The sequence below is a fragment of the Actinacidiphila sp. bgisy160 genome, from assembly GCF_965342435.1.
Taxonomy (GTDB): Bacteria; Actinomycetota; Actinomycetes; order Streptomycetales; family Streptomycetaceae; genus Actinacidiphila.
In genome coordinates this window covers 1-57,030 of sequence record NZ_CBDRCM010000031.1, presented here as the reverse complement: position 1 = coordinate 57,030, position 57,030 = coordinate 1, and the positions used below count along the sequence as shown (strand labels likewise).

45 protein-coding genes and 5 pseudogenes (1 of these 50 only partly in view) are annotated in these 57,030 nt (G+C 73.6%); 30 read left to right on the top strand and 20 right to left on the bottom strand.

Features of this window, described 5'->3' with window-relative positions; genetic code table 11:
• The 6 genes and pseudogenes from ACRWNP_RS23325 to ACRWNP_RS23300 form a co-directional block, all read left to right on the top strand.
• On the top strand, positions 1–1,625 hold the 3' portion of the coding sequence (locus ACRWNP_RS23325) for an ATP-binding SpoIIE family protein phosphatase (protein WP_431964381.1). Its footprint begins 871 nt before the window's first position; 1,625 of the gene's 2,496 nt are visible here — the last part of the coding sequence; its start codon lies beyond the left edge, outside the window; the stop codon is at positions 1,623–1,625.
• A 134-nt stretch (positions 1,626–1,759) separates the two neighbouring features.
• Positions 1,760–2,481, top strand: a pseudogene (locus ACRWNP_RS23320) (class I SAM-dependent methyltransferase).
• An 87-nt stretch (positions 2,482–2,568) separates the two neighbouring features.
• Complete coding sequence (locus ACRWNP_RS23315) at positions 2,569–3,405, top strand: M55 family metallopeptidase (protein ID WP_431964379.1); 837 nt, start codon at positions 2,569–2,571, stop codon at positions 3,403–3,405.
• Positions 3,398–4,738, top strand: coding sequence for a M20/M25/M40 family metallo-hydrolase (locus ACRWNP_RS23310; RefSeq protein ID WP_431964377.1), 1,341 nt, complete (start codon positions 3,398–3,400; stop codon positions 4,736–4,738). Before ACRWNP_RS23315 ends, ACRWNP_RS23310 begins: the two co-directional genes overlap by 8 nt.
• On the top strand, positions 4,735–6,732 hold the full coding sequence (locus tag ACRWNP_RS23305; RefSeq protein WP_431964375.1) for a prolyl oligopeptidase family serine peptidase: 1,998 nt from the start codon (positions 4,735–4,737) through the stop codon (positions 6,730–6,732). The genes ACRWNP_RS23310 and ACRWNP_RS23305 overlap by 4 nt, the downstream gene beginning before the upstream one ends.
• Positions 6,729–7,667, top strand: a complete 939-nt coding sequence (locus ACRWNP_RS23300) for a S66 peptidase family protein (protein ID WP_431964373.1) — start codon at positions 6,729–6,731, stop codon at positions 7,665–7,667. The genes ACRWNP_RS23305 and ACRWNP_RS23300 overlap by 4 nt, the downstream gene beginning before the upstream one ends.
• Before the next feature lie 103 nt (positions 7,668–7,770).
• Here ACRWNP_RS23300 and ACRWNP_RS23295 read toward each other — a convergent pair whose 3' ends face one another.
• On the bottom strand, positions 7,771–8,907 hold the full coding sequence (locus ACRWNP_RS23295; protein WP_431964371.1) for a serpin family protein: 1,137 nt from the start codon (positions 8,905–8,907) through the stop codon (positions 7,771–7,773).
• 740 nt (positions 8,908–9,647) lie between these two features.
• Here ACRWNP_RS23295 and ACRWNP_RS23290 point away from each other — a divergent pair.
• Entirely contained in the window at positions 9,648–10,151 is a 504-nt protein-coding gene (locus ACRWNP_RS23290) for a methyltransferase family protein (protein WP_431964369.1), read from the top strand.
• On the opposite strand, the gene ACRWNP_RS23285 is transcribed toward ACRWNP_RS23290, so the two are convergent.
• Both ACRWNP_RS23285 and fes read right to left on the bottom strand, forming a co-directional pair.
• Positions 10,124–10,642 (bottom strand): GNAT family N-acetyltransferase, encoded by a 519-nt coding sequence (locus ACRWNP_RS23285; protein ID WP_431964367.1) that lies wholly within the window; start codon positions 10,640–10,642, stop codon positions 10,124–10,126. The genes ACRWNP_RS23290 and ACRWNP_RS23285 overlap by 28 nt on opposite strands.
• A gap of 610 nt (positions 10,643–11,252) precedes the next feature.
• Complete coding sequence (gene fes / locus ACRWNP_RS23280; RefSeq protein WP_431964365.1) at positions 11,253–12,605, bottom strand: enterochelin esterase; 1,353 nt, start codon at positions 12,603–12,605, stop codon at positions 11,253–11,255.
• A gap of 172 nt (positions 12,606–12,777) precedes the next feature.
• Between fes and ACRWNP_RS23275 the strand changes: the two genes are divergently transcribed.
• The 3 genes from ACRWNP_RS23275 to ACRWNP_RS23265 all read left to right on the top strand — a co-directional run bounded on the left by ACRWNP_RS23275 (position 12,778) and on the right by ACRWNP_RS23265 (position 16,348).
• Entirely contained in the window at positions 12,778–14,703 is a 1,926-nt protein-coding gene (locus ACRWNP_RS23275) for a DUF5107 domain-containing protein (RefSeq protein WP_431964363.1), read from the top strand.
• 73 nt (positions 14,704–14,776) lie between these two features.
• A complete protein-coding gene (locus ACRWNP_RS23270) occupies positions 14,777–15,847 on the top strand; it encodes an RNA ligase (ATP) (RefSeq protein ID WP_431964361.1) in 1,071 nt (356 codons plus the stop codon).
• A gap of 87 nt (positions 15,848–15,934) precedes the next feature.
• On the top strand, positions 15,935–16,348 hold the full coding sequence (locus ACRWNP_RS23265) for an SseB family protein (RefSeq protein WP_431964359.1): 414 nt from the start codon (positions 15,935–15,937) through the stop codon (positions 16,346–16,348).
• Between the two features lie 71 nt (positions 16,349–16,419).
• On the opposite strand, the gene ACRWNP_RS23260 is transcribed toward ACRWNP_RS23265, so the two are convergent.
• Positions 16,420–17,886 (bottom strand): phosphatase PAP2 family protein, encoded by a 1,467-nt coding sequence (locus ACRWNP_RS23260; RefSeq protein WP_431964357.1) that lies wholly within the window; start codon positions 17,884–17,886, stop codon positions 16,420–16,422.
• Between the two features lie 115 nt (positions 17,887–18,001).
• Positions 18,002–18,382 (bottom strand): DUF2795 domain-containing protein, encoded by a 381-nt coding sequence (locus ACRWNP_RS23255; RefSeq protein WP_431964355.1) that lies wholly within the window; start codon positions 18,380–18,382, stop codon positions 18,002–18,004.
• A gap of 153 nt (positions 18,383–18,535) precedes the next feature.
• On the opposite strand from ACRWNP_RS23255, the gene ACRWNP_RS23250 reads away from it, so the two are divergent.
• A complete protein-coding gene (locus ACRWNP_RS23250; RefSeq protein ID WP_431964353.1) occupies positions 18,536–18,796 on the top strand; it encodes a DUF6158 family protein in 261 nt (86 codons plus the stop codon).
• A gap of 87 nt (positions 18,797–18,883) precedes the next feature.
• Here ACRWNP_RS23250 and ACRWNP_RS23245 read toward each other — a convergent pair whose 3' ends face one another.
• Positions 18,884–19,045, bottom strand: coding sequence for a hydrophobic protein (locus tag ACRWNP_RS23245; RefSeq protein ID WP_431964351.1), 162 nt, complete (start codon positions 19,043–19,045; stop codon positions 18,884–18,886).
• A 172-nt stretch (positions 19,046–19,217) separates the two neighbouring features.
• On the opposite strand from ACRWNP_RS23245, the gene ACRWNP_RS23240 reads away from it, so the two are divergent.
• Entirely contained in the window at positions 19,218–20,453 is a 1,236-nt protein-coding gene (locus ACRWNP_RS23240; protein WP_431964350.1) for an aminotransferase class I/II-fold pyridoxal phosphate-dependent enzyme, read from the top strand.
• A 263-nt stretch (positions 20,454–20,716) separates the two neighbouring features.
• Here the strand turns inward: ACRWNP_RS23240 and ACRWNP_RS23235 are convergent, their stop codons facing one another.
• Both ACRWNP_RS23235 and ACRWNP_RS23230 read right to left on the bottom strand, forming a co-directional pair.
• A complete protein-coding gene (locus tag ACRWNP_RS23235; protein ID WP_431964348.1) occupies positions 20,717–21,385 on the bottom strand; it encodes a DedA family protein in 669 nt (222 codons plus the stop codon).
• Positions 21,382–22,164: an MBL fold metallo-hydrolase gene (locus ACRWNP_RS23230; protein WP_431964346.1), complete on the bottom strand. Its 783-nt coding sequence runs from the start codon at positions 22,162–22,164 to the stop codon at positions 21,382–21,384. Before ACRWNP_RS23230 ends, ACRWNP_RS23235 begins: the two co-directional genes overlap by 4 nt.
• 145 nt (positions 22,165–22,309) lie before the next feature.
• Here ACRWNP_RS23230 and ACRWNP_RS23225 point away from each other — a divergent pair, with 145 nt between their 5' ends.
• Positions 22,310–24,505 carry a phage holin family protein gene (locus ACRWNP_RS23225; protein WP_431964426.1) on the top strand — a complete coding sequence of 732 codons (2,196 nt, stop codon included), beginning with the start codon at positions 22,310–22,312 and terminating at the stop codon, positions 24,503–24,505.
• Positions 24,506–24,641: 136 nt separating this feature from the next.
• On the opposite strand, the gene ACRWNP_RS23220 is transcribed toward ACRWNP_RS23225, so the two are convergent.
• Positions 24,642–25,745: a calcium:proton antiporter gene (locus ACRWNP_RS23220; RefSeq protein ID WP_431964344.1), complete on the bottom strand. Its 1,104-nt coding sequence runs from the start codon at positions 25,743–25,745 to the stop codon at positions 24,642–24,644.
• A 384-nt stretch (positions 25,746–26,129) separates the two neighbouring features.
• Between ACRWNP_RS23220 and ACRWNP_RS23215 the strand changes: the two genes are divergently transcribed.
• On the top strand, positions 26,130–27,140 hold the full coding sequence (locus tag ACRWNP_RS23215; protein ID WP_431964342.1) for a helix-turn-helix transcriptional regulator: 1,011 nt from the start codon (positions 26,130–26,132) through the stop codon (positions 27,138–27,140).
• Positions 27,141–27,201: 61 nt separating this feature from the next.
• Here the strand turns inward: ACRWNP_RS23215 and ACRWNP_RS23210 are convergent.
• A pseudogene (locus tag ACRWNP_RS23210) lies at positions 27,202–28,398 on the bottom strand (MFS transporter); the annotation flags it as partial.
• Here ACRWNP_RS23210 and ACRWNP_RS23205 point away from each other — a divergent pair.
• The 3 genes from ACRWNP_RS23205 (at position 28,371) to ACRWNP_RS23195 (ending at position 30,314) form a co-directional block, all read left to right on the top strand.
• Entirely contained in the window at positions 28,371–28,874 is a 504-nt protein-coding gene (locus ACRWNP_RS23205; RefSeq protein WP_431964340.1) for a DinB family protein, read from the top strand. The pseudogene ACRWNP_RS23210 and the gene ACRWNP_RS23205 sit on opposite strands and share 28 nt — an antisense overlap.
• Positions 28,875–28,948: 74 nt before the next feature.
• Positions 28,949–29,803, top strand: coding sequence for a hypothetical protein (locus ACRWNP_RS23200; RefSeq protein ID WP_431964338.1), 855 nt, complete (start codon positions 28,949–28,951; stop codon positions 29,801–29,803).
• A 112-nt stretch (positions 29,804–29,915) separates the two neighbouring features.
• Positions 29,916–30,314: an OsmC family protein gene (locus ACRWNP_RS23195; protein ID WP_431964336.1), complete on the top strand. Its 399-nt coding sequence runs from the start codon at positions 29,916–29,918 to the stop codon at positions 30,312–30,314.
• A gap of 12 nt (positions 30,315–30,326) precedes the next feature.
• Here the strand turns inward: ACRWNP_RS23195 and ACRWNP_RS23190 are convergent, their stop codons facing one another.
• The 3 genes from ACRWNP_RS23190 to rhaI all read right to left on the bottom strand — a co-directional run bounded on the left by ACRWNP_RS23190 (position 30,327) and on the right by rhaI (position 35,300).
• Positions 30,327–31,814 carry a rhamnulokinase gene (locus ACRWNP_RS23190; RefSeq protein ID WP_431964334.1) on the bottom strand — a complete coding sequence of 496 codons (1,488 nt, stop codon included), beginning with the start codon at positions 31,812–31,814 and terminating at the stop codon, positions 30,327–30,329.
• A 173-nt stretch (positions 31,815–31,987) separates the two neighbouring features.
• Positions 31,988–34,033 carry a bifunctional aldolase/short-chain dehydrogenase gene (locus ACRWNP_RS23185; RefSeq protein ID WP_431964332.1) on the bottom strand — a complete coding sequence of 682 codons (2,046 nt, stop codon included), beginning with the start codon at positions 34,031–34,033 and terminating at the stop codon, positions 31,988–31,990.
• 100 nt (positions 34,034–34,133) lie between these two features.
• Positions 34,134–35,300, bottom strand: a complete 1,167-nt coding sequence (gene rhaI / locus ACRWNP_RS23180; RefSeq protein WP_431964330.1) for an L-rhamnose isomerase — start codon at positions 35,298–35,300, stop codon at positions 34,134–34,136.
• A gap of 297 nt (positions 35,301–35,597) precedes the next feature.
• On the opposite strand from rhaI, the gene ACRWNP_RS23175 reads away from it, so the two are divergent.
• The 6 genes from ACRWNP_RS23175 (at position 35,598) to ACRWNP_RS23150 (ending at position 42,177) form a co-directional block, all read left to right on the top strand.
• Positions 35,598–37,118 (top strand): sugar ABC transporter ATP-binding protein, encoded by a 1,521-nt coding sequence (locus ACRWNP_RS23175; RefSeq protein ID WP_431964328.1) that lies wholly within the window; start codon positions 35,598–35,600, stop codon positions 37,116–37,118.
• Entirely contained in the window at positions 37,115–38,170 is a 1,056-nt protein-coding gene (locus ACRWNP_RS23170; RefSeq protein ID WP_431964326.1) for an ABC transporter permease, read from the top strand. The genes ACRWNP_RS23175 and ACRWNP_RS23170 overlap by 4 nt, the downstream gene beginning before the upstream one ends.
• Positions 38,163–39,194 (top strand): ABC transporter permease, encoded by a 1,032-nt coding sequence (locus ACRWNP_RS23165; protein ID WP_431964324.1) that lies wholly within the window; start codon positions 38,163–38,165, stop codon positions 39,192–39,194. Before ACRWNP_RS23170 ends, ACRWNP_RS23165 begins: the two co-directional genes overlap by 8 nt.
• Positions 39,195–39,342: 148 nt before the next feature.
• Positions 39,343–40,425, top strand: coding sequence for a rhamnose ABC transporter substrate-binding protein (rhaS, locus tag ACRWNP_RS23160; protein ID WP_431964322.1), 1,083 nt, complete (start codon positions 39,343–39,345; stop codon positions 40,423–40,425).
• A 10-nt stretch (positions 40,426–40,435) separates the two neighbouring features.
• Positions 40,436–41,464: a LacI family DNA-binding transcriptional regulator gene (locus ACRWNP_RS23155; protein WP_431964320.1), complete on the top strand. Its 1,029-nt coding sequence runs from the start codon at positions 40,436–40,438 to the stop codon at positions 41,462–41,464.
• A gap of 164 nt (positions 41,465–41,628) precedes the next feature.
• A complete protein-coding gene (locus ACRWNP_RS23150) occupies positions 41,629–42,177 on the top strand; it encodes a GNAT family N-acetyltransferase (protein WP_431964318.1) in 549 nt (182 codons plus the stop codon).
• Between the two features lie 160 nt (positions 42,178–42,337).
• On the opposite strand, the gene ACRWNP_RS23145 is transcribed toward ACRWNP_RS23150, so the two are convergent.
• Positions 42,338–43,540 (bottom strand): glycoside hydrolase family 3 N-terminal domain-containing protein, encoded by a 1,203-nt coding sequence (locus tag ACRWNP_RS23145; protein ID WP_431964316.1) that lies wholly within the window; start codon positions 43,538–43,540, stop codon positions 42,338–42,340.
• Between the two features lie 63 nt (positions 43,541–43,603).
• On the opposite strand from ACRWNP_RS23145, the gene ACRWNP_RS23140 reads away from it, so the two are divergent.
• A complete protein-coding gene (locus tag ACRWNP_RS23140) occupies positions 43,604–44,092 on the top strand; it encodes a TIGR00725 family protein (protein WP_431964314.1) in 489 nt (162 codons plus the stop codon).
• 24 nt (positions 44,093–44,116) lie between these two features.
• Here the strand turns inward: ACRWNP_RS23140 and ACRWNP_RS23135 are convergent.
• Positions 44,117–44,311, bottom strand: a pseudogene (locus tag ACRWNP_RS23135) (aldehyde dehydrogenase); the annotation flags it as partial.
• A 291-nt stretch (positions 44,312–44,602) separates the two neighbouring features.
• Between ACRWNP_RS23135 and ACRWNP_RS23130 the strand changes: the two are divergent.
• The 5 genes and pseudogenes from ACRWNP_RS23130 to ACRWNP_RS23110 form a co-directional block, all read left to right on the top strand.
• On the top strand, positions 44,603–48,466 hold the full coding sequence (locus ACRWNP_RS23130; RefSeq protein ID WP_431964312.1) for a S8 family serine peptidase: 3,864 nt from the start codon (positions 44,603–44,605) through the stop codon (positions 48,464–48,466).
• A 177-nt stretch (positions 48,467–48,643) separates the two neighbouring features.
• Positions 48,644–49,645 carry a helix-turn-helix domain-containing protein gene (locus ACRWNP_RS23125; RefSeq protein ID WP_431964310.1) on the top strand — a complete coding sequence of 334 codons (1,002 nt, stop codon included), beginning with the start codon at positions 48,644–48,646 and terminating at the stop codon, positions 49,643–49,645.
• 71 nt (positions 49,646–49,716) lie between these two features.
• The gene (locus ACRWNP_RS23120) at positions 49,717–50,553 is read left to right on the top strand and encodes a PP2C family protein-serine/threonine phosphatase (protein ID WP_431964308.1); all 837 of its coding nucleotides are present in this window, start codon (positions 49,717–49,719) and stop codon (positions 50,551–50,553) included.
• The gene (locus ACRWNP_RS23115; RefSeq protein ID WP_431964306.1) at positions 50,550–51,554 is read left to right on the top strand and encodes an MASE1 domain-containing protein; all 1,005 of its coding nucleotides are present in this window, start codon (positions 50,550–50,552) and stop codon (positions 51,552–51,554) included. The genes ACRWNP_RS23120 and ACRWNP_RS23115 overlap by 4 nt, the downstream gene beginning before the upstream one ends.
• A gap of 65 nt (positions 51,555–51,619) precedes the next feature.
• Positions 51,620–52,174 (top strand): annotated as a pseudogene (locus tag ACRWNP_RS23110) (sensor histidine kinase); the annotation flags it as partial.
• Here the strand turns inward: ACRWNP_RS23110 and ACRWNP_RS23105 are convergent.
• The 5 genes and pseudogenes from ACRWNP_RS23105 to ACRWNP_RS23085 all read right to left on the bottom strand — a co-directional run bounded on the left by ACRWNP_RS23105 (position 52,175) and on the right by ACRWNP_RS23085 (position 55,719).
• Positions 52,175–53,068: a hypothetical protein gene (locus ACRWNP_RS23105; protein ID WP_431964304.1), complete on the bottom strand. Its 894-nt coding sequence runs from the start codon at positions 53,066–53,068 to the stop codon at positions 52,175–52,177.
• Positions 53,069–53,321: 253 nt separating this feature from the next.
• A pseudogene (locus ACRWNP_RS23100) lies at positions 53,322–53,856 on the bottom strand (LuxR C-terminal-related transcriptional regulator); the annotation flags it as partial.
• Positions 53,857–53,880: 24 nt separating this feature from the next.
• Entirely contained in the window at positions 53,881–54,345 is a 465-nt protein-coding gene (locus tag ACRWNP_RS23095) for a Crp/Fnr family transcriptional regulator (protein ID WP_431964302.1), read from the bottom strand.
• Positions 54,346–54,599: 254 nt separating this feature from the next.
• A complete protein-coding gene (locus ACRWNP_RS23090; protein WP_431964300.1) occupies positions 54,600–54,953 on the bottom strand; it encodes a Zn-ribbon domain-containing OB-fold protein in 354 nt (117 codons plus the stop codon).
• Between the two features lie 61 nt (positions 54,954–55,014).
• Positions 55,015–55,719 (bottom strand): TetR family transcriptional regulator, encoded by a 705-nt coding sequence (locus ACRWNP_RS23085; RefSeq protein WP_431964298.1) that lies wholly within the window; start codon positions 55,717–55,719, stop codon positions 55,015–55,017.
• Positions 55,720–55,823: 104 nt separating this feature from the next.
• Here ACRWNP_RS23085 and ACRWNP_RS23080 point away from each other — a divergent pair, with 104 nt between their 5' ends.
• The gene (locus ACRWNP_RS23080) at positions 55,824–56,975 is read left to right on the top strand and encodes an acyl-CoA dehydrogenase family protein (RefSeq protein WP_431964296.1); all 1,152 of its coding nucleotides are present in this window, start codon (positions 55,824–55,826) and stop codon (positions 56,973–56,975) included.
• Positions 56,976–57,030 lie beyond the last annotated feature (55 nt).

Here is a 57,030-nt window from a genome sequence, read left to right as displayed (position 1 = left end):
CCGCCGTCGTACCGCGCTTCACCGACGTCGCGGGCACCTACCTCCGCGAACAGGTCCTGGCCGGCGAGGGCTTCCCCGACGGCCCGCCCGACGTCACCACCATGTGGTACCGGGTCGCCCTGGATCACACCGACGAACCCGGCCGCTGGGACGACGTCGTACCCGTGGGCGAGGCCATGCCGTTCCCCGAGCACACCCCGTTCTTCCAGTGCATGACGAGCGGTCAGCCCGTGCTGGTGCCCAGGATCACCGAACCCATGGGCGAGGCGATCGCCTCGCAGTTCGAGAAGCGCGACATCCGGCCGCTGATCACCGGGCGGTCGATGCTGGTTGTGCCGCTGAAGGCGCGCAACGTCGTCCTCGGCTTCATGATCCTGCTGCGGCACGCCGAGCGCCCGCCGTTCAACGACATGGACCGCGTGACGGGCGCCGAACTGGCCGCTCGTGCGGGGCTCGTCCTGGACAACGCCCGCATGTACACGTACCAGGAGAACGTCGCCGACACGCTGCAGGACAGCATGCTGCCGCAGATCACCCCGCGGATGCCGGGGTGCGACGTCGCGATCCGCTACCTGCCCGGCACCCGGCTGGGCCGGGTCGGCGGCGACTGGTTCGACACCATCAAGCTGCCCGGCTCCCGGCTCGCCCTCGTCGTGGGCGACGTCATGGGGCACGGGCTCAACGCCGCGGCCATGATGGGTCAGTTACGCACCGCCGTGCAGACCATGGCGGCGCTGGACATGCCGCCGGCGCAGCTGCTGCGCAACCTCGACGACCTGGCGCAGCGCCTCGGCGAGCACTACCTCGCCACCTGCCTGTACGCCGTGTACGACCCGATCCGGTCCGATCTGCACATCGCCAACGCGGGCCACGTCCCACCGGTGCTGGTGCGCGCCGAGGACGGCCGCAGCGAGCTGCTCGACGTGCCGACGGGCGCCCCGATCGGCGTCGGCGGGGTGCCCTTCGAGACGGTCCGGATCGCCGTCGGCCCCGGCGACCGGCTCGTGTTGTGCACGGACGGGCTGGTCGAGGCGCGCGACCAGGACATCGGGGCCGGTCTGGCCGCACTGTGCGAGAGTGCCGCGCACCCCGCGGCCTCGATGCACGACGCCTGCGACGCGATCATCCGCGCGCTCGACCCGCCGGGCGGCCGCAAGGACGACGTCGCCCTGCTGATGGCGCGGCTGAACGGCATCGCCCGTGAGGACGTCGTCAGCTGGCAGCTCGCCCTCGACCCCCGGGAGGTGGGCAGGGCCCGGATGCTGACCCGGGGCGTCCTGGAGCGCTGGGGGCTGGAGGAGGCCGCGGAGGCGGCCGAGCTGATGGTCGGCGAGGTGGTCACCAACGCCGTCCGGCACGCGCACTCCCGGCACGTCGAGCTGCGCCTGGTCCGCACGGACGCGCTGTTGTGCGAGGTCTCGGACGACGATCACGCCGTGCCCGTCCTGGTGGGCGCCGGGCCCGAGGACGAGTCGGGACGGGGACTGCGGATCGTGAGCCGGCTGGCCCGGGAGTGGGGCGCGAGCCGTACGGCGCAGGGCAAGACGGTCTGGTTCGAGCAGGCCCTGCCGTGGCGGCGGACCGGCGGACGCGATGGCGCGGTCCCGGCCCGTCCTCGAACATAGTGAACGCCAGGTCACGACTTGCCCCGGACACTTGCCCGCACCGACGACCGTCTGTAGCACGGATTTTGACGGGGCTTCGGTCGCGCGGCCGGGCACGGTCCGCGGCGACGGACACGTGGACCTGGGGAGATCGCATGGACGTCACCGGCACGAACCTGCAGGCGTGGGAGAGCTTCTGGCGCGCCGCCCCCGGCGAGCCGGGGCGGCGCTCTGGGACGCGGAGGCGGAGCTCACCGCGGCGGCCCACCTCCCGTTCTCCGAGGCCCACTTCCACCCGTCGTTGCCGGTCGTCGACCTCGGCTGCGGCAATGGCACCCAGACCCGGTTCCTGGCCAAGCGGTACGGCCGGGCCGTCGGGGTGGACCTCGCGGCGGCGGCGATCGGCCACGCGCGGCACCAGGACCCGGGCGGCGTCGCCGAGTACCGGCAGCTCGACGCGGCCGACCCCGTAGCGGTCCGGCGGCTGAGTGAGGAACTGGGCGAGGTGAACGTGTACATGCGCGGAGTGCTCCACCAGTGCCCGCCCGAGGATCGCGCACCCCTGGTCGAGGGCATTTCCGTGCTCACCGGCGGGCGCGGCCGGGTGTTCGCGGAGGAACTCGCGGCGTCCGCGAAGGCCGTGCTGATGGGGCTCGCGCAAGGGCCCGGGGAGCCGCCCGCCAAGCTCGCCGCGATCTTCACGCACGGGATCGCGCCGGCCGAGATGCCCGACGAGACCGTCCCGGAACTCTTCCGCGCGGCGGGCATGGAGGTGCTCGCACGCGGTGAGGTCGCACTCGTGACGACGGAGCGGCGGCCGGACGGCTCGTGGTTCGAGGTACCGACGAACTGGCTGGTGGCAGGGGGTGTCGGCTGATCGTCCCCGGTCTGTACCACTGAAGTTTTCCACAGGCGGGCCGGGGGGCCTGGTGTGGCGCGGTGACTTTGCGTAACGTTCCATGCCATGAAGATCCTGATCAGCGCGGACATGGAGGGCGCTACCGGGGTGACCTGGCCCGGTGACGTCCTGCCCGGCACGGAGGGCTGGCAGCGGTTCCGGCATCTGTTCACCTCCGACGTCAACGCCGCGATCGCCGGCTTCTTCGACGGCGGCGCCGACGAGGTCCTGGTCAACGAGGCCCACTGGTCGATGCGGAACCTGCTGCTGGAGCAGTTGGACGAGCGGGCCGAGATGGTCACCGGGCGGCACAAGGACCTGTCGATGGTCGAGGGCGTGCAGCACGGCGACGTGGACGGCATCGCCTTTGTCGGTTTCCACACGGGCGCCGGGACGGAGGGGGTGCTGGCCCACACCTACCTGCCCAACTCGATCACCGGCGTGTGGGTCGACGGCGGCCCGCCGGCGAGTGAGGGCCGGCTGAACGCGCTGGTGGCCGCCGAGTACGGGGTGCCCGTCGTACTGGTCACGGGGGACGACCGGACCGGCCTCGACGCCCGGGGCTACGCGCCGGCGGCGCGCACGGTCGCCGTCAAGGACTACGTCTCGCGTTACGCGGCCGTGTGCCGGCCGCCGGCCCGCACGGCGGCGGACATCCGCGCCGCCGCCAAGGACGCGACGCCGCTCGCGGTGCGCCACGAGCCGGTGCGGGGTGGGCCGTTCACGATCGAGGTCGAGTTCGACGCGGCGCACTTGGCGGGGGCCGCCGCGATCGTGCCGGGTGTGGAGCGTACGGGCGAGCGCCGCGTCGCCTACACCTCACCGACCATGTACGAGGGGATCCGCTGCTACAAGGCCGTGACCGCCCTCGTCTCGGCAGCTGTGGAGGAGCAGTATGGCTGACACCCGGGCACTGGAGGAGGCGGTCCGCTTCACCTCGGAGCTGATCCGGATCGACACCACCAACCGCGGCGGCGGTGACGGCAACGAGCGCCCCGCGGCGGAGTACGCCGCGCGGCTTCTCGACGAGGCCGGGATCCAGGCGCGCGTCCTGGAGTCCGCACCGGGCCGGGCCAACGTCGTGGCGCGTATCGAGGGCGCCCCACGCGCCGGGAGCGGACAGGGCGCGCTGCTGGTCCACGGTCACCTGGACGTCGTGCCCGCCCAGGCGGAGGACTGGAGCGTGCACCCCTTCTCCGGCGAGGTGCGGGACGGGGTGGTCTGGGGCCGCGGCGCCGTCGACATGAAGGGCACCGTGGCGATGGTGCTCGCCACCGTGCGCTCCTGGGCCCGCAGGGGACTGCGGCCCGAGCGGGACATCGTGCTCGCGCTGACGGCGGACGAGGAGGACAGCGCCACCTACGGGGCGACCTACCTCGTCGAGCAGCATGCCGAGCTGTTCCGCGACTGCACCGAGGGCATCAGCGAGTCCGGCGGCTTCACCTTCCATGCCGGGCCCGGGCTGCTCTTGTACCCGGTGGCCGCCGGGGAACGCGGCACCGCCTGGCTGAAGCTCACTGCCCACGGCAGGGCGGGGCACGGCTCCAAGGTCAACCGCACCAACGCCGTGGCCCGGCTCGCCGCGGCCGTCGCCCGCATCGGCGAGCACCGCTGGCCGGTGCGGATCGTCCCCACGGTCCGGGCGGCGCTGACCGAACTGGCCGCGCTGCACGAGGTCGAGCCCGACTTCGACGACGTGGACATCCTGCTCACCAAGCTGGGCAGCGCCGCCGCCCTGGTGGAACCGGTGATCCGCAACAGCGCCAACCCGACCGTGCTCGAGGCCGGGTACAAGGTCAACGTCATCCCCGGCAGCGCGGTCGCCTACATCGACGGCCGGGTCCTGCCCGGCGGCGAGGCCGAGTTCGCGGCCACCATGGACGAGCTCACCGGCCCGGACGTGGCATGGGAGTTCCACCACCGCGAGATCCCGCTGGAGGCCCCACTCGACGCGCCGGTCTACGCCGCGATGCGGGAGGCCCTGATCCACTTCGACCCCGACGCCCACGTCGTGCCCTATGTGATGGGCGGCGGTACCGACGCCAAGCAGTTCTCGCGGCTCGGCATCACGGGATACGGCTTCTCCCCACTGAAGCTGCCCGAGGGCTACGACTACGCGGGGATGTACCACGGCGTCGACGAGCGGGTCCCCGTGGAGGGGCTCCACTTCGGCGTCCGCGTACTCGACCGGTTCATGCTGGGCCGGCAGGACACGACCGACGGAGTCGCCCGATGACGCGTGCCCCGATCATCGCCCCCTACGGTGCCTGGGAGTCGCCGGTCGGCGCTCGCACCGCCGCCTCCCACGACGGACGCCCCGAATTCCCCGGGTTCGTCGGTGACGAGGTGTGGTGGACCGAACCACGGCCGGCGCAGGGCGGTCGCCGTGCCCTCGTGCGCCGACGCGCGGACGGCACGGTCGGCAGTCCGCTGCCCGCGCCGTGGAACGTGCGAACCCGCGTCATCGAGTACGGCGGCCGGGCCTGGGCGGGCGCCGCGCAGCCCGGGAGAGGACCGCTGATCGTCTTCTCCCACTTCCCGGACCAGCGGCTCTACGCATACGAGCCCGATGTGCCGGACGCCCTGCCGCGGCCGCTGACCCCGCTCTCCCCGGTCGGCGACGGACTGCGCTGGGCCGATCCGCAGATCCATCCGGACCGCGGTGAGGTGTGGTGCGTACTGGAGGAGTTCACCGGCGAGGGGCCGAGCGACGTACGACGCGTCGTCGCCGCCGTCCCACTCGACGGCTCGGCCGCCGAGGACCGCACCGCCGTTCGTGAACTCTCCGACGCCTCCCACCACTTCGTGACCTCGCCGCGGCTCTCCCCGGACGGGCGGCAGGCCGTGTGGATCGCCTGGGACCACCCCCGGATGCCGTGGGACGGCACGGAGCTCAAGCACGCCGCCGTCGGCGCGGACGGCACCTTCGGCGCCGCCCGGACGATCCTCGGCGGCCCCACCGAGTCCGTCGCGCAGGCGGAGTGGACACCGGACGGCACCCTGATCGCCGCCACCGACCGCGACGGCTGGTGGAACCTGCACCGAGTCGACCCTGCCACCGGCAACGCGGTCAACCTGCTGCCGGCGCAGGAGGAGTTCGCCGGGCCGGGCTGGCAGATGGGCGCGCGCTGGTTCGCCCCGCTCGCCGCCGGGACACTGGCTGTGCTGCATGGCAAGGGGGCCCAGCGTCTGGGGATATTCGACCCGGCGACCGGCGAGTGGGCCGACGTGCCGGGTCCCTGGAGCGAGTGGACCGCGGCGCTGTCCACCGCGGGCACCCGGGTGGTCGCCGTGGCCGCCTCGGCCCGCAGCTCCTTCGAGGTGCTCGAACTCGACACCTGCACCGGACGCACCCGCGTCATCGGTGCCGCCCACCGCGACACCGTGCCCCCGGAGTTCCTGCCCGAGCCCGTGGAACGCACCTTCACCGGGCCCGGCGGACGAGAGATCCACGCGCAGCTCTATCCGCCGGCCAACCCCTACTTCGCCGCGCCCGAGGGCGAGCTGCCGCCCTACGTGGTCTGGGTGCACGGCGGTCCCACCAGCCGGGCACCGCTCGTTCTCAACCTCGAGATCGCCTACTTCACCTCACGGGGGATCGGCGTCGTCGAGGTCAACCACGGCGGCTCCACCGGCTACGGGCGCGCCTACCGCGAGCGGCTGCGCGAGCAGTGGGGCGTCGTCGACGTGGAGGACTGTGCCGCCGTCGCGAGGGCGCTGGCGGAGGAGGGCACCGCCGACGGGCAGCGCCTCGCGATCCGCGGCGGCAGCGCCGGCGGCTGGACCAGCGCGGCCTCCCTCACCGGTACCGACGTCTACGCCTGCGGCGTGATCAAGTACCCGCTCCTCGACCTCACCGGCTGGGCCGCGGGCGGTGAGACCCATGACTTCGAGTCCCACTACCTCGACTCGCTCATCGGGCCCTACGCCGAGGTTCCCGAGCGCTACCGCGACCGCTCGCCGGTCACCCGGGCCGACCGGCTCTCCGTGCCCTTCCTGCTGCTGCAGGGGCTGGAGGACGTGATCTGCCGCCCCGTGCAGTGCGAGCGGTTCCTGGAGCGGATCAAGGGACGCGGCGTCCCCCACGCCTACCTCACCTTCGAGGGCGAGGGCCACGGCTTCCGCCGCGAGGACACGATGATCACCTGTCTGGAGGCCGAACTCGCCCTCTACGGACAGGTCTTCGGCTTCACCCCGCCCTCCGTACCCCCTCTGGAGCTCACCAAGTGACACCGCTGGCCCCCCTCACCCGACCCCGCCCCCTCGTCCCCGGGGACCGGGTCGCCGTCGTCGCCCCCAGCGGACCTGTGCCCCGGGAACGGCTCGACGCCGGGCTGGACATCCTCCGCGGCTGGGACCTCGACCCGGTGGTCGCGCCGCACGTCCTGGACCGCCACCCCACATTCGACTACCTGGCCGGACAGGACGCGGCGCGCGCCCGCGACTTCCAGGGAGCGTGGTGCGACCCGTCGGTGGCCGCCGTGCTCTGCGCCCGCGGTGGCTACGGCGCCCAGCGCATGACAGACCTCCTGGACTGGGAGGCGTTGCGAGCGGCCGGGCCCAAGACCCTCCTCGGCTTCAGCGACATCACCGTGCTGCACCAGGCGTTCGCCGTCCGGCTGGGCCTGGCCAGCCTGCACGGCACCATGATCGCGGCGCACGGCTTCCTCAAGGACGAGCCCACGCGCGCACACCTGCGGGAGGCACTCTTCGAGCCCGGGCGGACGCGAGTCCTCGGCGCGCCGACCGCCCGGACGCTCGTCCCCGGCACGGCACGCGGCGTCACCGTCGGCGGCTGCCTGGCCCTGCTCGCCTCCGGCCTCGGCACACCGGACGGGCGGCCGGGGGTGCCGGGCGGCATCCTGCTGCTGGAGGACATCGGCGAGGAGCCCTACCGGATCGACCGGATGCTCACCCAGCTGCTGCGGGCCGGCTGGCTCGACGGGGTGGCGGGTATCGCCCTCGGCTCCTGGCGGGACTGCGGCCCCTACGAGCAGGTGCGGGCGGTGCTCCTGGACCGGCTGGGCGGGCTCGGCGTCCCGATCGTCGAGGAACTGGGCTTCGGTCACTGCGAGACCAGTCTGACCGTGCCGCTCGGCGTCCCCGCCGTGCTGGACGCGGACGCGGGCACCCTCACGGTGGAGGTGCCCGCGCCCACCGGCTGACCGGTGCGGGGTCCCGTCCTCAGGAGGGTTCGGCCGCCGAGAGCGCGGTGACGGGACTGGCGGTCGGGGAGCGCCCTGTGACCGTGACCGCCGCGTGCCGAGGTCAGGGCGTCACCCACCCCGCCACGAGGACCGCCGGAAGGAGCCGGTGGACGGCGAGGAAGCCGAACGGGCGCAGGAATCCCACCCGCACCCGCCGGGTCTGCCGGGCCTGCCCGGGAGCGCTGCCGACGCGCAGGGAGACCGCGGTGACGGCGGCGGCCCGGAAGCCCTTCGCGCTGAAGGTCGCTGTGGCCGCCTGCTTCGCCGCGCCGACGGCCAGCGGCTGCGCGCTGACGCCGGGGAAGTGCCCCGCGCCGCTGTCGCGGGCGGTGGCGAGCCCGAACAGCTCGGCGCGCTCGAGGAGGTCGTGCTCGGCTCCGACGGTGAACGGGACCGTGGTCAGGTCGAGCGCGGGTGCCGGGTCGAAGCTCGTGACGTCCTCGACCGTGACCCCCGGCCCCGGCCGCCCGTAGGGCAGCAGGTTGCCGGGCAGCACCTGGTACGTCCCGTCGAGGGCGGCGATGCCGGCGGCGATCACCTCGCCGGGGGCGACGTGGTCGGGGCCGAGCAGCAGGTGGACCTCGATCCCGTTGGTGCCGTTCACCTTAGCCATGGTCAGCGGGCCGAAGGGGGTGGCCGCGACCCCGGCCATGTCCAGGTAGGGCGAGCTGCGGAAGAGGGTCCCGGTGTGGTTGTCCTGGAAGGGCTCGGCCCAGTCGGTGCGCAGGGCCAGCGCGTTCGCGAGCAGCAGGAGGGTGTTCCGGTCCACGGCGACCGGCATCCTGGGGATCATGCCGTGGGTCCGGTCCGCGGCCCAGGTGTCCAGGGTCTTGCGGTCGGTCTCGGTGTCGCCGGTGAAGTGCCCGTGGGCGCCGGCCGGGAGCAGGGAGAGCCAGCCGGGCGCGAGCGGAAGGGAAGCGCGGGTCCACAGCCCCACGGCGGTGTCGACGCCTTCCATGGCGTCAAGCCGCGCGAGCAGTCGTCCCGAGGCACCCGCCGCGGTCGCGGCGTCCGTCCCGACGGCCTGTTCCAGGTCGGCACGGGCGGCGCCGGCGGCCCCCGCGGCGAGCAGGCCCAGCAGCGGCCAGACCCCTGCGGCGGAGAAGACGGTCGCCCCGGCACGGCCGCCGCCCAGGGTGTCGCGGGCCCACCGCGCGGTCAGCCCGTTGACCGCCGCAACCGGCATACGGTCGTCCATGTCCCCCCAAGCCCTCCACCCGTCGGCGCCCAACGCTTCAGGGGATCATCCCAGCGGCCGGGCGGGACGGCCAAGTGGCCGCGGCACACAAAGAGCCGCGCTCACCGCGCGGCTCATCGGCTGCAGTTCCACGACCTACGAGGTGGGACTCCCTTCGCCGGCATGGTCCGGATCAGGTGCTAGGGGTCGCTCTCCGGTCCAAAAACCTCTTCCCAGACCTTCAAGCCTCTCAGCCCGGCCGTTGAACCCGGCGCCGGCGGAAGCTGCTGCTTCCTGCTCCGCAACCGGTGCTACCGGACTCCCTCGCTCGCCCCGTAGGCCATAATCCAATCTACTCGGGGTGAAAGCCGACCGCCAGGGGCAAAAGGCCACAATTGGCGATTTTCTCCATGTAATTTCACCCCTCATGTCCCCTGCGCCCCCGCTCTCCCGTCCGCGACACAACTGTCATCGAGGAGCCGTTGTGCGATCCGTTGAACGCGCCCGCGCGGCGACGCTACCGTCGCTTTGCGCACCACCCAATGAACGACAGTTCACTGCGCGAACGGAACTCTGGACGACGCTGCGCCGGCTCGTCCGGCCCACCGCGCTCCCGTACGCCATGACCGGCCTGCGGCTCGCCGCCTCCCCTTCATCCTCGCCGTCGCGACCATGTGCGCCCTGAACTGCGCGCCCATGTCTACGGCAACCCGCGCCGCCAAGACGTATCCGGGGCGACCGTCGGCGGGCACCATGAAGGCATGAGACGGTCCACGGCCGCGCTCGGCAGCGCGGTCTTTTTCCTCGCGGCGCCCGGCGTCGTGTCCGGGCTGATTCCCTGGTGGCTCACCCGGTACGCGTCCGGCGACGGGCCCTGGCCGGTACGGGCGGCCGGCGGCCTCGTCGCGCTGGCCGGGGCGGCGGTGCTCCTGCACGGCTTCGCCCGCTTCGTACGCGAGGGGCGCGGCACGCCCGCGCCCGTCGCCCCCACCGAACGCCTCGTCACCGGCGGCGCGTACGCCCGGGTCCGCAACCCCATGTACCTGGCCGTCGTGGCGCTCGTCGCGGGGCAGGGACTGCTGCTTCTGCGGCCCGTCCTGCTCCTCTACGCCGCCGCCGTGTGGCTGACGGTCGCCGCGTTCGTCCACTGGTACGAGGAGCCGACGCTGCGCACGGCCCACGGCGAGGAGTACGAGGCGTACTGCCGGGCCGTGCCCGCGTGGCTGCCCCGGTTCACTCAGACCCGGTCGAAGGGCTCCGCGTAGCGGAACGCCCCGCTCACCGAAGGGCTGTAGGCGGACAGCGGGCGGACCTGGAAGTACGGCCCCCAGGCCGGGTCGGGCGGCGTGATCCGGTAGTCCGTGCTCACCCGGAAGCCGTAACGGCCGTAGTAGTCCGGGCTCCCCAGCAGCGCCACCAGCGGCTCCCCCAGGGCGTCCGCGGCGCCCAGCACCGTGTGCACCAGCGCCAGGCCGACGCCCTTGCGCTGGTGCCCCGGCGCGACGCTCAGCGGGCCCAGACCGAGCACGGGCGTGCCGCCGGCGTGCGCCCGCGTGCAGACGATGTGGCCGACGACGCGATCGCCGTCGGCGTCGACGGCGACGAGAGACAGCTCCGGCAGCCACGCGTCGCTCTTGCGCAACTCGGCCAGCAACGTGACCTCGACGGGGTCGGGACGGTCCTCCGAGGCGAACGCCTTCGCGGTGAGAGCCTGGACGGCCGGGACATCGTCGGGGGTCTCACGTCGAATCAGCACCCGGGCAGTCTGGACGCCCCACCCCCGCCGGGCAAGCGCATTTCGGCCGCGGCCACCCTGTGGGCCCCTCTTCCCGCCGCGATCGCCACCGCCTCACGCCGCCGGGACGGCAGCGGCTCCGCACGGCTGCCGGAAGGTCCGTCGTCGCGAACGGCCGCAGGGTCCCGCCGATCCGCGTGAGCGGCGCTTTCCGTGCGATGGCGCCCTCGCCGCGCCGGACCGGCAGACGCCGGCTCCGGCGGCAGCGCCATCGTACGCGCGGCGGCTGCGCGCCACGTCGGCATCCGACGCGGGGCCGCGGTCGTCGCGGCTGCCCGGGACGGATGCGCTGCGTGGCACGCGCCGCACGCACCGCGGACCGACTGAGGGCAGCCGGGACGGCAACGTCAGCGGGTCCCGGGCCGCTTCCCCACCCCGGGGCGCGCCACCCCCTTGCCGCTGTGCCGGGTGGCCGCGTCAGACGGGTTCCCTGTCGGCCGGGAGGGTCCTCGGGACAGTGCCGTGCGGCAACGAGGCCGCCCCTGCGCGAGTTCGCCGCCCTGGGGCGCGCCGCCCCGTGGCGCTGGGCGTCGGCGTGGGCCTCGGGGAAGGGGCGCGCCGGGTGGCCGCGTCAGACGGGTTCGGTGTCGGCCGGGGCCGGCAGCCGGGGGCCGGGGAGGGTGCCCGGGAAGGGGCCGCGCAGCAACGAGGCCAGGCCGTGGGCGAGTTCCTCGCGCCAGCAGAGGTAGTCGTGGCCGCCGTTGTACTCGTGGTGGGCCACCTCGTAGCCTTGGGCCTGCAGGGCGTCCCGCAGCCGCCGGACGACGGCCGTCAGGCCCCATTCCTGCAAGCCCGCCGAGAGGTGGAACCGCACCGGTCTGCGCGCGAGCGACGCCACGCGGCCGGTCAGCCACTCCTCGGGCAGCGCGCCCGCGCGGCGCCCGGCCGGCCACCAGAAGGCGCCGGACTGCGCGAGCACGTTCCCGAAGTGCTCGGGCCGCCGCAACGCCGCGTACGCGGCGGCCAGTCCGCCGAGGCCCTGGCCGGCGAGGACCGTGCGCGCCGGGTCGCCGCTGACCGGCCACCGGCGGGCCGCCCAGGGCAGCAGTTCGCGGGTCAGGAAGGCCACGAAGCGGTCGTCGCAGGTGAGTTCGCGGCGCCGGGTGTCGCTGTCCAGCGCGTCCGGCATCAGCGCGACCAGCGGCGGCAGCGCGCCGGCCGCCACGAGCCCGTCGAGCAGCGCCGAGACGTCGAGGTGCTGCTGCCACACGTCGCCGTCGAGCAGCACCACCACCGGCAGCCCGGCGAGATCCTCGTAGCCGGACGGGGTGTAGGCCCACACGCGGCGCCAGTTGCGCAGGTGCGCGCTGCGCATGGTGTGGACGGTGACCTCGCCCACCGGCGGACACGGCCGGTCGCGCCACGCGCCCAGCGGTGCCGGGGCCGCGGGCAGGGCGACCACCGACAGCGGCTCGGTGCCCCAGCGGGTGGGGAAGACCGTGCGGTTGAGCGGGTCGCGCCGCGGGTGGCGGCGCAGTCCGCGCAGGTACGCCTGCCCCTTGGGCCCCGAGGGGGCCGCGGCGCCGCCGTCGCCCTCGTCCACGCAGAGCGCGTATGTGGCGCGCCAGTCGGCCCGCATCCTTATCGTCCAGTGCCACACGTCCGTGCCCGGCACCCGCGACATGAGGTTGCCGGCCAGGTCGTCAGGGTCGAGCACCTGGTTGGGCAGGGCCAGTACGGCGCGGGTCGCGGTGGTACCGCGCCACAGGAAGGTGACCGCGGCGTGCCCCGGGTCGCCGTCCAGGCGCTCCACCAGGGGTGTCCCCTCGGCCTCCACGGCCCGCCAGAACTCGGCCTCGCGCTCGGGACGGGCGGCCAGCGCCGCCAGCCGCGGGCTGTGCGCGCGTTCGACCGGAGCGGGACGTGGCACGCGGGGCGCGCGCGAAGGCGTGCCGTTCGGCGGGCTCCACAGCGTGGACAGCATGATCGGCAAACCCTCCCGGACCCGTCGGACGGCAAAAGCAGGCCAAAATGGCGTTCACCATGGACCGATGTGCGCACGCCGGCCGTTCCGTGAGGTGCAAACCGCTGACGGCGCGGGCCGATACGGGGTTCCATGTCCTCACCCGAATACCGGTGACAGAGAGAGGGACCTCTTGGCCACCACCGTGCGACGCACCACCCTCACCCTCCCGGCCAGCCCGCTCGGCCCGGAGAACCCCCTGCCCGCGCTCCGCGCGCCGGGGGACCCGCACGTCCTCGACCCGTCCGAGAGCGCGGCGCTCCCGCCCGCCATGGCCCGGCGCATCGCCTACGGGCAACTGCGCACCCTGCTCCCCGTACCGCGCCTCGACGGCTACACCCGCGAGCGCGTGCCCACCGCACTGGACGCCGTCGTCCTCGAGAACGAGCGGCTGCGCGCCACCGTCCTGCCCGGCCTCGGCGGCCGCCTGTACGCGCTGCACGACAAGTCCACGGGCCGCGAACTGCTGCACGCCGACCCCGCCCTGCAGTACGCCGACTTCGGCCTCGCCGGCGCCTGGTTCTCCGGTGGCGTCGAATGGAACCCGGGCGCCACCGGGCACACCACGCTCAGCTGCGCGCCGCTCCACGCCGCCCGCGTCCCCGCCCCCGACGGCGGCGAGATGCTCCGCCTCTGGGAGTGGGAGCGGCTGCGCGACCTGCCCTTCCAGATCGACCTGTGGCTCCCCGAGGGCTCCGGCTTCCTCTACGCGGGGGTACGCGTCCGCAATCCTCACCACCGGACCGTTCCCCTCTACTGGTGGTCCAACACCGCCGTACCGCAGGCACCTGGCACCCGCGTCGTCGCACCCGCCACCCATGCCTGGCACTTCGGCGCCTCCCGTACCCTCCAGCGGGTGCCCGTCCCCGAGGCGCCCACCGCCTCCGAGCACCCCGCCGACTGGTTCTACGACCTGCCCGACGGCACCCGCCCCTGGATCGCGGCCCTCGACGCCGGCGGCCGCGGCCTCGTGCAGACCTCCACCGACACCCTCCGCGGCCGCAAGCTCTTCGTCTGGGGGCAGGGCGCGGGCGGCCGCCGCTGGCAGCGCTGGCTCGCCGGGGACGAGGGCGACGGCCCCGGGTACCTGGAGATCCAGGCCGGACTCGCCCCCACCCAGCTCGAGCACCTCCCCCTGGCCGCGGGCGCCTGCGTCAGCTGGCTGGAGGCCTACGGCCCGCTGGAGACCGCCCCCGGCGCTGATTCGCACGCCGTGGCGGATCACCTGGAGGCGGTCCTGCCGCGTGAACGCTTGCGCGCCGCCCACGAGGCGTGGCTGCCCGCCGCGGACACCGAGCCCGAGGACGTCCTCGCGACCGGTTCCGGCTGGGGAGCGCTGGAGGTCACCCGCGGCCGGTTCGACCTGCCCGGTACGCCGTTCGCGCCCGACACCATGGGAGAGCTGCAGAAGCCCTGGCTGGAACTCCTGCGCGCCGGGGTCTTCCCGCGGCTGAGCGAGGACACCGTCCCCGGCCCCGTGCTCGTCTCCCCGGAGTGGCGGGAACTCCTGGAGACCGCGGGCACCTACGAGGACAACAGCTGGGCCCTGGACTACCACTTGGGCCTCGCCCAATGGCACGCCGGCGACCGCGCCCAGGCGGTGCGCAGCTGGGAGCGGGCCGCGGCGGAGTCGGGTTCGTGCCTGCCGCTGCACTGCCTCGCCGTCGCCGACCAGACCGACGGCAACCCCGAACGCGCCGCGCAGCGCTACCTCGACGCCTTCCGGGCCGTGCCCGTGGGCGAGGCATGGGCCACCGCCGCGGCGGCCCTGGCCCGCGAGGCCGTGCCGGTGCTCCTCGCGGCCCGCCGCCCCGGCGACGCCGCCGCCGTCCTCGACGCCCTGCCCGGAACGACCCGCGCCCGCGGGCGCTTCAGGCTGCTGCACGCCCAGGTCCTGCTGGCCGCAGGGGACACCGCGGGCGCGCGGGCCGTCTTCGACGGGGGCTTCACCGTGGACGACCTGAGGGAGGGCGAGGAGTCGCTGCACACGACCTGGCAGGCCCTCACCGACGAACCGCTGCCCGGGACGTACGACTTCCGTATGGCCCCGGCGCCCTGAAAAACCGTTCGCCCGCGGAGCGCGGCACCCCGCACAGTGGTGCGATCCACGCACCACCACGAGGGGGAACCCGATGTCGACGCTGCGCGTCACCGCCGAAAGGCTCACCGTCCACGACCACCCGAACGCGGACGCCCTGGAGCTCGCCCAGGTCGGCCTCTACCGCGCGGTCGTGGCCAAGGGCGCCTACCGGACGGGCGACTTCGCGCTGTACATCCCCGAGCAGTCCGTGCTGCCCGCCGCGCTCATCGCCGAACTCGGCCTGACCGGACGGCTCGCCGGCCCCGCGTCCGACCGCGTCAAGGCGGTCCGGCTGCGCGGCGAGCTGTCCCAGGGCATCGTCTGCCGCCCGGCCGCGCTCGGCGGCACGGACCTGGCGCGGGCCGCCGGGGAAGGCACCGACTTCGCGGGGCTCCTCGGCATATCCAAGTGGGTGCCGCCGGTGCCGGTGTCGATGAGCGGCGACGTGGAGTCCGCGCCGGACCTGCTGCCGTGGATCGACATCGAGAACGTCAAGCGTCACCCCGGCGTCTTCACGGCGGGCGAGCCGGTCGCGATCACCGAGAAGCTCCATGGAACGGCCTGCTGCCTGACCTATCTCGCGGACACCGGACGCGTGCTGGTCACCTCCAAGGGGCTGGGTGCCCAGCGCCTCGCACTGAAGGAGGCCGACGGCAACCTCTACTGGCGCGCCGTGCGCGGCCACGGCCTGCCCGAGGTCGCCGCGGCCCTCGCCGGCCGGCTCGGCGCCAGTCGGGTGGCGATCTACGGCGAGGTGTACGGCTCCGGTGTCCAGGACCTGGGCTACGGCGCCGACGCGCGCCGCGACACGCCCGGCTACGCGGCCTTCGACGTCGCCGCCGAGATCGACGGGTCCGTCCGCTGGCTCGCCCCCGCCGAGATCCTCCCGGCCGGCAGCGTGCCGCTGGTCCCCACGCTGTACGAGGGCCCGTTCGACCTCGACCTCGTCCTGGAGCTCGCGCGGGGCGCCGAGACCGTCTCCGGCCGCGGCCTGCACCTGCGCGAGGGCGTCGTGGTCCGGGCGGCCCCGGATCGCCACAGCCCCGAGCTCGGCGGACGCGCCGTCCTGAAGGCGGTCAGCGACGCCTACCTCACCCGCAAGGGCGGCACGGAGTACGAGTGACCCCGTCGGGCACGCATGACCGTTCCCTCGCTGGGTACGCGCAGGCCCCGAGCCACCCCGTACGCAAGCAACGGAAAGGGAACGGCCATGACCGATTTCACCACTCCGAACGGTGCGCAGCCCCCGGCGCAGCGAGCCCTGCACGAGATCGCCACCGGCGGTGACAACGCGGCGGCGCTCAGCACTCTGGCCTCCAGCGACGTCCTGCTGCCGGTGCCCGCGCCGCCGGAGGAGCCCGCGGGGGACGGGGCGGAGCAGGAGACGATCAGCCTGCCGGTCTTCGAGCAGGAGGACGGGACGAAGCTGGTCCCGGTCTTCACCTCCGAGGTGCGCCTGGCGCACGCCCTGCCCAACGCCCGGGGCTACCGCATCCTGCCCCTCGCGGCGCTGAGCAGCGGCTGGCCGTCGGACGACCTCACTCTCGCGATAGACGCGGGGTCGCCGGACACCCTCACCATCAAGGGCGAGGGCGTCCGGGCGCTGGCGGGCCTGTCGGACTGACGGCGGCCCGCCCACCCGCACGCGCGAAGCGGGCCGCGCCCCTGGGGAGCGGCCCGCTTCGCGTCGCCGGGTCAGAGCGGCCGGTAGACGGTCAGGGCCTCGTTGGCCTTGTCGATCACCAGGTCGCGGGGCGCGGGCGCCACCTCGCCGTCGAAGGCCAGGCGGGTGCCGGGATCCATGCCGCCGATCCGCAGCCGCCGCAGCAGGGCCGTGGTGGAGCCGGTGAGGGCGGCCGCGAGCAGGTGGGTGCGGGCGTGGGGGCTGCCGGGCACGATGCGGACGTCGAGCTGCCCGTCGGACAGGGCACGACGGCGCAGCGGCGCCGGGCCGATGCTGCGGTACGCGCCGTTGCCGGCGAAGAGCATCCACACCGAGTGCCGCCGGCCGTTGATCTCGAGGTCGATCGGGGCGGAGGTGCGCAGCACGTGCAGCGCGGCCAGCACCCCCGCGGGCCAGCTGCCCACACGCCGCGACCAGCGTTCGCGGTAGTGGACCAGGTCGGGGTAGACGCCGATGCTGAACGTGTTGAGGAAGACCGTGGATTGCGCGGACCCCGTCTCCTCGCCCGCGGCGTCGTCCGTCGGGGCCGGCGAGATCCGCGCGACGTCGGCGGCGATCGCGGTGCCCGCCCGGGCCGCCCGCGCGGCGTCCTCGATGCTCTTGACGGACAGATCGAGCGCGAAGTGGTTGTACGTGCCACCGGGGGAGACGAGCAACGGCACGCCGTGCCGCAGCGCGACCGAAGCGGCGAGACTGACGCTGCCGTCGCCGCCGTGGATGCCGAGCGCGCCGCCGGCCTCCGCGGCCTGCTGGGCGGCCTTCTCCAGCATCTCGGCGAGGTCGTCGTCCTCGGAGCACTCCTCCACCACGGCCTCGGGCAGCGCGTTGCGCAGTCGATCGGCCGGCGGGCCCAGCAGCGGCGGGGGGCCGGAGACCTCGTTGACCACCGCGTACAGTCCACGGCCGTCCGGCAGGGCCGGGGCGTCCGCCCGTGGGGTCGGGCGCACCGCCAGCTGCCGCCCGGTCGGGACGAGGCCGCGTACGGCGAGGGCGGCGCCCGCGCCGAGGGCCACCCCGGCGAGGACGTCGCTGGGATAGTGCACACCGGTGTAGATCCGGGAGAAGGCCACCGACCAGGCGACCGGCAGCACCGCGGCGCCCCAGCGGGGCGATTCCAGAGCGATGCCCGCGGCGAACGCGGCGGCCGACGCGGCGTGGCCGGACGGGAAGGACGTGGTGCCGGGCTGCCGCGCCAGCCTGCGTATCACGGGCACGCCGTCGAGGGCCGGGCGGTTGCGTCGCACCGCGCCCTTGCCGACGGTGTTGACCACCGCCGACGCCACCGCCAGCGACCCGGCGCCGCGCAGCGCGGCGCGCCGGCCGGTGCGGCCGCCGACGGCCGCGATGCCGGCGGCGACCCCGAACCACAGCAGCCCGTGGTTGGCGGCCCTGCTGAGGCGGGGCAGCACCGGCTCGGCGGCCGGCCACGAACGGGTCGCCACATTCCGGAACAGCTCCTTGTCCCATGTGCTCAGCATCCGGCGCACAACGACTCCCTTCGTGATCGGTCGATTCCCGGGCGGTGCGGTCCGTGCGAGGCGCGCGGGGGCCGGCCGACCGGCCCCGCGGCCCGCGTCGCGGTCGTGCGGCCGGTCAGGCCTCCGGGCGCATGCCCAGGGTCCGTACGACTTCCTGGACGTTGGCGTACCGCCGATTGTCGCCGGGGAGTCCGTCCACCAGATCGGTCAGGGGGTCCGGCGCGTGCCGGTCGCGCAGGGCCCGCAACAGGTCGCCGCGCCGGGCGGGGAACGGCTGCCGGGTCAGATGCCTGGCGAGCTCGAACCGCACCGACGCGCCCTCGGGCGCACCCGCCCAGGCCGGCCCGGTGCCGACCTCGGGGTCGTCGTCCGCGGCGGGCTCGGGGTCGTGCCACTCCTCGACCCGGGTGGAGTGCCCGGAGCGCAGCATCTCGCGCAGTTCGTGCTTCATCTCGTCGTCTCGATGGACGCTCAGACGGTCGCTTCCTCGTTGCACGGTGGCTCCTTTCCTCAGGGGTCGGGTCCTTCCATCGTCTACCCGGACCAGGGATCCGATGCCTGTTGAATGCCCACAGAAGCGGATGAATCCCCGCGCCGGGGGTAACAAACGGGCGAGGTGACAGGGAGGCGAAAGGAAGGTGCGCGACCCATGAGCCGCTATCCCGGCGGGGTCGACCCCGCAGACCTGGACGAACGACAGCTGGTGCAGGAGCTGGAGTCGGTCCACCGGACCCGCCACGAGACACTGCTCTACGGCTCCGGTGCGGCGCTCGACGCACACAACTCGCGGATGGCGGCCCTGGAGGGCGAGTACCTGCGCCGTCATCCCCAGCGGATGGTCTCCGCCGGCCGTACCCGGGCCGGGGCGAGGGCCCGGACCGTGCGGATGCCGGTCCAGGCCCAGCAATAGCGGACAGGGCGGGATTCCTCGCGCATTCGGGGTGCGCGGCCACCCGATGGCGGACGCGCGCCCCCCTTCCCTTCGCGGTTCCGTTCACTACCACCGGTACCAGCGCGAGCCGCCGGAACCGCTCCGTGCCACGAATCCGAGCAGCCACAGCACCAGGACGACCAGGGCGACCCACCAGAGGACCTTGACGGCGAAACCCGCGCCGAAGAGGACGAGGGCCAGCAGCAGAACGAGGAGCAGCGGGGTCATGGGAACACCTCCTGGATTCCGGTTGCCCTGAATTCCCGGCGGCACGCAGCGCAATTCGCGCGTCCCGGCGGCGGGAGCCCGGAGCGCGTGCGAGGGTGGCGGCGGGGGACGACCGGGGCCGTGTGCCCCGTCGCCGGATCCCGCCGGTCCCCCGATCCCACCGGAGGCACGGATGCAGCGGACCTCACCGCCGGCCCCGGCCGGGCGCCTCGCACGGGCCGGCCGGCGGCCCGACCCCGGGTTGCCTGTGCCGCCGTACTGGGCCGAGCGGCTGTCCGCCGGCCTGCCCGGCGGTGCCGCGCCGGAGCCGCCCGGTGGCGGCGAGGCGGTGCGCGCGGCCGCCGCGGGCTACTGGGAGCGCCGCGGGCTCGCCACGACCGCGGCCGACACCGTGGCCGCGCCGGGTGCGGAGACGCTGCTGCTGGCGCTCCTCGCGGCGGTGGACGGGGACGTCGTGCTCGCCAGGCCCGCCGCCGCCTGGCAGGCGCCGCTGGTGCGGACGCTGGGCCGGCGCGTGACGGCCGTGCAGACCCCCGCGGTGGGCGGCGGCGCCCCCGACCCCTTCGCCCTGCTGGAGGCGGTGCGCCGGGCCCGCACGGAGGGCGCCGACCCGCGGGTGCTGCTCATGTCGGCCGCCGACGACCCCAGCGGGACGGTGACTCCGCCGGAACTGCTGCACGAGACGTGCGAGGCGGCGGAGCAGTGCGGGCTCCTGCTGGTCTCCGACGAGACGTACGCCGACACCGTGCACCAACCGCACGAGACCGTGCTGCTCACGCCCGCCGAGATGCTGCCCGGCCGGACGATCGTCGTCACCGACCTGTGCGCGGCCCTGGCCCCGCCGTCCTGGCCCGTGGCCGTCGCCCGCTTCCCGGCCGGCGAGGAGGGCGCGCGGCTGCGTGACGCCGTGGCGGACCGCTGCGCCGGGCTGCGCGCGGTGCTGCCGGAGCCGGTGGCCGCCACGGCCGCCCACGCGCTCGCCGAGGACGGCGCCGTACGGGCACACCTCGCCGCCGCGACCCGCCTGCACGCCGCCCTCGGGGCCGCCGCCCACCAGGTGGTCACCCGCGCGGGCGCCCTGTGCCGCCCGCCCGAGGCGGGCTTCCACCTCTACGCCGATCTGGGGCCCCTGCGGCACGCCCTGGAAGCGGCGGGCGTCACGGACGCCCCAACCTTGGAGACCGCCCTGTCCGCCCGCCTCGGCCGCCCCGTCCCCGGCGGCCACCGCTTCGGCGACGACCCGTCCGCCCTCCACGTACGCATCGACACCGGCCCCCTCCACGGCACCGACGACGCCCAGCGCCGTGCCGCCCTTGGCGCCCGGGACCCGCTCGAACTGCCCCACGTCGCCGCGGCGCTGTCCGACCTGGAGGCGGCGATCGCGGGCCTGGGCACGGGCGCCGCCTGAGTGCCGCCCGGTGCCGACGCCCGGCCGGGGACGGTGCCCCTCCGCCTTCGCCGGCGGCCCGGTTGCGTATGGGCGCAGCAGCCACGGTCCCTGTGCCCTGACGGCGGCGCGTCTTTGGATTCGCTGCCGGGCACTCCTGCCGGGGAGGCCGCGAACAGCGCTCTGGCGACGCCGTACCCCTGCGGGCGCCCGTGCTCGTTGGCGCTCCCGGCCTGCCAAGGGGGCGGCAACGGGCCCGCGGCGCGACCCCCGCCGGGAGACGGTCAGCGGCCGGGGCGTTCCGCCCGGGTGTCGTCGCACGTGGTGGGAGTGGCCGTGAGGCCGCGCACCCGGCGCCAGAGTTGCGGGGCGGAGGCGATGAGGAGCGTGAGCGCGACGGCGAGGAGGACGCCCTGCCAGGGCTCGGGGAAGAGGGTCCCGCCGAGGATGCCGATGAGCTGGTAGGCCGCCGCCCAGGCCAGGCAGGCGGGGACGTCGCCGCGGGCGAAGCGGCGGACGGGCATCTCGGCGAGCAGGCAGGCGACCATCACCGGGATACGGCCGGCCGGTATGAGGCGGGACAGCACGAGGACGGTGACGCCGTGGTCGTCGAGCCGGCGTTGCGCGTCGGCCAGGCGCGCGGGGTCGGCGCGCTCCTGCAGCTGCCGCATCCAGCGCGAGCCGTTGCGGGAGCGTACGCCGCGGTGGCCGAGCAGGTAGAGGCCCATGTCGCCGAGGAAGGCGGCGCCGGAGGCGATGACGAAGACCAGCGCCAGGGAGAACGGGGCGGTCTGGTGGAAGGCCACGACGGCGGCGCTGCTGACGAGCGCTCCGGTGGGCACGACCGGCACGAGCGAGCCGAGCACGACCAGCAGGAAGAGCGAGGGGTAGCCGACCACCTGGCCGGTGGACTGGGAGGACGTCTGCTCCGCGAGCAGGGTGAGTCCGCTCACGTGGCGGCCTCCAGCAGGATGCTCTCCCCGTGCTCCAGCCGGTGCACCGCCACCGCCGGTGCGAGCTGCCCGGCGAGGCGCACGAACTCTTCGCCGGGGGAGTGGAATTCGTGCGGGCGGACGGCGTCCATGCCGATCGGCCAGTACGTCCCGTAGTGGATGGGCACGGCGGCGCGCGGGGCGAGCCGTGCCAGGGCCTGGGCGGCGCGCGCCGCGTCGAGGTGGCCGGTGCCGAGGAACGGTCCCCAGCCGCCGACCGGCAGCAGGGCGGCGTCGCAGGGGCCGACCTCGTCCGCCATCGCGTCGAACAGCCCGGTGTCCCCGGCGAAGTACGTCCGTTCCTCGCCCGTCAGCACGTAGCCCAGCGCGGGGGAGCGGCGCGGCCCGTACGGCAGGCGCCGGCCGTCGTGCGCGGCGCTCACCACGCGTACCGTCAGCGCGTCCACCTTCACCTCGTCACCGGGGGCGACCTCGGTCAGCTCCAGTCGCCGGTCCGCGGCGAGCCGCCGCAGCCGGGGCACCGCGGCGGGGGCCCCGCGCGGCACCAGTACCCGGGTGCCCCGGGAGAGCCGGGCCAGCGAGCCGGTGTGCAGGTGGTCGGCGTGCAGGTGGGAGACGACGGCGACGTCCGCCAGCGCCGCTCCCGGCGGCGGGACCGCGCCGCGCCGCCGGCGCAGGTGGGCCAGGCGCGGGGCGAACAGCGGATCGGTGAGCACCCGTACCCCCGAGTCCCGCACGGTCACCGTCGCGTGTCCCCACCAGGTGATCTCGACCGCCACTCGTGCCTCCTCGTCTCGCCCCGAGCCTATGCTCCGGCGCGCCCGCCTGTGCCCCGGGTGCGCCGCGGGGCGCAGGGGGGACTGTGACAGTCTGGGGGTATTCGTGTTCGGGGACGTGGACAGACGTGAGGAGAGGGTGGGCGTGCTGCGTCGGTGGCGGGCCACCGGTGGCGCGATCGTGCGCGTGCTGGTCGTGTGGGCGGTGTCGACGGCGACGATGGCCGCGCTCGCCGGGATCCTGCCCGACTTCCGCATCCAGTCGCCGAGCGGCGACAGCCCCACCCGCATCGCGGTGACGGCGGCGGCCGCCGCCGGTGCCTTCGGCCTGCTGAGCGCGCTGGTCTGGCCGGTGCTCGTCCGGGCCGTGCTGCTGGTGCCCGCGCTGGTGCTGGGCCTGCTGGTGTTCTTCCTCAACGGCTCGCTGCTGCTGCTCGCGCTCCGCTTCACCCCCGACTGGCAGGGCGACATCGCGCCTGCCACGGCCGTGGTGATCGCCGCGGTGATGTCGGCGGCCTCGTCCGCGATGAGCACGACCCTCGCCATGCGCGACGACGCGGCGTACGGCCGCCGTCTGGCGCGCCTGGCCGGCCGGCGCCGGGGCGCGGGTCACGACGCGGAGGGCACGCGGGAGCCGGGCTTCGTCTTCGTCCAGCTGGACGGCGTCGGGCACGACGTGCTGCGCGAGGCCGTGCGCCCGGCGACGCGCAAGGGGCGGCTGCGTGCCCCGGCGATGGAGACGGTCGCCGAGTGGCTCGACGGCAGCCACCGCCTGGTGCCGTGGACCACCGACTGGAGCAGCCAGACCGGCGCCAGCCAGCTGGCCATCCTGCACGGCAGCAACGAGGACGTGCCGGCCTTCCGCTGGTACGAGAAGGAGACCGGGCAGGTCATGGTCTGCAACCGGCCCTCCTGCGCCGCCGAGCTGGAGCGCCGCGCGGTCGCCCGCACCGGGCGGGCGGGTCTGCTGGCGCCGGACGGCGCGAGCCGCGGCAACCTGTTCAGCGGCGGCGCGGAGCAGCTGGCGCTGGTGATGTCGGTGTCGACGCGCCGCCGGCGCTTCTCGGCCGACCGGCTCGCCATGGCCCGGCTGCGGTCCCGGGCGCTCGGCGCCCCGGAGGGCGGGGATCCGGCCGCCGTCCTCGCCCGGGCCGGCGCCACCCGCTCCCGGACCGGCTACTTCGCGTACTTCTCCGACCCGGCCAACGCGGTGCGCACCGCCGCGTCCTTTCTCGCGGAGGTGGGCCGCGAGATCACCGAGTCCATCGCCGCGCGGCTGCGGCACGAGCGTCCCCGGGTGCGGCGCGGCGGGCTCTACCCCTTCCTGCGGGCCTTCGCCACCGTCGTCGAGCGCGACGTGGCGGTGGCGGCCGTCGTCGGCGACATGCTCGCCGGGCGCGGGGCCGTCTACGCCGACCTGGTCGCCTACGACGAGGTCGCGCACCACTCGGGGCCGCGCAGCCCGGACGCCATGCGGGTGCTGCGCCGTCTGGACCGCGCCATCCGGCTGATCGCCGACGCCTCCCGGTACGCGCCGCGCCCCTACCGGATCGTGCTGCTCTCCGACCACGGTCAGAGCCACGGCGAGACCTTCGAGGCCGCATACGGGCTGACCCTGAGGGACCTGGTCCGGGCGGGGTGCGGGCTGCCGGTGCGGCGCCGCGCCCGTGGCACGGCCAGTGGCGCCGAGGCGCGCGCGGCGGCCCGTGCGGCGCTGCACCGCCCGGAGCACGGACGCCACGCGGGCGAGGAGCAGGAGATGGCCGGGCCGTCCTCGGACCCCGTGGTGCTGGCCTCGGGGAACCTGGCGCTGATCTCCTTCCCCGGCCTTCCGGGGCGGGCGGACCGGCAGAGCATCGAGGCCCGCCACCCGGCCCTGCTGCGCACGCTGACCGAGCACCCGGGGATCGGCTTCGTGCTGGTCCTGGACCGGGAGCGCGGTCCGCTCGTGCTGGGCGGGGACGGTGGTGAGCACGAGCTGGGGACGGGCCGGATCACCGGCCGCGACCCGCTGGCGCCGTTCGGGCCGGGCGCGGCGGCCGCGGTGCTGCGCACTGCCCGCTTCCCGCACGCCGCCGACATCATGGTCAACTCCGCGTACGACCCGGTCACCCGGGCCGTGCACGCCTTCGAGGAGCAGGTGGGATCGCACGGCGGCCTGGGCGGCGACCAGAGCCGCGCCTTCCTGCTGCACCCGTTCGACCTGGACGGTCCGGACCCGCAGGACCGGCTGGTGGGCGCCGCGGCCGTGCACGAACTGCTGGGCGGCTGGCTCGGCCGCAAGCCCGTGGCACCGGCGCCCCCGGTCGAGGAGGGCAAGGACGAGCAGCCGGTCGCCGGCTGACGGGTGCCGCGCACGGCACTGGAACCCACGCCCGCCGAGGACGCGCCGGCGAGGGCTCGCCACGTACGGGTGAGGTGCGCGCGGGCGGGGTCCGCGGCGGGTGCTTCGTCGCCGGCTGCCGGTGGGCGGCACCGGCTCACGGGCTGATCGCGAGCACCACGTACGCCGCCAGCAGCGCCAGGTGCACCCCGCCCTGCAGTGGTGTGGCGCGTCCCGGGATCACCGTGAGGGTGCCCACGGCGATGGTGATCGCCAGCAGCACCATGTGCGTGGCGCCGAGCCCCAGCAGCAGCGGACCGGACATCCAGAGCGAGGCCACCGCCACCGCCGGGATGGTCAGCCCGATGCTCGCCATCGCCGAGCCGAGCGCCAGGTTGAGGCTGGTCTGCACACGGTCGCGGGTGGCCGCGCGCACCGCGGCGATGGTCTCGGGCAGCAGCACCAGCAGAGCGATGACGACACCGACGAAGGAGGACGGCAGCCCGGCGTACTGCACGCCCTGCTCGATCGTCGGCGACTCCACCTTGGCCAGCCCCACGACCGCGATCAGGGCCACCACCAGCAGTGCCAGGCTGAACATCGCGGCGCGGGAGGTCGGCGGGACGGTGTCGTCCTCCGAGACGTCGATCACCTCGCCGCCCGGCTTCACCGGCAGGAAGTACGCGCGGTGCCGCACCGTCTGCGTCGCCACGAACAGGGCGTAGAGCACCAGCGACGCGAGCGCGGCGAAGGTGAGCTGGGCGGTGGAGAAGCGCGGGCCCGGGGTGCTGGTGGTGAACGTCGGCAGCACCAGGCTGAGAGTGGCCAGGGTCGCGACCGTCGCAAGGGAGGCGCCCGTCCCTTCCGGGTTGAAGACCGCCACCCGCCGGCGCACGGCCCCCACCAGCAGGGAGAGCCCCATGATGCCGTTGCAGGTGATCATGACCGCGGCGAAGACGGTGTCGCGGGCCAGGCCCGCGCTCTTCGGGCCGCCGTCCGCCGTCAGGGTGAGGATCAGGGCCACCTCGATGACGGTCACCGCCACCGCCAGCACCAGCGCGCCGTAGGGTTCGCCCACCCGGCGCGCCACCACCTCCGCGTGGTGGACGGCGGCGAGCACCGCGACGGCGAGGAAGACCGCGACGATCACGACCACGGCGACCGGCAGCACGCGTCCCCAGGTCAGGGCCAGCAGGACCACGGAGAGCACCGGGACGACGACCGTCCAGTGCAGTGCGGCCACGGGGAAGCGAGCGGTCATGCATCCGAGACTGACAGCTCGTCAGGGTCGGCGCGACGCGGGGAGCCCGGACGTGGCCCCGCTCATCGCCCGGCCGGGGGAAACGCCTGTTCGGCCCGGATGGTCTTGCCCGCGGCGGTCTGCCGGGGGCGGGCGGCGGGCGGCGCCGGCGAGGGCGCAGCGGCGCGCGATGGGGTCGTGCACGGCGACCGGACACGTCGCGCCGAGCTCGCCGCTGGTCCCGGCGGGCGACACCTCCCGGTCCCCACCGTCCACCGGGGTCCAGGTGCGTGACGAGGTCGTCGAGATGCGTCAGCGGCTCGTGCGGCGCCAGGCCGACGTCCGCGAGGGTGCGCACGGCCGTCCGCAGCGGCCGGTGTCGGTGGTGGCGGCGATACTGCCGCCATGCGCGCGAGCCGGCTGGTCTCCCTCCTCCTGCTCCTCCAGACGCGGGGCCGGATGACCGCCTCGGATCTGGCGGAGGAGCTGGAGGTGTCCGTACGCACCATCTACCGCGACGTGCAGTCGCTGCACGAGGCGGGCATCCCGCTGTACGGCGACGCCGGGCACGAGGGCGGCTACCGGCTCCTCGACGGCTACCGGACCCGGCTGACGGGCCTGACCGCCGACGAGACGCAGGCGTGGTTCCTGGCCGCCCTTCCCGACCCGGCCGCGCAGTTGGGGCTCGGGGAGGCCGCGGCGGCGGCCCGGCTGAAGTTCAGCGCCGCGCTGCCGCCGGCGCTGCGGGAACGGGCGGAGCGCGTGCGGGAGCGGTTCCTGCTGGACGCGCCCGGCTGGTACAGCTCCGACGAGCAGGTGCCGCACCTGCCGGTGGTGGCCGACGCCGTGTGGAACCGGCAGGTCGTGCGGGTGCGTTACCGCCGCTGGCGCGAGCCCGCCGAGACCGACCGCAGGCTGGAGCCGTACGGGCTGGTGCTCAAGGCGGGCCGCTGGTACGTGGTCGCCCACGACGGCAGCGAGCCGCGCACCTACCGCGTCGACCAGATGCTGGAGGTGCGCGCCCTCGACGAGACGTTCCCTCCCCCGCCCGGCTTCGACCTCCCCGCGTACTGGCGGGAGTATCTCGCCGGATTCCACGCGCGTCTCCACCGGGACGAGGCCCTGATCCGGCTGTCACCGCGCGGCGCGGAGCGGCTGCCGGCGCTGCTGTCACCGGCCGTCGCCCGGGCGGTGGCCGAAGGCGGCGAGCGGGAGCCGGACGGCTGGGTGCGCGCCCGGGTGCCCATCGAGTCGGTCGCGCACGCGCACGGCGAGTTCCTCAGGCTCGGCGCGGATCTCGAAGTTCTGGCGCCCGGTCCGCTGCGGGAGATGCTCGCGGAGTCGGCGCGGGCGCTGGCCGCCCTCTACGGCCCGCCGCGATCCACACCGCCGCCACCGCGGACGCCACCGCGCTGAGGCCGGCGACCGCCGCGAAGCCGGTCAGGAGTCCGGCGCGGGCACTGACCGCCGAGGTCCCGAGCATCACGGCCACGGTCGCGGCGAGCCCGTACGCGTTCGCCGTCCCGAAGGCCCGCCCGGCGCGGCCCTCGTCGACGGCGGTCATCAGCAGGGTGCGCGAGGCGATGCGCGCCTGCCCGAAGACGAAGGCCCCGGCCGGTACGAGCAGCAGCAGTCCCGTCACCCCGAACCGTGGCTGCAGCGCGAACAGCACGGCGCAGACCACGAAGCCGGTGAGGGCGAGCCGCAGGTCCCCCAGCCGGGCCCCCGTGCGCCGGTACGCGGCCGCCGCCAGCAGGAAACCGGCGCCGCCGAGCGCGTCCACCGCACCGACGACGGCGGCGCCCCGGTGCAGCTCGGCGATGACCAGCACCGGCATCAGGGCGTTGAAGACCGTCACCACCACACTGCCCTGGGCGTACAGCACGATCAGCGGCCCGAGCGGCCGTCGTGACGGGGCCGGCCGCGCCGCGGCCGCCACGGCGGCGGTGTCCGCGGCGACCGGCTGCCCCGGCCCGCGCCCGGTCGCCAGGACGAGGACGGCGGAGGCCACGAAGGTCGCCGCGTTGAACACGAAAAGCGGGGCCGGGCCGGCGTACTGCAACGCGAGGCCGCCCACCGCCGCCGACAGCAGCATGCCGCTCTGCAGTGCCATCTCGTAGTGGGCGTTGAACCGCCGCAGCCGCCCGGCGGGCACCCGCTCCTTGACCAACGCCGCGCTCACCGGCACGAAGAGCGCGGCCGCCACCGCCAGCGCGAAGTTGCTGCCGTAGACGACCGCTCCCCGGGGCCAGCCGAGTGCCGTGCCCAGCGCCGGGACCACGGCCACGGCGGCGCTGAGCAGGTCGCAGCCCGCCCACAGTGCCCGCCGGTCGTAGCGGTCGGCCAGCCGGCCGGCCAACGGCGACAGCACGGCCTGGGGGACGGCGACGGCGATGAAGAGCCACCCCACGTCCAGCACCGAGCCCTGGGCGCGCACCATCAGCAGGGCCGCGGCGATCAGCTGGATGTTGTTGCCCAGAGAGGTGATGAACACGGCGGGCAGGAGGAGGCGTTGCGTGCGTTCGGTGGTGGTCACGGGGACCGATGGTCCGGCTTTCCGCTGACATCTGCTGTCAGGGGGACGCGGCGCGCCGCCCGCGGTTAATCGGTGGACGCGCCGCCGTCGTTCCCGACAGCATTCCGCCGATGACGCGAACAGACACACCCACCGCATGGGACGAGCGCTCCGCGCTGACGACCCTCCTCGACTACGCCCGCGACACCGCACGCGCCAAGTGCGAGGGCGTCACGCCCGAGCGCGCCCGCAGCGCCCCGCTCCCGGGCTCCCCGCTGATGACGCTCAGCGGACTGATCAACCACCTCCGCTGGGTCGAGTACTACTGGTTCGAGGTGGTGTTCCTCGGCGGCGAGGACGAGGGCCCCTGGACGGAGGAGGACCCCGACCGCGAGATGCGGATCGCCGTGGACGTCCCCCTCGCCGATCTGCTGGCCGACTACGAGGCGCAGACCGCCCGCTACCGCGAACTGGTCGCCGCGCACGAACTGGACGCGGTCGCCGAGCGCCCCATCCGCGACGGCCGGCACCCCAACCTGCGGTGGATCCTGCTGCACCTTGTCGAGGAGACCTCCCGCCACAACGGCCACCTCGACCTCCTGCGGGAACTGGCCGACGGCACCACCGGCGTCTAGCGGTGTCAGTCGTCCGCGATACGGTCCACGGCGGACACACGAGATCGACCACGAACGACCAAGGGGCAGGCGGCATGAGCGAGATCGAGAACATGAGGGACAAGCGGCGGATACGCGTGGCCGCCACGGTGGGGGCCGCAGCCGTCGCGCTGACCGCGACGGCGGGCTGCAGCGCCGCGCGCGACACGGCGGACGCGGTGGGCAAGGCGGACTCGATCGCCCGGATACTGGCCCGCGTCACCAGCCAGACGGAGAAGATCGGCTCGGCCAAGGTCGATATGTCGACCGATCTGGGCCAGGGCAGCCCCGTCACGATGAAGGGCACCTACTCCTGGGGCAAGGGCGCTGCGTACGACGTCATGATGGACACCGCGGCGGCGCGGATGCAGCAGCTTCAGGACGACCCCGAGCTGCGCGCGCTGCTGGTGGACGGCGCCTACTACTACAACGTCGACCCGCAGCCCGCCGGCCCGCTGAAGGGCAAGCACTGGCTGCGCGTCGACGTCTCCGCGGTCCTGGGCAAGGCGGGTGCCGCCGCCGTGGAGAAGGGTGCCGACCCGACCGCCGGGCTGCGCTACATCGGACTGACCAAGGACGTCGAGGACCTCGGGGAGCAGTCGATCCGCGGCCGCGAGGCCCACCACTACCGGGCGACGCTCGACAAGAGCCGGCTCGGCGGTATGGGGAAGGCGCTCTCGCCGTCCGAGGAGAAGAACATCTTCAACTCCGTCACCGGTCCGGTGGACAAGATCACGATCGAGGTCTGGGTGGACGGCAAGGACCTGCCGGTCCGCATGGTGCAGGTCCTGGGCAAGGCGAAGGTGACCATCGACTTCCTCAAGTTCGGCGGCACCCGGGCCGTCACCGCGCCCCCGGCGTCCGACACGGCCGACCTCAGCTCGCAGCTGTCCTCCCAGAAGCAGGGCTGACGAACGGGGCGGGTTCCCGAACCGCCCACCTGCCGCCCCGGGTTGCGCGATGATGCGGGAGGATCCGGGGTGGGCGGGCTACGGCCGCGTGAGCGGCCACGGGAGGCAGGGCATGGACGAGCGGTTCGCGGTGGTGGCGAGTGCGGGATCGTTCCTGGAGGAGGACGGCGACGACGTCCGGCTCCCGCACCGCTGGACGCCCGGCGGCGTCGGGGTGCGCTCGGCGTTCACCGGCGGCCATGTGCTGAACCTCGCGGTGGCGGCCTGCGTGCTCAACGACCTCTACCGCGAGGCCGCGGCCGGCGGGCTGGAGCTGCGGGGTGTCCGGGTGCGCGCGGAGGGCGGCTTCGACACCGCCCGATGGCGGTCGACCGGCATCTCCTACGCCGTCGAGGTCGACAGCGCGGCGCCCCGGGAACGGGTCGCGGCACTGATCGCGGCCGTCGACGAGGTCGCCGAGATCCCCCGCGCCCTGCGCCAGGGCGCCGAGGTCACGCGCTCGGTGGGCTGAGCGCGGCGCCCTTCAGGGCCACCGCGCCGCGGTGAGCTCCGCAAGTCGTGCCGCCGCGGCGTCCCAGGCCCGGTGGTCCGTGTCCGGCTCGTACGTACGCAGCGGCTGGGTGGCCGCGACGAGGGCGCGCAGCGCCGCCAGGCCGTCGGGACCCTCGCCGAACGCGCCGTGGGCGCGGGCCTGGACGAGGATGTTGCCCAGGGCCGTGGCCTCGGTGGGGCCGGCGACGACCGGGAGCCCGGTGGCGTCGGCGGTGAACCGGCACAGCAGTTCGTTGCGGGAGCCGCCGCCGACCATGTGGACGCGATGGATGTCGCGCCCGGCGAGTCCGGCCGCCTCGCGGAGGGTGCGGCGGTGGGCCAGGGCGAGGCTCTCCAGGATGCTGCGGACGACCGCCCCGTGCGACGCGGGGGCCTTCTGGCCGGTCCGGGCGCAGAAGGCGCGGATCCGGGCGGGCATGTCGCCGGGTGCCAGGAACACGGGGTCGTCCGGGTCGATGAGGGCCGCGAAGGGCTCCGCGGCGGCGGCCGCGGCGAGCAGTTCGCGCAGGGGCAGGCCCTCTTGCCGCTGCTCCCAGGTGCGGCGGCACTCCTCCAGCAGCCACATGCCCATGATGTTGCGCAGATAGCGGATGGTGCCGTCGACACCGCGCTCGTTGGTGAAGTTGGCCAGCCGCGAGGCCTCCGTGAGCACCGGGGCGTCGAGCTCCAGTCCCGCCAGCGACCAGGTGCCGCAGGAGATGTAGGCGAAGTGCGGTTCGGTGGCCGGGACCGCGGCCACCGCGGAGGCGGTGTCGTGCGAGGCGACGGTGACGACGGCGGTGTCCGCGGGCAGCCCCGTGTACGCGGCCACGTGGGGCAGGAGTGTGCCGGCGTGGGTGCCCGGTCGGCGCAGCGGCGGCAGCAGGCGCGGGTCGATGCCGAGCCGGCCGGGGCAGCCCTCCGCCCAGTTCGCGGTGCGCGCGTCGAAGAGCCCGGTGGTGGAGGCGTTGGTCTCCTCCGCGCCGATGCTCCCGGTGAGCCAGTGGGTGAGCAGGTCGGGGATCATCAACAGCGTCCGCGCGGCGGCGAACTGCGCGCCGTCACGGGCCGCCGCCAGCTGGAAGACCGTGTTGAAGGGGAGGTGCTGCAGCCCGGTGACCGCGTACAGCTCCTGCGGGCCGATGTCGTCCCTGACCCGGTCGGCGACATGCTCCGTACGGCTGTCGCGGTAGTGGTGAGGGATTCCGAGCAGGGCGCCGTCCGCGTCGAGCAGTCCGTAGTCGACCGCCCAGCTGTCGATGCCGACCGATGTGACGCCCGCCCCGTCCCGCGCCGCCAGCCGCAGGCCGTCCAGGCTCTCCCGGAACAGGGCGAGGACGTCCCAGTGCAGCCCGGTGGGCAGCCGTACGGGGGTGTTGGCGAAGCGGTGCACCTCGTCGAGGACGAGGTGGTCCGGGCCCACCCGGCCGAGGATGACGCGGCCGCTGGTGGCGCCGAGGTCGATGGCGGCGAATGGCACGTGGGCCCCTCGTGTTCTGGTCGTTCTGGTCAGTCTGGTCGTTCTCGCCGTTCGGGCCGTTCGGGCCGTTCCTGCCGGGGCGACGGGTGCGGTCGGCTGTGCGCACCGTGGGGGTCGGTGGGTCCTACCGGTGCGGGGGAGCCGACCGGCTCCCCCGCGCAGTGCGGTCGGCGTCAGCGCAGGAACGCCGCTGCCACGCCGGCGTCGACCGGGACGTGCAGCCCCGTGGTGTGCGTCAGTTCGCCCGCGGTCAGGGCGAAGACCGCGTTCGCGACGTGCTCGGGGAGCACCTCGCGCTTGAGGATCGTGCGCTGGGCGTAGAACTCGCCGAGCTTCTCCTCGGGCACCCCGTACGTCGCGGCGCGCTGGGCGCCCCAGCCGGAGGAGAAGATGCCCGAGCCGCGGACGACCCCGTCGGGGTTGACGCCGTTGACGCGGATGCCGTGCTCGCCGAGTTCGGCCGCCAGCAGCCGGACCTGGTGCGCCTGGTCGGCCTTGGTGGCGGAGTAGGCGATGTTGTTGGGCCCGGCGAAGACCGCGTTCTTGGAGGCGATGTAGACGATGTCGCCGCCGAGCTTCTGCGCGATGAGGACGCGGGCCGCCTCGCGGGAGACGAGGAAGGAGCCGCGGGCCATGATGTCGTGCTGGAGGTCCCAGTCGCGGGCGGTGGTCTCGAGCAGGGGCTTGGAGATGGAGATGCCCGCGTTGTTGACGACCAGGTCCACCCCGCCGAAGGCCAGCAGGGCCTCGTCGAAGGCGGCGCGGATGGCCTCTTCGCTGGTGACGTCCACGGGGACCGCGACCGCGCGGTCCGGGCCGCCCAGCTCCTGCGTGACCGCCCGCGCGTTCTCCGCGTCGAGGTCGGCCACGACCACGCAGGCGCCCTCCGCCACCAGGCGGTGCGCGACGGCCTTGCCGATGCCCGAACCGGCCCCGGTGACCAGGGCGATGCGGGTGGCCAGCGGCTTGGGCCTCGGCATCCGCTGGAGCTTGGCCTCCTCCAGCGACCAGTACTCGATGCGGAACTTCTCCGCCTCGTCGATCGGGGCATAGGCGGAGACGGCCTCGGCGCCGCGCATCACGTTGATCGCGTTGACGTAGAACTCGCCCGCCACGCGGGCGGTCTGCTTGTCCTTGCCGTAGCTGAACATGCCGATGCCCGGGACGAGGACGATCGCCGGGTCCGCGCCGCGGATGGCGGGGGAGTCCGCGGTCGCGTGCCGGTCGTAGTAGGCCTGGTAGTCGGCGCGGTAGGCGGTGTGCAGCTCCTCCAGGCGGGCCACGGCCTCCTCGAGCGGCGCCGTGGGGGGCAGGTCGAGCACGAGCGGGCGGACCTTGGTGCGCAGGAAGTGGTCCGGGCAGGAGGTGCCGAGCGCGGCCAGCCGGGGGTGCTCGGCGTGCGCGAGGAAGTCCAGGACGGGCGCGGAGTCGGTGAAGTGGCCGACCTGGGGGCGGTCCTGGGAGGCGATCGCCCGCAGGACCGGGGCGAGGGCGGCGGCCCGGGCCCGGCGCTCGGCCTCCGGCAGCGGCTCGTAGCCGGCCAGCGGGGCGCCGAAGGGGTCCGGCCTGCCGTGGCGCTCCAGGAACTCCTCGGCGGTGCGGATGATCCACAGGGCGTTGCGCTCGCACTCCTCGGAGGTGTCGCCCCAGGCGGTGATGCCGTGACCGCCGAGGATCACGCCGACCGCTTGCGGGTTGGCCTCCTTGATGCCGGCGATGTCCAGGCCGAGCTGGAAGCCGGGCCGGCGCCACGGCACCCAGGCGACCTTGTCGCCGAAGCACTCCTGGGTGAGCTTCTCGCCGTCGGCGGCGCAGGCCAGCGCGATGCCCGAGTCGGGGTGCAGGTGGTCGACGTGCGCGGCGTCGACGAGGCCGTGCATGGCCGTGTCGATGGACGGCGCGGCGCCGCCCTTGCCGTGCAGGCAGTAGTCGAAGGCCGCGACCATCTCGTCCTCGCGCTCGGGGCCCGGGTAGACGGCGGTCAGCGCGCGCAGCCGGTCCAGGCGCAGGACGGCGAGGCCGGCCTCGGTGAGCGTGCCCAGGTCGCCGCCGGAGCCCTTGACCCACATCAGGTCCACGGCGCCGCCGGTGACGGGATCGGCGGCGGCGGCCTTGGCGGAGGCGTTGCCGCCGGCGTAGTTGGTGTTGCGCGGGTCGGCGCCCAGGCGGTGGGCGCGCTCCAGCAGCGCGGCGACTTCCGGATGGGTGGCGGGTGCCATGGGATGTCCTTCGGGAAGGGAGGATCGAGGAGGGACGGGGGGACCGGCGCCGGGCCGGGTCGTCACACGGGCGCCGGTGGGCGGCTATGTGACGACAGGCCTACGCACCCCAGCCGGCCTGGGTGCCGCCGACGCGGTCGGCGACGATGTGCTCCTGCCAGCCGGAGGCGTGGTAAGCGGCGACGGGGTCGGGGGCCAGGCCCCGCTCCTCGCGCACCTCTCGCAGCAGCGGGCGCACGTCGGTGTTGTACGCGTCCATCACGACGGCGTTGGCGGCGAGCACGTCACCGGAGCGCTGCGCCGCGCCCAGGGCGTCGAGGTCCACCAGCAGGGCCTTGGCGGTGGCCTCCTGGACGTTCATCACCGAACGGATGACCGCGGGGATCTTGGCCTCGATGTTGTGGCACTGGTCGAGCATGAAGGCCACGTTGGTCTCGGCCTCGAACCCGCCGTTCTTGGCGACCTCGTGCAGGATCCGGAAGAGCTGGAAGGGGTCGGCGGCGCCGACCATCAGGTCGTCGTCGGCGTAGAAGCGGGAGTTGAAGTCGAATCCGCCGAGCTTGCCCTGGCTGAGCAGGAAGGCGACGATGAACTCGATGTTGGTGCCCGGCGCGTGGTGGCCGGTGTCGACGACGACCTGCGCCTTGGGGCCGAGCTTCAGGCAGTGCGCGTAGGCGGTGCCCCAGTCCGGGACGTCGGTGGTGTAGAACGCCGGCTCGAAGAGCTTGTACTCCAGCAGCATCCGCTGGTCGTCGCCGAGCCGCTCGTAGACCTCGGACAGGGCCCCGGCCAGGCGCTCCTGGCGGCCCACGATGTCGTCCTGGCCGGGGTAGTTGGTGCCGTCGGAGAACCAGAGCTTGAGGTCGCTGGAACCGGTGGCGTCCATGATGTCGACGCACTCCAGCAGGTGGTCCGTGGCCTTGCGGCGGACCCGGGGGTCGGGGTGGCACACGCTGCCGAGCTTGTAGTCGTCGTCCTGGAAGACGTTGGAGTTGATCGCGCCCAACTCCAGGCCGCGGTCCTTGGCGTGGGCGCCGAGCGAGGTGTAGTCGTCCACCCGGTCCCAGGGGATGTGGAGGGCCACCTTCGGGGCGACGCCGGTGAACTCGTGCACCTTGGCCGCGTCGTCGAGCTTCTCGTACGGGTCACGGGGCACCCCGGCCTGGGCGAAGACCTTGAAACGGGTGCCGGAATTGCCGTAACCCCAGGACGGCGTCTCGATCCGCTGGGCTGTGAGTGCGGCCTTCACGGCTGCGAAGTCAGGCATGTCCACCTCGGATGGCTCAGTGAATCGGCTCAGTGAATCGATTCATTCGGGTGTGAAGCTATCCACGTCCACGGGTGGCCGTCAAGGGGTCCGTCGGCCTGGATCCCCGTTATTGAATCGTGTCATCCGTGCCCGGAAAGCGCGTTGTTGCTGTTCGTACGGCGTTGTCGGGCCTGTTACCTGCGGGTTTCTCGAGGGTGCAGGTCAGGAGGGGGAGGTGGCAGCTCTTGACGCCTCCGCAGGGCGGGGCTAGCTTCCCCGCAACCCCGTTGAAACATTTCATAGCAGGAGGGCGCAATGACGCACCCCGAACCGGAGACCACTCCGGTGCTCGCGCTCGAGGGGGTGAGCAAGTCCTTTGGTGCCGTTCGCGCTCTGCGCGATGTCTCGCTCCGGCTCCACGCCGGCGAGGCCCATGCCCTGGCGGGTGAGAACGGCGCCGGCAAGTCGACGCTGATCAAGACCCTCGCGGGTGTGCACCGCCCGGACACCGGAACCGTGCTGCTCGACGGCCGGCCCGTGGAATTCCACGGCCCGGGGGACGCCCGTGACGCGGGGGTCGCCGTCATCTACCAGGAGCCCACGCTCTTCCCCGACTTGTCGGTGGCCGAGAACATCTTCGTCGGCCGTCAGCCCCGCCGTTCGCTCGGCAGGGTCGACCACAAGGCCGTGCGCGAAGCCGCGTCCGCACTCTTCCGCCGCCTCGGCGTGGACCTCGACCCCGAGCAGCCGGCCCGCGGACTGTCCATCGCCGACCAGCAGTTGGTGGAAATCGCCAAGGCGCTCTCCTTCGACGCCCGCGTCCTGATCATGGACGAGCCGACCGCCGCGCTCACCGGCAGCGAGGTCGCCCGGCTCTTCGGCGTCGTCAAGTCCCTGCGCGAGCAGGGCGCGGCGGTGCTCTTCATCTCCCACCGTCTCGACGAGATCTTCGCCCTCTGCCAGCGGGTCACCACCCTGCGGGACGGTGCCTGGATCGCCAGCGAGCCCCTCGACTCGCTCACCGAGGACGACCTGGTGCGCCGCATGGTCGGCCGCGACCTGGACGAGCTCTACCCCAAGCAGGAAGCGGAGATCGGCGAGGTGGCGCTGAGCGTGCGCCGGCTGACCCGCGAAGGCGTCTTCACCGACGTCTCCTTCGAGGTGCGCCGCGGCGAGATCGTGGGCCTGGCGGGCCTCGTCGGCGCCGGCCGCAGCGAGGTCGCCCGGGCGATCTTCGGCGTGGACCGACGGGACGCCGGCGAGGTCGTCGTCGACGGCAAGCCGCTGCGCGGCGCCGCGCCGAGCCTCGCCATGGCCGCCGGGATCGCTCTGGTCCCCGAGGACCGCCGGGCCCAAGGCCTGGTGATGGACATGTCCATCGAGCGCAACATCGGTCTCACCGGCTTCGCCGCCACCACCAAGGGTGGTCTGATGAGCCGTCGCGCCGAGCGCAGCCGCGCGGCGGACTGGGCCGTCCGGCTCCAGGTGAAGTACGCACGGCTGGCCGACGTCGTCGGCACGCTGTCCGGTGGCAACCAGCAGAAGGTCGTCCTCGCCAAGTGGCTGGCCACCGCGCCTGGGGTGCTGATCGTCGACGAGCCCACCCGCGGCATCGACGTCGGCACCAAGGCCGAGGTGCACAGGCTGCTCTCCCGGCTCGCGTCCGAGGGCGTGGCCGTACTGATGATCTCCTCCGACCTGCCGGAGATCCTCGGCATGGCGGACCGCGTCCTGGTGATGCACGAGGGACGGCTGACGGCCGAGATCCCCCGGTCGGAGGCGACCGAGGAATCCGTGATGGCGGCGGCGACCGGCCGCGTGCGGAGGGCGGCATGACCGTGACCGCCGACACCCCGCAGCAGATCGCCGCGGACGAACCGACCGCGTCCCGCCGCTTCCTGGACCGGGTGCTGAGACTGCGGGCGCTCGCCGTGCTCGCCGTGCTCGTGGTCATGCTGGCCGCGACCCAGATCTACAACAGCGAGTTCCTGTCCCAGCAGGGCATCAAGGACCTCCTGCTGAACGCCACCATCCTCGTGCTGGTCGCCGTCGGCCAGGCCATGGTCGTCATCACCCGCAACGTCGACCTGTCGGTCGGCTCGGTGCTCGGCATCTCGGCCTTCGCCGCCGGCACCTATCTGCACGGCGGCGGCGACCCGCTGGTCGCCGTGCTCATCGCGGTCGCCCTCGGTGTGCTCTTCGGCCTGCTGAACGGCCTGCTGGTGAGCCTGGGTCAGGTCCCGGCGCTCGTGGTGACCCTGGGCACCCTCTACATCATCCGCGGCATCGACTCCATCTGGGTCGGCTCGCGGCAGATCACCGCGAACGACCTGCCGGCCGGCTTCGTCGACTTCGGCCACGACGGAATCTCGGTGATCCCCTACCTCGCGCTGCTGACGCTCCTGGTACTGGTCGCGGCCGGCTACTACCTGCGCAGCTACCGCGGCGGCCGCGATCTGTACGCGCTGGGCTCCAGCCCCGAGGCCGCCCGGCTGGCCGGCGTCCCGGTCCGCAAGCGGATCCTCACCGCGTACGTGGTGTGCGGGGCGCTCGCCGGACTGGCCGGCGCGCTCTACCTCGCCCGCTTCGGCAACGTCGACTCCGGCACCGGCAACGGCTACGAACTGACCGTCGTCAGCGCCGTGGTGGTCGGCGGCGTCGCCTTCACCGGCGGCTCCGGCACCGTGTACGGCGCCGCGCTCGGCGCCCTGCTGCTCACCTCGATCAACAGCGTCCTGCCCTCCATCGGCGTCAGTTCCGTGTGGGTGCTGGCCATCGACGGCGTCCTGCTCCTGCTGGCCATCGCCGTCGACCGGATCGTGGCGCTGCGTGTGGCCGGCGTCCTTCGCAAGCGGGCCGCACAGATGAGGAGTGCCCACCATGCCTGAGACCACCAAGGCCCCCGCCCCGCTCGCCCGCCTCGGCGGCGCGGTGCGCTGGGACACCGCGGTCGGCGCCCTGCTCGTCGTCCTGCTGATCTGCTCCTTCTCCTTCGTGGACAACTTCGGCAACGCCCTGAACGTGTCCTTCCTGATCGGCAACACCCTGCCGATCGCGCTCATCGCGCTGCCGATGACCATGCTCGTGGTCTCGGGCGAGATCGACCTGTCCGTCGGCTCCACCGCCGGCCTGTCCGGCGCCGTGATGGGCGCGCTGTGGAACGGCGGCATGGCGATCGAGACGATCATCCCGCTCTGCCTGCTCCTCGGCGCCGTGTGCGGCCTGGTCAACGGCCTGCTCGTGACCCGGCTCGGCCTGCCCTCGCTGGCCGTCACCATCGGCACGCTGGCCGCCTACCGCGGCATCGCGCAGATCGTGCTCGGCGCCGACTCCGTCACCGATTTCCCCCAGCAGTACCTCGACTTCGGCGCCGGCCGGATCGACGGCACCTTCATCCCGTACGCGGCGATCCCCTTCGCCGTGCTGCTGCTGATCGCCGTCCTGGTACTGCACGCGACCCCCGTGGGACGCTCCCTGTTCGCCGTCGGCACCTCGGAGGAGGCGGCCCGGTTCGCGGGAGTGCGCGTGCGGCGGCTGAAGCTGGCGATGTTCGTGACGACCGGCCTGGTCTCCTCCCTCACCGGGGTCTTCTGGGCCCTGCACTACGCCAGCGCCCGCTACGACAACGCCACCGGCCTGGAGTTGTCCGTCATCGCCGGCGTCCTGCTCGGCGGCATCGACTTCGACGGCGGCAAGGGCACCCTGGGCGGCGCGATCGCCGGTGTGTTCCTGCTCGGCGCGGGACAGAACGTCATGAGCCTGCTCAACGTCTCGGCGCAGTCCCAGATCGTCGTCACGGGCGTGCTCCTGGTGATCTCCGTCCTCGCCCCGAGGATCGGCCGCCAGGTGGCGCAGGCCAGGGCGCGCAGGAGGCCGGCCGACAAGGCCCCGGCCGCCCTCGCCACCTCGTGAACCCCCACCTCCCCCCCCGCACACGTCACACGGCACCACCACCCCCCGCACCACCACCCCCCCCCGCACCACCACCCCCCGCACCACCACCCCCCGCACCACCACCCGTCCTCACTCCGGCGCCCGCTCCGGCAGCGAAAGGATCACCATGTCCAGAACCCTCACCCGTCGAGCCACCGTCGTCGTCGCAGTGACCGCGGCCGTCGCGCTCGGCGCCACGGCCTGCGGCGGCACCACCAAGAACTCCTCCAAGGACAGCGGCAGCGGCGCCAAGGCCACCGCGTCGGCAGACCCCGACGCGGCGACCAAGAAGGGTCTGACCGTCGCCTTCCTGCCCAAGCAGGTCAACAACCCGTACTTCACCATCGCCGACGGCGGCGGCAAGCAGGCCCTGGACGCGCTGGGCTCCTCCTACAAGGAGGTCGGCACCAGCAGCGGCACCGACACCGCCGGCCAAGTGAGCTACGTCAACACCCTGACCCAGCAGCAGGTCGACGCGATCGCCGTCTCCGCGCAGGACCCGGGCGCGCTGTGCACCTCGCTGAACCAGGCCCGCAAGAACGGTATCAAGGTCGTCACCTACGACTCGGACACCAAGCCCGAGTGCCGCGACCTGTTCGTCTCACAGGCCGGCTCCGAGGACCTGGGCCGCACCGAGGTGCAGCTGCTGGCCGAGCAGATCGGCTACAAGGGCGAGATCGCGATCCTCTCGGCGGCCCAGACCGCCACGAACCAGAACACCTGGATCGACTTCATGAAGGACGAGCTCAAGGACCCCAAGTACAAGGACGTCAAGCTGGTCAAGGTCGCCTACGGCAACGACGACGCCCAGCAGTCCTTCCAGCAGACCCAGGGCCTGCTCCAGCAGTACCCCGACCTGAAGGGCATCATCTCCCCGACCACGGTGGGCATCAAGGCGGCCGCCCAGTACCTGGCGGGCTCCAAGTACAAGGGCAAGGTCAAGCTGACCGGCCTCGGCACGCCCAACGACATGCGTGCCTACGTCAAGAACGGCACCGTCGAGGCCTTCGAGCTGTGGGACCCGGCCAAGCTCGGTTCCCTCGCCTCGTACGCCGCGGTCGCCCTGGCCTCCGGCCAGATCTCCGGCGCCGAGGGCCAGACCTTCAAGGCCGGTGACATGGGCAGCTACACCATCGGCAAGGACGGCGTGGTGGTGCTCGGCAAGCCGACCGTGTTCACCAAGGACAACATCGACCAGTTCAAGTTCTGAGAGCCCGGGCGTGGCGGAGAAGGGCCGCACGGTGGGGATCAAGGACGTCGCGCGTGAGGCGGGGGTGTCCGTGGGCACGGTCTCCAATGTGATCAACCGGCCGGAGGCGGTCCCCGAGGCGACCCGGGTCCGCGTACAGCGCGCCATCGCCCGGCTGGGGTACGTACGCAGCGAGTCCGCCCGGCAGTTGCGGGCGGGCCGCAGCAGGATCATGGCCCTGCTCGTGCTCGACATGGGCAACCCGTTCTTCGTCGACGTGGCACGCGGCGCGGAGCGGGCGGCCCGGGAGGCGGGGCTCGGCGTGATGGTCTGCAACAGCGCCGAGAACCCGCGGGAGGAGGCCGCGTACCTGGCGCTCTTCGCGGAGCAGCGGGTGCGCGGGGTGCTGGTGACGCCGGCCGACGCCGACGGCGGCAACCTCGCCGCCTTCCGGCGGCACCGCATCCCCTTCGTCCTCGTCGACCGGGTCGCGGCGGGCACCGCCGAGTGCTCGGTGTCGGTGGACGACGTGGCCGGTGGCCGGACGGCCGTCGGTCACCTGGCGGCCGCCGGGCACCGGAGGATCGCGTTCGTCTCCGGTCCCGGGCATCTGCAGCAGGTCCGGGACCGGCGCGCGGGGGCGCTCGCCGCCCTCGCGGAAGCCGGACTGCCCCCAAAGACCCTGCGCGAACTGCCCACCGAGCGGCTGGACGTCGCCGCCGGACGGGACGCCGGCCACCGGCTGCTCGGCCTCCCGGAGCGGCCGACCGCCGTGTTCTGCGCCAACGACCTGCTCGCCCTCGGGGTGCTGCAGGCGCTGTACGCGGCGGGGGTGGACGTGCCCGGCGAGATGGCCATCGTCGGCTACGACGACATCGAGTTCGCGGCCGCGGCGGCGGTGCCGCTCACCTCGGTGCGGCAGCCCGCCGCGAACATGGGCGCGCTGGCCGCCGGGATGCTGCTGGAGGAGACCGGGCCGCAGGCCCGGGAGCACCGGCACCGGCGGGTCGTGCTCCAGCCGGAACTGGTGGTCCGCGACTCCAGCCTGATCCGTCGCTGACGCCGCCCCGGCCGGGCCCGGCCGGGGTGCCGGGCGCCTCGGGCGTCCGATGACGGCGCGGGTCGACGCGGTCCGGCGGCCGCCTGAGCGCGTTGCGCCGGTGGGGCGCAGCCACCGCGAAAACCGCTGGACACGCTCCAGCGCGCTGCGCGAACATCCGAGCCGTGACAGATGAGCCCGCCCACCGCTCCCCCGCCCCGACCGGCCTGAGGCCGGTGAGATTCGTTGATCTCTCGGGCCCGGCCATGACCGCCTTGCTGGACGACGACCTTGCCCGGGCCAGTGCCGAAGCGGGAGTCGGGCTCACGGACTACTTCCTCACCGATCAGGCGAAGTGGGTCTGGCGGTATCGGGTCGATCAGCTCGCCTCCGACCCGGGTAGCGCGGGGTGGCTCACCCGAGCCGTGGTGGCCGAGCCCGAGGGAGTCGTCGTGGGGTATGCCGGTTTCCATGGCCCGCCCGATGGGACGGGCATGGTGGAGATCGGCTATTCGGTGGCCCCCGGCCACCGTCGTCAGGGGTACGCCAGGACGATGCTGACCGAGTTGATGCGTCGCGCCGCCGCCGAACCCGCGGTCAGGACCGCACGGGTGACGATCAGCCCCGAGAACACCGCGTCCCTGGCCACGATCTCCGGTTTCGGCTTCGTGGAGGTCGGCGAGCAGTGGGACGAGGTGGACGGCCTCGAGCTCATCTTTGAAGTCCCGGTCTGAAAGGGCCGCTGCCGGAAGGCGGCGCCGCGTCCCGACGAGCCGTACCCGCCGGCCCGGTCGACGTTCCCGGTCACGGCATCCGGCGTCGACCTGATCGGTCGCCGGCCCGGTCCGGCCCGGGCACGCGCGGGCCGGGGCCGGTTGGGAGGCCTGCGCTGCGTCAACCGCTGCAGCGCAGCACGCCCGCCGCCTGCTTGGCGGTCAGCACGCGCCGCACGCTGTTGGCGACCAGGGTCCGCACCTTCGGTTCGTGGCGCATGGCGTAGCGGATGCCCTCGGCCATCGTGGGGATGCCCTTGGGGGAGACGGTGAGGGTGAGGTCACCGCCGGCTCGCAGGAAGGACAGGGCGCGCTGGCCGAGCGCCACGGACTGGGCGGAGGCCGCCTTGCCGAGGTCGTCGGAGATGATGACGCCCTTGAAACCCAGGTCGTGGCGGAGCGTCTGATCGACGATCAGCGCGGAGAACACGGCCTTGTGCTTGGGGTCGATGCGCTTGTACGTCGCCAGTGAGACCATCACCAGCCCCGCACCGGCGGAGATGCCCGCGCGGAAGGGGGCGATGTTGCCACCGGTGCGGGTCAGCGTCGTGTCCGTCACCGAGGCGGTCGTGTCGGTGTTGCCCTTGACGCTGCCGAGGCCCGGGAAGTGCTTGGGCGTGGTCAGCACCCCGGCCGTCCTCGATCCCTGGACGTACGCCGTGACGTGCGGGGACACCACGCCGGACGTCGAGCCGAACTGGCGGCCGTAGCGGCCGATGGGGGCGTTCGCGGTGCCGATCGAGGCGGGGACGATGTCGGCGACCGGGGCCAGGTTGACGTTGACGCCCGCCTTCCTCAGCTCCTTGGCCCAGCCTTCCGCGCGTGAGCGCAGCGTGGCGGTGGACCACGTGCCTTGCGTCTTGCCGCTGGGGATGGTGGAGAAGCCGGTGCCCTTGAGGACCTGCACCTGGCCGCCCTCCTGGTCCGTGGAGACCAGCAGGCCGACCCGCTGCCCCGCCACCGTCTGCCCGAGCGACTTCTGCAGCCCGTCCACCAGGGTCCGGGTCTTGGTCACACCGGCCGTGCTGCGGCCCGCGAGGAACACCGACCCGACGGCGTACGACTTCATCGCGTCCAGGTCCGCCTTCGGCGGCGTGGGCAACTGGGCCGCGCCCATGAAGAGCTGGCCGACCCGCTGCGTGTCGTTCATCGCCGCCAGAACCCGGTCCGCGCAGGACGCCTTCGGGGTGGCGGTGGCCGCCGCGCGCCCCGTGGCGGCCATGGACTCAGGGGCGGACGGCGCCCTCTCGCAGGCGGCCAGGGCCAGCGTCGTGGCCAGCAGGGCGAGGGACACGCGTCGGGGGGTGAGGACGTACGAGGTCACATGTGCAGCGAATATCCTTGATGTCCTGTATGTCAATCGGAGCGGGATGCCGGGGGGAGGGTCATGACGAGCCGTTATGTCGCCGTGGTGGGGTCCGCCGAGGCCGGCGAGCGGGAGTGCGAGGTCGCCCGCGGGGTCGGCGAACTTCTGGCCCGGCGCGGTGCCGTCGTCGTCTGCGGCGGGTTGGGCGGGGTGATGGGCGCCGCGTCCGAGGGCGCCCGCGCGCACGGCGGGACCACCGTCGGACTTCTTCCGGGCCGGGACCGCCGGGCGGGTGACCCGTCCCTGTCCGTGGCGATCGCCACCGGCCTCGGTGAGCTCCGCAACGGCCTCGTCGTCGCCGCCGCCGACGCGGTCGTGGCGGTCGGCGGCAGCTGGGGCACCCTGAGCGAGGTGGCGCTCGCCCTGCGGACCGGGAAGCCCGTCGTCGTGGTCGGCGGCTGGGACGTGCAGGGGCCCCCGGCGGGGAGGACGTTCCTGCGCGCGGCATCCGCCGAGGAGGCCGTGGAGGCCGTGGAGGCCGCGCTGGCGGGGTCCTCCCCCGGCGGCTGAGCGACGGAGGAGGGCGCGCGGCGGTCAGACGGCGATGGGCTTCAGTCCGGTGCGGCGGGCCGGTCCCGCCGTGCCCGACTCGCGGCCGGGACCGCTCGCCTTGAAGGAGCCGAGGGAGGCCGCCAGGACGGGCGCCGCGCCGTTGACGCGGAAGGCGCCGGTGCGGACCCGCCGGGCGATCTCCAGGCCGTGCTCCCGGTCCGCCGTCCGGACCCCGCCGCCCGGCCCTACGGGGAGTCAGCCGGGCAGTGCCCGTGTCGCCGCGGCGGCGGGGCGCGGCCCTGCCGGAGACACCGCCTCCCCGCACCGGGCCGCCCTTTGGGGCGGTTCGTACCGGCACCGGGCGGTTCGGCGTGTCATGGCGCAGGTCGTCACCGGTTGCCCGAACCGTCGTGTCGCCGTTGGGACATGTCACAGCTGTGACAGCTGATAACCGGTGACACCTCCCTGACGTCGGCAGATTCTGTCGGACAGCGCGTGACCCGGAGCTGTACGAAAGGTGTTTGGCTGATGGCATGGTTCCGCCTTACGGCGGCGATATCGACAGTGCTGGTGGTGACACTCGGGGGCACGACCAGCGCCTCCGCGGGGACCGCCCCGGACGGTCCGGCGCGATCCGCCGACCGGGTCGGGACGTACTCCACCACCGTCCGGCTGGTGACCGGTGACCGGGTGACGGTGACGTCGGTGCCCGGTGGGCGGCGCACCGCCTCGGTCCAGCCCGGACCCGGCCGTGAACACATCCCCTTCCGCACGCTGGAAGCCGACGACAAGTCCCTGACCGTCCTGCCGTTCGACGCCGAGGCACTGGTGTCCGCGGGCACCCTGGACCGCCGGCTGTTCGACGTGACGGCGCTGATCGCCGCCGGCTTCGACGAGGCGCACACCTCCACGCTGCCGCTGATCGTCTCCTCGCGGCCGGAGCCGGCACGGGACGGTGCCCGGGTCGCCGCGCGGGCGGCGAAGGCCGCCGAGGCGACCGCCGACCGGCTGGTGGCGCTCCGCGCGGACAAGGCGCCCTCCCGCACCCTGGAGAGCATCGACGCCCGCTCCTTCCGGGTCGACGGCGACGAACTCGGCGCCTTCTGGAAGACGCTGAACCCCGGCGGGACCTCGGACGCCGCCCGGGCCGCGGTGACCCCGCGGGTCTCGCTGGACGGCAAGGTCAAGGCGGTGCTGGACCGCAGCACCGCGCAGATCAACGCGCCCGCCGCGTGGAAGGCCGGCTACGAGGGCCAGGGCGTGAAGGTCGCGGTGCTGGACACCGGTGTCGACGCGAACCACCCCGATCTCGCGGGGCGGATCGCGGAGGCCAGGAACTTCTCCGACAGCACGAACACCGAAGACCACTTCGGGCACGGCACGCACGTCGCCTCCATCGTCGGGGGCACCGGCGCGGCGTCGGAGGGGACCCGGCGCGGTGTGGCGCCGAAGGCGGACCTGCTGGTCGGCAAGGTGCTCGGTGACGACGGGTCGGGGTCGGAGTCGCAGGTCATCGACGGTATGGAGTGGGCGGCGGGCGAGCACGCCAAGGTCGTCAACATGAGCCTCGGTGCGGACATCCAGACCGATGGCACCGACCCGATGAGCCAGGCCGTCAACACCCTGACCGCGTCGACGGACACGCTGTTCGTCATCGCCGCGGGCAACGCGGGCCCGGGCGCCTCCACCGTCGGCTCGCCGGGCGCCGCCGACGCCGCGCTGACCGTCGGCGCCGTGGACCGGGACGACTCCCTCGCCTCCTTCTCCAGCCGCGGCCCGCGCTTCGGCGACGGCGCCGTCAAGCCCGACGTGACCGCGCCGGGTGTGGGCATCGTGGCCGCCCGTGCCGCGGGCACCACCATGGGGGACCCGGTCGACGCGAACTATGTCGCCGCCTCGGGCACGTCGATGGCCACTCCGCACGTCGCGGGCGCCGCGGCGCTGCTGGCGCAGCAGCACCCGGGCTGGGGCGCGCAGCAGATCAAGGACGCGCTGATCAGCACCTCGCGCACGGTGCCCGGCACCAAGGTGACCGAGCAGGGCGGCGGCCGGATCGACCTGGCCACCGCGACCGGCCCGATCACCGCGACCGGCACGATCGCGCTGCCCCCGGTCCAGAACGGCGGAACGGCGGGCCGGCAGCAGGCGGCCACCGTGCGCTACACCAACACCGGTGACAAGAAGGCCGACCTGAAGCTGGCCGTCACGCTGTCCACCGGAACCGGGCGCGCGCTGCCCGAAGGGGTCGTCACCCTCGGCTCCGGCACCGTGAGCCTCGCGCCCGGCGCCACCGCCGACGTCCCGCTGAGCACCGACCCGGCCCACGCTTCGCGCGGGAAGTACTACGGCTTCGTCACCGCCACGGCGGACGACGGCACCATTGTCGCGCACACCACCGTCAGCCTCGAAGTGCACGCCCCCAAGCACAAGCTGACCGTGGTCGCCCGCGACCGCGACGGCAAGGTCATCGAGGGAGCGGCGCCGACGATCTGGGGCGCCGACGGGTTCGTGGAGTACAGCGGCTTCGAGCCCGCAGTGGCCGAGGTCGAGGAGGGCACGTATCAGCTCAGCTTCGGCATGCTGGACAACGCCGCGGACGGCCAGGAGCTCCGCGAGGTGGTCAACCCGGAGGTGAAGGTCACCAAGGACACCACGGTGACGCTCGACGCCTCCAAGGTCACCGAGGTGAAGATCCGCACGCCCCGGCCCGCCGAGCAGCGCGGCATCCTCAGCTACCAGACGTACCGGAAGATCGACGGCAACGGCCTGCTCCAGGGCGTGATGTTCTTCGACATCGCCAAGCGGATCTACGTCAGCCCCACCGCGCGCGTCACCGACGGCGACTTCGAGTACGCCTCGCGCTGGCAGCTGGTCGCCCCGCAACTGCGGGCGAAGGTCTCCGGCACGTCGCAGGCCTTCACCCCGTACTACATGCCCGCGTCCCCGGCCTTCGACGACAAGGGCGCCAAGCTGACCGCCGTCGACGCCGGCACCGGCACCGCGGCCGAGCTGCAGAAGGCCGGCGTCCGCGGCAAACTGGCCGTCGTCCGCTGGCACTTCACCGATGAACGGGAGCTCGCCGAGGCGGCCGCGGCCGCCGGGGCCAAGGCGCTGACGCTGGTCGTGGAGGACGGCTTCTACCCCTGGACGCGGTGGAGCCCGACCGGCGACCGGATGGCCCTGCCCACCATGCGCGCCGGCGCGGCGGAGGGCACCGCGCTCCTCAAGAGCATCAACGAGCGCACCACCACGGTGGAGTTCTCCGGCACGGTGCGCAGCCCGTACCTGTACGACGTGATGCAGGTGTCGAAGGGCTTCGTTCCGAAGAACCTGGTGCACACCGTCTCCGAGCGCGAGAGCGCCGTGGTCCGCAGCACCTACACCCGTACCGGCGCCTCGCAGTGGGCGAGTGAGCAGCGCTTCGGGTGGCGTCCGTACCAGGACACCGCCTGGCTCCAGTACAGCCGTGAGGTGCCGACGGGCCGCGAGCGTGTGGAGTACGTGACCGGCGGGGACACCCTGTGGCGCCACACCGTGCACCACAACGTCGTCTTCGGCATGGACACCCCGCTCGGGGCAGGCATGCACAACGTGCCGCGCACCTACCGGCCCGGTCAGAAGGCCACGGAGCGCTGGTTCGGGGCCGTGGTCCGTCCGTCGATTCCGCGCGGTGCGGCCTGGCCGTCGGTGCGCAGGGGCAACACCCTGTCCCTCTTCGTTCCGGAGTTCAACGACTCCGGTACCGGCCACTATTCGTTCTACGAGATCAACGGCTTCGGTGGCGGCATCGGAACTGGCGCGGCCCGCGCCGGCGACGGAGCGTCGCTGGACGACACCGCCGTCGCGGTGCTCTACCGCGACGGGCAGCGGATCGCCGAGTCCGGCCATGGCGCGTGGGGCGACTTCGAGGTGCCCGCGGGCGATGCCGAGTACCGGCTGGACCTGGCGACCACCCGGGTATCGGACGACTGGCGCTTCGGCGTCGGCACCCGCACCTCGTGGTCGTTCCGCTCCGGTGCCGCCGCCGACATGACGCTGCTGCCGCTGCTCCAGGTCGACTACGCCGTACCGGTCGACGCCCGCAACGCGGTGGGCTCCGCCCGGCGGTACGACCTGGGCCTGAACGTGCGGATGCAGGACGGCATGGCCGCGCCGCGCGGGGTGACCCTGCGGGTGGAGACGTCCTACGACGACGGGAAGACCTGGACGACGGCGCGCACGGCCCGCAAGGGCAGCGGCTTCACCGCCACCGTGGAGCGTCCGTCGCGGGTGCGCGGCGACGCCTATGTGACGCTGCGTGTGACCGCGACCGACGCTGCGGGCAACAGCGTCCGGCAGACGGTGGACCGCGCCTATCTGCACAGCGGAACGGGGTCCTCCGGACGACGGTGACGGTGGGGCGTCACCGTTGACACTGCGGCGGGTGCAGGGGAGTGTGGGCCCCTGCACCCGCCGTGCCATTGGCACGAAACATTTCCCGGGTATAGTCCAAGCTTTAACGATATGTGCGGCTTGTGCGCGGACTGCGCGCCTGCCGTGCGGACCGTCCTGTACCCGGAGGAACGCGGCATGCTCGAGGCGGCTGGTCTCACCGCGGTCGAGGAGACCGTCTACCGGCTTCTGGTCACCACCGCGACCGCTTCGGCGGACGAGGTCGCCGCCCAGACGGGCCTCCCGCCCGGCCAGACGGAGGGCGTCCTCGCCGCCCTCGCCACCAAGGGGCTGGCCAGCCCGACCGACGGTTTCCCCCGGCAGTACGCAGCCACCCCGCCCGACGTGGCCCTGCTGCCGCGGCTGCAACGTCAGGCCGACGCCCTCGACAAGGCCCGCACCGCGGTCACCGACCTGCTGGAGAGCTACCGCAGCACCGCGCGCCGCCAGGACGCCGGCCAGCTCATCGAGGTGATCACCGGCAGTGAGGCGCTGCGCCAGCACCTGCGGCAGATGCAGGAGAACGCACGCCACGAGATGCTCTGGTTCTGCAAGGCGCAGTACGTCGCCATGCCCTCGGGCAGCAACCGCGCCGAATACGACGCCCTGGCCCGCGGTGTGCGCTACCGCGTCCTGTACGAGCGGGCGTTCTTCGACGACGAGGGGGCCATCGACAACGTTGTTGAGGGCGTCCAGGCCGGGGAGATGGCCCGCTCCGTGCCCCACCTGCCGCTGCGGCTGGCGGTCGCCGACCGCACCATAGCCATCTGTCCCCTGGTCCCCGGCGGCCCGCACGGCAGCCCCAACGAACCGACCGCGGCGCTGCTGCGCGACAGCAGCCTCCTGGAGGCGCTGACCGCGCTGTTCGAACGCTACTGGGAGGACGCGGTACCGCTGCACGTCAGCGCGTCCGGCGCGATGAGCGGCACCGACGGAGCCGGCGAAGCGGACCCGCTGTGCGAGACCGACCGCCGGCTGCTGTCGCTGCTCGTCGCGGGCGTCGCAGACAAGGCCATCGCCAGCCAGATGGGCCTGAGCCGGCGCACCGTGCAGCGCCACATCCAGCACATGATGACGCTCGCCGGCGCGGCCACCCGCATGCAGCTCGCATGGCAGGCTGCCCGCCGCGGCTGGCTCTGAAAGGGGTGCGGGAGGGCTCGCGGGCGTAAGGTGAGAGTGGCGCGAGTGCCCAAGGACGGAGCGTTGGTGCCATGTCCCGACGTCACACCGCTCCCTCCAGCAGCGCCGAGGAGCTGTTGCACACACTCGGACAGCTCACCGGCCGCATCCTCGAGCGGATCAAGATGCAGCAGGCCCGGGTGGAGCTGGCCGCCGCACTCCAGCGGCACACCCTCGGCGCCGCACTCCCGGCCGTCCCCGGACTGCGCGTGGCGGGCCGGTACGCCCCCGCCCGTGACGGGCTCGACATCGGCGGTGACTGGTACGACGTGTTCCCCATGGCGGACGGCAGCGTCGGCTGCGCGATCGGCGACGTACAGGGCCACGACGTCGAGGCCGCCGCCTACATGGGCCAGGTGCGCACCTGTCTGCGTGCCGTCGCCGTCGCCACCACGGAACCGGCGGATGTGCTCGCCCGCACCAACGACCTGCTGATCTCCATGGGGTCCGCCCCCTTCGTGACCTGCACCTTCCTCCGCTTCGACCCCGCGACCTGCGAACTGGTCGACGCCCGCGCCGGACACGTGCCGGCGGTGTGGGCCACCGACGACGGTGGCTGCGAGATCGTGCTCGACGAGGGCGGCCTGCCGCTGGGCATCCTCGACGGAGAGAAGTACCCCTCGACCCGCCGCGTTCTGGCCGGCTCCGGTGCCTTCGTACTGGTCACCGACGGCGTGGTGGAAGGGCCCGGGCATCCCATCGACGAGGGGCTGGCACGCGTGGCGGAGCTGGCCGCCGCCGGCTGCACCGCGGACCCGGACGAACTGGCCGCCCGGGTGATCGCCGTGGCCGACCTCACCGGGCACAGTGACGACGCCGCCGTGCTCGTCCTCGCGCACGGCGGACCTTGCGGGGCGGCACCGCGATGACCGCCGCCGGCGGACACGCAGAGGGGCTCCGGGGCCGCAGCGCCACGGCCCTGTGGGTCCTGGCCATCGCGGCCGCCTACTACGGCGCGGCCCGCATCGGCCTGGAGCAGCAGCTGGTGCGCGGCCAGGTCACCCCGATGTGGCCGCCGACCGGGATCGCCCTGGTCGGCCTGCTGCTCGGCGGCATCCGGCTGTGGCCGGGGATCGCGATCGGCGCGTTCGTCGTCAACATCGCGATCGGGCCGTCCCTGCTGCCCGTGCTGGGGATCGCGGCGGGCAACACCCTCGCCCCGGTGTGCGCCTGCCTGCTGCTGCGCAGGGTGGGGTTCCGCGTCGAACTCGACCGGCTGCAGGACGCTCTCGCCCTGGTGTTCCTCGGCGCACTCGGCGGGATGCTGATCAGCGCGACGATCGGCAGCGGCGTGCTGGTGGCCTCCGGGGCCGTACCGGCCGGCGCCTTCTGGTCCACCTGGTCGGTCTGGTGGACGGGCGACGCGATGGGCGTGCTGGTGATCGCGCCACTGCTGCTCGTCCTGCGCAACGTCCGGCCGCCGCGAGGGGTACCGCCGTACCGCTGGGCGGAGGCGGCGGCCCTGCTCGCCGGCACCGCGCTCGTCACGGTCGTGGCCACCCACAGCACGCCCGGGCTGCTCTTCCTCGTCTCACCGCTGCTGATCTGGGCCGCGTTCCGCTTCCAGCTGGCCGGCGCCGCGCCCTGCGCCCTGATCACCTCGCTCATCGCGATCGACGCCGCCGCGGCCGGGTCCGGCCCGTTCGCGGGGCTCGACCTCTTCGCCAAGATGGCGACCCTCCAGGCCTTCAACGGGTCCGCCGCCCTGACCGCCCTGCTGCTGTCGGCGACCGTCACCGAACGGGAGCACACCCGCCGCGAGATCGAGCTGGTCTGCCGCAGGCTCGGCGAGGCCCTGTCCCGGCTCGCGCCCGACGAGCAGATCGAGCACTGGGCGGCCGTACCGCCAGGGGAACGGGGCCACGAATAGCGGCGTCGCTGCGCGCGTCCCGCCGCCAAGGTGGCGCTGTGTGCGGAGATCACCAGCGCCCTGCTTTCGCCACCGGGATGACGCTGCAGGGCGCGATGCGCTTCGTGGGCCACCCGCAGGCGAGCGAGCGGCTGCTGCGGGCCGTGGACGACCTGGACGAGACGATCGAGATCATCCGCTCGACGATCTTCGGGCTGCGCAGTCACGACACCGGCCCCGGCCGCCAGGGGCTGCGGGTGCGGACGGCGAAGGCGGTGGAGGAGGCCGTGCCCGGCCTGGGCTTCACCCCCGTCGCTGCGCATGGAGGGGCTGATCGACACCGATGTGCCGGCCGTGGTCGCCGACCACGTGATGGCCGTGCTTGCCGAGGCCCTGTCGAACGTGGCCCGGCACGCCAGGGCCCACGCCGCGGAGGTGTCCCTGGTCGTCGGCTCCGGCACGCTGACCCGCACGGTCAGCGACGACGGCGTGGGCTTCCCGGGCACGGGCGCCGCGGCGGACTGGCCGACCTCGCGCTGCGCGCCGGGAAGCCGGGCGGAACGATGACGCTCGACAGACCCGACCACGGCGGCACCCGCCTGGTCTGGCGGGTGCCGTCGGACGGCCGGGGTACGCGCTGATCAGCCCCACTGCGCGGTCTCGCGGACCGGCACCTGCGGCGCGCCGTACCCGGACGCCGAGGCACCGAACCGGATGAGCATCTGTACCAGGCCCGGACCGCAGTCCGTGGTGCGCATCGCCGCCCGCAGGTCCGGCCACTGCATCGCCTCGTGCAGCAGTGTCGCGTGGACGGTGTGCGCCGTCGCCAGGAGCACCACCCGCTCCATCGCCTGCCCCGCCCGCAGCCAGTCGGCGCACGTGTCGTGCGGCGTGCACAGCACCGCGACCAGCGACCGCGGCCCGGGATCGGCCAAGGCGGCCGTTCCGGCCCCCGATTCCTCGTGGACCCGGCCCCCGGAACCGACGGCGCGGCCCGTGCCCGTCGCACCGCGCTGCTCGGCCTCCGCGGTCAGCCGCAGCAGCCGCAGCGCCTCCTCCGTGCGGGGCAGGGTCAACGACGCTCCCTCCGCGTGCGCGGCGTCGATCAGCTCCAGCACGACCGCCCCGGTGGGGCAGTGCGCGAAGTACGGCGTACGGCAGTTGTGCCGCCGCCAGATCGCGTCGTACAGATCCCGGTATGCGTGGTCGCCGACGTGGCGCGGGCCGATCGGGCGCACGGCGGCGAGCAGGTCGGGGTCGCCGGGGACGGGCAGCAGCCGCACGGCCGTCTCCCAGCCGAAGTGCGCCAGCGCGACCCGCAGGTTGAACACGGCGGCGCCGACGGACACGTGCAGGGCGCGGGCCGCCGCCTCGGAGTCCGGGACGCCCGGTTCGGGGACCGCGCGCACCTGGAACGTGCCGGTGTCCGGATCGAGACGGTAACGCCAGGGCCGGCTGCCGCGGAACGAGGGCGCCGCGACAGCGGCGGAGATCAGCTTCTCCAGGGTCGCCCCGTTGAGCGTGGTGGGATTCATGACGCGCTCCCTCCGGACGGCGCGTGCTCCACCCTGCACGTCGCGACGCCCCGTGGGGAGGGCCGACCGGCCCTACCGCCTGGGTCGCCGGGGCATCCCTGCGAAGCCGTCCCGCCCGGCCGGCTCACGCACACCGGCAGGCGCCGGTGCCGCCGTGGTGGCGGCTCGCGCTGACCGGCACGCGTGCCGTCGGGGGGTGCGGTGCTTGCCAACCGTGCCGGCGCGCGAAGGCGCTGTATCCGGGTATGTCCCCTCAGGGACCCGGTCCCGGTGCGCCGCCGGTGTGCTGGCGCTGCGTGGCGGGCACGGCCGCCTGGATGCGGCGCTCGACGCCGAGCTCGTCCAGCATCCGGGAGACATGGTTCTCGACCGTCTTCTCCGACAGGAACAGCCGTTCCCCGATCTGCCGGTTGGTCAGTCCCTCGCCGACCAGCTCCAGGATCTCCCGCTCGCGCGAGGTCGGACCGGCCGGCGCCTCGTCCCGCGGCTCCGGCTGCTGCTCGTGCTCGCGCAGGCTGTGCATCAGGCGGGCGGTGGTGGCCGGGTCGAGCATCGGCTGGCCCGAGGCCACCGTCCGGACCCCGGAGGCCAGTTCGGAGCCCTTGATCTGCTCAGCACATAACCGGCGCACCGGCCGTGATCGCGTCCAGCGGCGCGTCGTCGAAGGAGGTCAGCATCAGACAGGCCAGCCCCAGCATGCGCGAGCGCAGCTTCCCGACGCCGGTGCCGTCGGCGGGGAGGCGCACGTCGGCCATCGCTTCGTCGGGCCGCAGTGCCGGGGCGCGCGCCCGGTGCCACCGGCCACGCGCTCCTCAGTGCGCCGTGCTGCCGCTGCCCTGCGGACCGTACAGGTCCAGCAGCCGGGTGCGAGCCCCCTGAAGGCGGTGCGCGACGACCTGCGCGACCCGGCGGGCGACCGCCCGCCCGAACACCGCGTCGGCCTCGCACAGCGCCCGTACCAACGTGGCGTCGAACTCGTCCGCCCTCACCGGGCTCTGCGTCCGCGCGCCCAGATGCCAGCAATAGGGCGGGAAGAGCCACGAGCAGCCGAGCAGGTCACCCGGGCCGAGGGTCTCGACCACGGCGGGCTGCCGGCCGGGCACGTGCAGGTCGAGCGCGACCGAGCCGGTGCGGATGATCCAGAAACGGTCGGCCTTGTGCCCCTCCTCGAAGATCCGGGCCCTGGCCGGGAAGGACACTTCACGCGCCAGTTCCAGCAGTCGCCCGCGGGTCTCCGGGGGCAATGCGTCGAGCAGGCCCGTCGTGGTGGTGGTCATCGCGTCCTCCCTCTCGTCCGGTACGCCCTCACCACCAGGGTGCTCCGGCACCCGGGAGCGCGAGGAGGGGCCGACCGGCCCCAACGCGGGAGCGTCGCGCCGTCATCGGGGAGGGCCCCTTCGGCCCCCAGCTGTACTCCCTGGTGACGCCCGCGGCGCTGGCCCGCGTCCTGCTGTTCCTCAACCCACTGCTGTCCGCGATGCCCCAGCACCCCGAGCACAACTGACGTACGGGAGGCGGCGGCCGGGGGTGTTTACCAGGTGTACTGCGAAGCGGGCGGCTCGCAGAGCTCGAAGAGGAGCCCGCCCGCCTCGCCGCCGGCGGTGCGGGCCAGCCGGACGCGGGCGCCGCTGCGCACCTGCGTCGGGGAGGCGCCGACGATCCGGCCCCGCACCGAGAAGCCGTCGGAGAGGTCGACGAGGGACGTGTCCCGCAGCGATCGGACGATCACCCCCGTGCCGTCGCTGCGCACCTCTTCGAGCTCCGTGGAGGCGCAGGTGGGACAGAGGAGGCGCTGGAAGGCGGTGTTGCCGCACCAACGGCAGCGCTGGACCAGCAGCCCGCCGTCAACCGATTCGTCGTGCGCGTCGAGAGTCCGGTCATCCATGGCGCACACCATATGGCACTGAGTGCACTTTGGGAAGGCACTGAGTGCCCCGAGTGGGGTCCTATGCGGGGGACTCCTCCTCCGCCAAGCCCGCCTCGATCTCCCGGACGACACGCCACATGGGCGTCCGCCGCTTCGTGATCACGATCACCACGTCGTCCTCCGCCTCCGGGGCGCCCTGCCGCGCGGTGCCCTCCCGGTTCCAGGCGCTGCGGACGAATTCCAGCGCGTGGTCCACGGCCGCGCCGGCGTCGCCCTCCGCGCCGGAACGCAGCCAGGTGCGCAGGCCGTTGTTGTGCGCGGCGACCACGGCTGCCGCGATCACGTCGGCCCGGAGCTTGCCGTCGGGGCGGTCGGCGTAGCGGGTCCCGAGGTAGTCGGCGAGCGCGCGCTCGTAACGCCAGACGACCGAGAGTTCGTATGCCCGCAGGCCGGGCACCTGCTTGGTGAGGCGGTAGCGCTGCACGGAGAAGGTGGGGTTCTCGGCGTACATGGTGAGCACCAGGCGCGCCGCGTCGCAGACCCGCGTCACCGGGTCGTCCGTGTCGGCGCTGGCCTCCAGGAAGCGGGTCATGTCGGCGAGCGCGCGCTCGTGGTCGGGGAAGACCACGTCTTCCTTGGAGGGGAAGTATCGGAAGAACGACCGGCGCCCGACGCCGGCGAGGGTGACGATGTCGTCGATGGTCGTGGCCTCGTAGCCGCGTTCCAGGAAGAGCTGGAAGGCCGCGGCGACGAGGGCGTCCCGCATCGGGGGCTTCGTGGTCATGGAGGCGAACCTAACACCGGGGGACCGTCGATCAATGGCACTGAGTGTGCATAATTGAGGGTACTCGATGCCATGGAAGCCTGACGCGGACTGGAGTAACGGACGTGAGTGACAATTTCGACCTCTTCCGGACGTCGGAGGAGCACGACATGCTCCGGGACGCGGTGCGTTCGCTGGCCGAGGCGAAGATCGGGCCGTTCGCGGCGGAGGTGGACGAGCAGGGTCGCTTCCCGCAGGAGGCGCGCGACGCCCTGGAGGCCAACGACCTGCACGCGGTGCACGTGCCGGAGGCGTTCGGGGGCGCGGGTGCGGACGCGCTGTCGACGGTGATCGTGATCGAGGAGGTGGCGCGGGTGTGCGCCTCGTCCTCGCTGATCCCGGCGGTGAACAAGCTGGGGTCGCTGCCGGTGCAGCTGTCCGGCTCGGAGGAGCTGAAGGCGAAGTACCTGGGCGCGCTGGCGCGTGGCGAGGGCATGTTCTCGTACTGCCTGTCGGAGCCGGAGGCCGGCTCCGACGCGGCGGGGATGAAGACGCGCGCCGTGCGTGACGGGGACTTCTGGGTGCTCAACGGCGTGAAGCGGTGGATCACCAACGCGGGTGTCTCGGAGTTCTACACCGTCATGGCCGTGACCGACCCGGACAAGCGCTCCAAGGGCATATCGGCCTTCGTGGTGGAGAAGGGCGACGAGGGCGTGTCCTTCGGGGCCCCGGAGAAGAAGCTGGGCATCAAGGGATCGCCCACCCGTGAGGTGTACTTCGACAATGTGCGGATCCCCGCCGAGCGCATGATCGGTGCGGAGGGCACGGGCTTCGCCACGGCGATGCGCACCCTGGACCACACGCGCGTGACGATCGCGGCGCAGGCGATCGGCATCGCGCAGGGCGCGCTGGACTACGCCAAGGGCTATGTGAAGGAGCGCAAGCAGTTCGGCAAGGCGATCGCCGAGTTCCAGGGCATCCAGTTCATGCTGGCCGACATGGCGATGAAGCTGGAGGCGGCGCGGCAGCTGACGTACGCGGCGGCGGCGAAGTCCGAGCGGTCGGACGCGGACCTGACGTTCTTCGGTGCGGCGGCCAAGTGCTACGCGTCGGACGTGGCGATGGAGGTCACCACGGACGCGGTGCAGCTGCTGGGCGGTTACGGGTACACGCGGGACTACCCGGTGGAGCGGATGATGCGCGACGCCAAGATCACCCAGATCTACGAGGGCACCAACCAGGTCCAGCGCATCGTCATGGCCCGCAACCTGCCGTAATCAGCAAACCGAGAGTGTGGAGGGACATCAAGTGAGCTTGAGGATCGTTGTCGCG

Coding starts and splice junctions, on each gene's coding strand:
- ACRWNP_RS23315 (WP_431964379.1), top strand. CDS start 2,569: ATGAAGATCCTGATCAGCGCGGACATGGAGGGCGCTACCGGGGTGACC.
- ACRWNP_RS23310 (WP_431964377.1), top strand. CDS start 3,398: ATGGCTGACACCCGGGCACTGGAGGAGGCGGTCCGCTTCACCTCGGAG.
- ACRWNP_RS23305 (WP_431964375.1), top strand. CDS start 4,735: ATGACGCGTGCCCCGATCATCGCCCCCTACGGTGCCTGGGAGTCGCCG.
- ACRWNP_RS23295 (WP_431964371.1), bottom strand. CDS start 8,907: ATGGACGACCGTATGCCGGTTGCGGCGGTCAACGGGCTGACCGCGCGG.
- ACRWNP_RS23290 (WP_431964369.1), top strand. CDS start 9,648: ATGAGACGGTCCACGGCCGCGCTCGGCAGCGCGGTCTTTTTCCTCGCG.
- fes (WP_431964365.1), bottom strand. CDS start 12,605: ATGCTGTCCACGCTGTGGAGCCCGCCGAACGGCACGCCTTCGCGCGCG.
- ACRWNP_RS23270 (WP_431964361.1), top strand. CDS start 14,777: ATGTCGACGCTGCGCGTCACCGCCGAAAGGCTCACCGTCCACGACCAC.
- ACRWNP_RS23265 (WP_431964359.1), top strand. CDS start 15,935: ATGACCGATTTCACCACTCCGAACGGTGCGCAGCCCCCGGCGCAGCGA.
- ACRWNP_RS23260 (WP_431964357.1), bottom strand. CDS start 17,886: ATGCTGAGCACATGGGACAAGGAGCTGTTCCGGAATGTGGCGACCCGT.
- ACRWNP_RS23250 (WP_431964353.1), top strand. CDS start 18,536: ATGAGCCGCTATCCCGGCGGGGTCGACCCCGCAGACCTGGACGAACGA.
- ACRWNP_RS23245 (WP_431964351.1), bottom strand. CDS start 19,045: ATGACCCCGCTGCTCCTCGTTCTGCTGCTGGCCCTCGTCCTCTTCGGC.
- ACRWNP_RS23240 (WP_431964350.1), top strand. CDS start 19,218: ATGCAGCGGACCTCACCGCCGGCCCCGGCCGGGCGCCTCGCACGGGCC.
- ACRWNP_RS23220 (WP_431964344.1), bottom strand. CDS start 25,745: ATGACCGCTCGCTTCCCCGTGGCCGCACTGCACTGGACGGTCGTCGTC.
- ACRWNP_RS23215 (WP_431964342.1), top strand. CDS start 26,130: ATGCGCGCGAGCCGGCTGGTCTCCCTCCTCCTGCTCCTCCAGACGCGG.
- ACRWNP_RS23205 (WP_431964340.1), top strand. CDS start 28,371: ATGACGCGAACAGACACACCCACCGCATGGGACGAGCGCTCCGCGCTG.
- ACRWNP_RS23200 (WP_431964338.1), top strand. CDS start 28,949: ATGAGCGAGATCGAGAACATGAGGGACAAGCGGCGGATACGCGTGGCC.
- ACRWNP_RS23195 (WP_431964336.1), top strand. CDS start 29,916: ATGGACGAGCGGTTCGCGGTGGTGGCGAGTGCGGGATCGTTCCTGGAG.
- ACRWNP_RS23185 (WP_431964332.1), bottom strand. CDS start 34,033: ATGGCACCCGCCACCCATCCGGAAGTCGCCGCGCTGCTGGAGCGCGCC.
- rhaI (WP_431964330.1), bottom strand. CDS start 35,300: ATGCCTGACTTCGCAGCCGTGAAGGCCGCACTCACAGCCCAGCGGATC.
- ACRWNP_RS23175 (WP_431964328.1), top strand. CDS start 35,598: ATGACGCACCCCGAACCGGAGACCACTCCGGTGCTCGCGCTCGAGGGG.
- ACRWNP_RS23170 (WP_431964326.1), top strand. CDS start 37,115: ATGACCGTGACCGCCGACACCCCGCAGCAGATCGCCGCGGACGAACCG.
- ACRWNP_RS23165 (WP_431964324.1), top strand. CDS start 38,163: ATGCCTGAGACCACCAAGGCCCCCGCCCCGCTCGCCCGCCTCGGCGGC.
- rhaS (WP_431964322.1), top strand. CDS start 39,343: ATGTCCAGAACCCTCACCCGTCGAGCCACCGTCGTCGTCGCAGTGACC.
- ACRWNP_RS23140 (WP_431964314.1), top strand. CDS start 43,604: ATGACGAGCCGTTATGTCGCCGTGGTGGGGTCCGCCGAGGCCGGCGAG.
- ACRWNP_RS23130 (WP_431964312.1), top strand. CDS start 44,603: ATGGCATGGTTCCGCCTTACGGCGGCGATATCGACAGTGCTGGTGGTG.
- ACRWNP_RS23125 (WP_431964310.1), top strand. CDS start 48,644: ATGCTCGAGGCGGCTGGTCTCACCGCGGTCGAGGAGACCGTCTACCGG.
- ACRWNP_RS23120 (WP_431964308.1), top strand. CDS start 49,717: ATGTCCCGACGTCACACCGCTCCCTCCAGCAGCGCCGAGGAGCTGTTG.
- ACRWNP_RS23115 (WP_431964306.1), top strand. CDS start 50,550: ATGACCGCCGCCGGCGGACACGCAGAGGGGCTCCGGGGCCGCAGCGCC.
- ACRWNP_RS23105 (WP_431964304.1), bottom strand. CDS start 53,068: ATGAATCCCACCACGCTCAACGGGGCGACCCTGGAGAAGCTGATCTCC.
- ACRWNP_RS23095 (WP_431964302.1), bottom strand. CDS start 54,345: ATGACCACCACCACGACGGGCCTGCTCGACGCATTGCCCCCGGAGACC.
- ACRWNP_RS23090 (WP_431964300.1), bottom strand. CDS start 54,953: ATGGATGACCGGACTCTCGACGCGCACGACGAATCGGTTGACGGCGGG.
- ACRWNP_RS23085 (WP_431964298.1), bottom strand. CDS start 55,719: ATGACCACGAAGCCCCCGATGCGGGACGCCCTCGTCGCCGCGGCCTTC.